Genomic DNA, 55,903 nt, shown 5'->3' with positions numbered 1-55,903 from the left:
GATACGTACAGATCAGGACACCCAACGTTTGTCCGTGCCGGCGCGTATCGGTGTCCGGCATCCGAAGCTCAGCCAGGTCATCCAAATCATGGAACAGAATATCGAGGAGCCGATCAGCCCCTCCATTCTGGCCAAGGATGTCGGCATGTCGACACGGCAGCTTGAGCGTCTGTTTCGCCGCTACCTGAACCGGAGCCCCAAGCGGTACTACATGGAACTGCGCTTGCAAAAGGCCCGCAACCTGTTGATGCAAACCGACATGAGCGTCATTAACGTGGCCTTGGCGTGTGGATTTGCCTCACCGTCACATTTTTCGAAATGCTATCGGTCGCACTACGACACGACGCCGTATCGTGAACGAGGCACGCACGCTGCACGGCTGTCAATCTAAGCCAAATGCATTGTTGAAGGCGTGGCTGCTTGACTGTGCTGGACACCTGTTACGCGCTGTCACTGCGGAAACCCGTCGCAACAACGAATTTCTCGGAACTATCCGCGCGCGAGGCAGGTGGTTTAACGTTAGCCACCTTGTCAAAACGTTGCTTGAGCAGCTTTTGAAGGCTGCCCTCTGCCCCGCCTGCCAGAACCTTGGCGACAAATGTCCCACCATCATCCAGGACATCAAATGCGAAATAAGCGGCCGCCTCGCATAGGGAGATAATGCGCAGGTGATCGGTTTGTTTGTGGCCCGAGGACGCGGCGGCCATGTCGGACATGACCACATCTGCCCTGCCACCCAACCAGTCTTTGACTTTCAGATCGGCATCATCTTCCATGAAGTCCAATTGGTGCAACTCGCACCCCGCAATCGGCTCCATTTCTTGCAGATCGACCCCGAGGATTGTCCCAACAGCCTTGCCCGACTTCTCACCCAGCGCGTTCACCCGCTTTACTGCAACCTGGCACCAGCCGCCCGGGGCCGCTCCCAAATCTACAACTCGGGCACCAGGCATCAAGAAGCGGTACTTGTCGTCCAGTTCCATGATCTTGAACGCGGCACGCCCGCGATACCCCTCCGCTTGGGCCCGCTTTACATAAGGGTCGTTGAGTTGGCGCTGCAACCAGCGGGTCGACGACAGCTTGCGCCCGCGAGCACTCTTGACCTTGACCTTCAGGTCACGCTGCCCGCGCCCTGATGTATTCTTGCCTGTCGGGGTCTTGGCCACGTTGCCACCTTTCAATTTCACGCCAGCGGTTTGTGCAAAATGATCCGCTACAAGAGATCGCGAATATAGGGTGGATCATGCGGAAATGCATGTGTCCCCTGCCAATTTCCGCAATGTGCTTTGCCGATAGCACTGATCGCTCGGTCCTGCATCTTCTTATTCGAACTGAGTTTGGTCATGCAGACCGCCCCCGTCCGATGCAGAGCGCATGGCAAGTGTCGTCAGCAAGGCTCATTGATGTTGTGGATCGCCTTGTGTTGACCCCGCTGCCGTCAAATCCGCTGATCCTCCAATACACCATCCGCGCTCATCTGCGCGTACAACAATCCCTCCCGCAATCCACGATCGGCGACGGACAGTCGATTTGTAGGCCAGCAGCGCATTAAGGCCTGAAGGATCGCCGCACCAGACATGATCAGGGCGTGCCGGTCCGATCCGATACGGGGATCGGCACGCCGCCCTCCGGGACCCAGAGCCAGATAGGATCGGATGACCTTGTCGATCTGATCCGACGTCATGCGCAGACCATCCACCTTTGTCCGGTCGTATCGCTTCAGACCAAGATGCGAGGCCGCGACGGTGGTCACTGTACCGGAGGTGCCGATAATCTGAAAACGCTCGGTTGGCTCTGTCGCGTGGTAGGGCGAGAAGTCGGCAAGGTTCTCTTCGAAAAACCAACTCATCAGCGCAAATCGCGCAGCATCGTCATCCACGTCATTAAACTGTTCGCGCAATGTTGCGACACCCAAGGGAACACTTATCCAATCTACGACACGTGCCTCGGGCATATCTGACGCAACTTGTTCAAAGCCTGAATGCAGCCGAATGATGGACTGCGGACGGTCAGCGCGCGGGACCTGAGACAGATCAAGCCAGACCAACTCGGTCGACCCGCCTCCAATATCGACGACCAAAAGGTTTTCTGTCTTGGGGCTGACCAATGGCGCGCAGGATACAACGGCCAGCCGCGCCTCTTCCTCGGGTTCGATAATGTCCAGCCGCAACCCGGTCTCGCGCTGAACGCGCTGAACAAAATCCTTTGCATTCAGGGCTCTACGGCACGCTTCTGTGGCGACAAGGCGCATCCGTCTGACCTGGTGTCGCTTTAACTTCTGCTGGCAAATCCGCATGGCTTGCACGGTCCGCGACATGGATCCACGCGACAGCTTGCCGGATTTCTCTAGGCCAAGACCAAGTTGAACAGATTTTGAGAAGCTGTCCACGACCTGAAACCCCGCGCCCTTTGGCTCGGCTATCAACATGCGACAACTGTTCGTGCCCAGATCAAGCGCGGCATAAAGCTCGGGCGATCCAGGAGCACGCGGCACGGGCATGGCCCCCGGTCGGGTGCCTTTGGTCTTTGTCGCGCCCGCACCTCGGGGACGCTGTGGCGCCATATTCTGCGCCTTTCATATCGAGTTGAGACGACGATATGTCGTGCAAGGTGTTCGCGCAAGTGACTTGATCAGGCGACTGCGTGCATCCGTGGCTGATGAAAGGGATTGTCGAAAAATGGTGCAAGATGCGCATACTCTTCTTCCAGCAGCACACCCAGAACACGTTGTGTTTGCGGGGACAGATCGCTCAGCTGCAGGCGCCGATCACTTGAGTTGAAATGTGGAATAACGACGTCTCGCCTCGTGTGCGCGCTCAGCTCAACTCCAAGCTCGTCCATTTCACTTGTGCGAAAAACGCGGTCATACACCGACCAATCCGTGCCGGTAAACAACTCGGTCGGCAGGGTATGGTGTTTGATGTCGGAAGACGTTGCGATGTACGCGCTGAGGTTCTGAAAGAAGTAATCGGGGTCCGGCTCTGTTGGCAAATGCACCCTGCCCCTACGAATTTTCGGACTATGACTTAGAATACCCAACCCTTCGACGCGGTTGGTGTACACCGCCAGCAGCCGCTTCAACGGGTCACGAACGACTGTGAAGCGGTAGTGATTTTCCAGAACACTCCAGCGGTGCGGCCGAAACCGTGCCGTGGGGTAAATTGCATGCACCTGCTGCTGCGTGAATGCGCCTGCAGAATCGTCTTCTTGAAGCGGATCAATTGCAGCAAGTGCTGCCTTGACCGATGAACATGCCGCCTTTGGCACAGCCATATAGGCCAGCCGATGGGAATCCACCCGAATAACCATGATTTCCTGCCCGACTTTTTTGTCTTGTTAGGGCCATCTTAACCAAGCTTCGGCACGCCCAAACAGCTACAGGATCGAAAGTGCGGCATTGTTGCAAATCAGACTCACCATTCATGACGTCGCAACGGTGGCGTCCTTTGTCGAAATTGAGCCTTGGATACTCTAAGTCGTCGCGTATTAGGGCAAAAGATACGCGGAGGAATCACATGCCTGACGTCACAATCGTCTATTGGCGCGACATCCCTGCCCAAGTGATCGTGGGCAAAGGGCGTCGTGGCTCCAAACGCCAGCTTGCGGAACGGTTCGAACAGGCCATCGACCGCGCGGCAATGAAAGTGAATGCCAAGGACGCCGATGCGTATTTGGCTGAATGGCGCAAGGCGGACCCTTACACCGTCGATGGCGATCCCGCCGAAGTTGCGGAACGTGAAGCGGTACGGCTTGAGACCGAATACGATCAAGCGCGGATCAAGGCGCTGATTGACAATGAGGGATGGGCATAGCGCCCCAGCACAGGGAGGTGCCGCAATGGCATTGCTGAACTTCAAACGTGACGACGGTCCAGTGGCCGGCACCCTCTCGCCCGAGGTCGAGGCGTTCCTTCAAGGGTATTCCATCGAGGTGATGCCGCGCACATCCCAGAAGGTCGATGATTTTCGCGCCATCCTGCCTGCAGGTACCCGCGTTTACATCGCACACATCGAAGGCACACCAATCGAAGATATGGTGGCCACCGCCAAGCGCCTGAATGCCGAAGGCTTTCCGGTCATGCCGCACTTCCCCGCGCGCATCATCAAGGACGAGGCGACATTGAAGGACTGGATCGCTCGGTACCAAGGTGAGGCAAATGTCGATCAGGCGCTGCTTTTGGCAGGCGGTGTGGACAAGCCTCATGGTGACTATCACAGCTCAATGCAGCTGATGGAAAGTGGTGCGTTCGACGCGGCCGGATTCAAGAACTTGCACGTGGCCGGACATCCTGAAGGCAACAGGGATATTGATCCCGATGGTGGGATGAAGGTCGTCGATGAAGCTCTTGTATGGAAACAGAAATTCTCCGAGCGCACCGATGCAAGAATGGCCATCGCTACGCAGTTTGCCTTTGAGGCCGGACCAATCATCACGTGGGCGGACAACCTCACGGCAGCGGGTGTTGACCTGCCCATCCATATCGGGATTGCGGGACCAGCCAAGCTGCAGACCATGATCAAATTCGCAATTGCGTGCGGCGTTGGACCATCGTTGCGTGTACTGCAGCGCCGCGCCAAAGACGTGACCAAGTTGCTGCTGCCGTTCGAACCCACCGAGGTCGTGTCAGAGCTGGCCGCACACAAGGCTGCGAACCCAGATTTCAATGTGACGCACGTGCATTTCTTTCCTCTTGGCGGGATCAAAACGAATGCCAATTGGGCGATAGAAAACGGCGGCGCGTCGGCTGTGCCTGCGGCCTTGGGCTAATATCACTCATAACTGTCCTGAAAAGGTTTCATGCCCTGCCCCCTCGCGTACCAGCCCCGTGCGCGATAGGTGTCTTTTCCAACCGGTGGGATGTCGTTTTGACCTGTGCAGTATTGCGGGAATCGGAACAACACTTCGCAAAACCAACGCACAAAGGCCGCGCCCATGACCCGCACCGTCATCGAATCCAAAACCAAAACCGCGCTGATTGGCTTTGACCAACCGTTCTGCGTGATCGGTGAACGGATCAATCCAACAGGCCGGAAAATCCTGAACGAAGAACTGGAGCGAGGTGATTTCTCGCGTGTCGAAGCGGACGCTGCAGCGCAGGTTGCGGCTGGCGCCACGGTACTCGACATCAATTCTGGTGCCGTCTTCTCAAACAAGATGGCCGAAGATCCGCGGTATGCAGACAACAACTTTGTTGAGCCTGAGCTGATGAGGCAGTTGGTGGAGCGTGTCCAGGCCGTGACAGACTGCCCGCTTTGCATCGATAGTTCCGTTCCCGGTGCGTTGGAGAACGGGCTGGCCGCCGCAGAAGGTCGCCCGCTTCTGAACTCCGTGACCGGTGAAGAAGAACGACTGGAACTCGTTCTGCCGCTGGTCAAGAAGTACAATGTGCCAGTCGTCGCCATTTCCAATGATGACACCGGTATTTCCGAGGATCCCGATGTTCGTTTTGCTGTGGCCAAGAAGATTGTCGAACGCGCAGCTGACTTCGGTATTCCGGCGTATGACATTGTCGTCGACCCGCTGGTGATGCCCATCGGTGCAATGGGCACTGCTGGACTGCAAGTCTTTACCCTTGTGCGGCGTCTGCGCGAAGAACTGGGTGTGAACACGACATGCGGCGCATCCAATATCTCATTCGGTCTGCCAAACCGGCATGGCATTAACAATGCCTTCTTGCCCATGGCGATGGGCGCTGGCATGACATCCGCTATCATGAATCCCGTCGCACTGCCTGTCGGACCCAATAAAATCGCTGAAAAGCGGGCCGAAGTTGAGGCTGCAGGAATTGCTCTGCCCGACGGGATGGACGACGAAGCGTTCGTACAGATGTTTGGGATGGGATCGACAAAGCCGCGCGCAGGCAAGGAAATGGAAGCCATCCGTGCGGCCAATTTCCTGACCAACAATGACGAAGGTGGCGGTGCATGGATCAAGTTCAACCGCGTTGCACCAAAAGCTGGCGAAGAAGCTCGCGGACGCGGTGGGCGGGCCGGCGGACGCCGCCGCCGCGGCTAAATTCTGATTGGACAACGTTAACAAAGACCGCCCGGTGCCATTGCCCCCGGCGGTCTTTCTTTTGACGCCTACGTACCCGCAAAGCACAGCTTCAGTAACGCGCTTTTAACAGACCGTCCGGTAGACACTCCTTACGTTTTGCGATCAGGAGGGACCGGATGAGCCATCAAAATGGTGCAACTTGCCGTGCACGTCATGGCTGACCCAATCCCCCTGCCCCAACGTTTGGACGCTGCCTCGGCACCCGATCTGCTGTCGCAACTGTTGGCGTGCCCGCCGGGCAGTGATGTCCGTCTTGACGCTCAAGACACCTCGCACATTGGGGCTTTGGGGGCACAAGTGTTGCTCAGTGCGCGGCGCAGGGCCGTCGAAAACAATACATCTTTTTGCGTTCTGCACGTGCAGAACGCTGTCCACGATCAACTGTCAGCCATGGGACTTATGGAGCTGACACAGCAGGAGGAAGACAAATGAATCTTGAAATTCTTGCTGTTGATGACAGCCGCACAATGCGTGACATGATACGTTTCGCGTTGGAACCTGCGGGGTTCATCGTCCATACCGCCGAAGATGGCGTTCATGGTACAGAAGTCCTGGAGGCCATCGATCCGGATGTCATCATAACCGACATCAACATGCCTCGTATGGACGGCTTCGGCTTCATCGATGCTGTTCGTGACTGTGGTCAACACAAGACGACACCGATCCTTGTCCTCACGACGGAAGCAGCCCCTGAGATGAAGATGCGTGCGCGCAATGCGGGCGCCACAGGGTGGATCGTCAAACCCTTCGACCCGGCGAAACTGGTGAAAGCGCTGCAAATGGTGGCTGGATAGCAGGACGATGACGTCTGCGGACCCCATGGCTGAAATTCGCGCTTCCTTTTTTGTCGAGTGCGAGGAGTTGCTTGAGGCATTGCAGGATGGACTGCAGGCCCTTGACGACGGCAGGCATGATGAAGAGACAATTCATGTCGTGTTCCGTGCCGTCCACTCGATCAAAGGAGGTGCGGGCGCTTTTGGGTTCGAGGCGCTGGTGCAGTTTGCACACCAGTTTGAGACTGCGCTGGACAGCATCCGCGCAGGTAAAGCGCGTACCACTCCCGGCTTGCTGGACGTGTTCTTTCGCGCATCAGATCACCTATCGGACTTGGTGCGCGCATGTCGAAATGATCTCGACCATCCGAAATCAGAAGCCGAGGCAATACTGCGCGAATTGAATGTGCAGGTCAGCCAAGCGTCGCAGGAAAAAGACGCGAACGACAATGAATGCGAACCAGTTGAAATAGAATCCAGTGATGCTGTGATTGGCGAGGACCCGTCCAAGCATTACGTGGAGTACAATATTTTCTTCGAACCCGAGCCTGGCTTCTTCGAAACAGGGCACGAGGTTTCGGATGTTATCAACCGCTTGGCGACCCTTGGTGAAGTCGAAGTCCAATGCGACTCAAGTCGCCTGCCCGCACTTGATCAGCTGATACCAGACAAGACTTACCTAAGCTGGTCACTGGTTCTGACGACTGATGTTGATGAAGCAGGTGTCGCGTCCCAGCTCGAATTCGCCCATGGCCTGTGCAGGATGAAAATCTCCGTCCGCTCAAAATGCCAGGAAACGGGTTCTGGAACCACCGTCCGGCCCAGAACAGATGATCAGCGTACCGCGTCCCCCACACCAAGTAAGTCTGTTGTACGCGTCGATATAGACAGGGTCGAACGTCTCGCAAATCTGGTCGGTGAGTTGGTGATCAATCAGTCGATGCTGGCCCAAAGCCTGCAAACCGCAGGGGTGTCACCCCACTCTGACGCCATGTACGGGCTCGAAGAATTCCAACGCCTGACCCGAGATATTCAGGACAGTGTCATGATGATCAGAGCACAGCCTGTAAAATCACTGTTTCAACGCATGGCACGCATTGTGCGCGAGGCGTCGGCATCTGTCAGCAAAGACGTGCGGCTGGTCACCGTTGGAGAGGCAACCGAAGTCGACAAAACGGTCATCGAACAATTGGTCGAGCCGCTAACCCACATGATCCGTAATTCAGTTGATCACGGGCTCGAACCCTCGGACGTACGTCTTGCGCACAACAAGCCTGCACGTGGTGAGATCCGGTTAAGCGCAGCGCACAGGTCTGGCCGCGTCCTGATCCAGATTTCGGATGATGGACAAGGTATTGACCGGGATAAGGTTCTTAGAACTGCGGTCGAAAAGGGTCTTGTCGCGGAAGATGTGGCCATGACGGACGCAGAAATTGACACGCTTCTATTTTTGCCAGGTTTTTCCACCGCACCAGATGTATCTGACCTTTCAGGGCGTGGGGTTGGTATGGATGTGGTGCGCACTGCCATCCATCGCCTGGGTGGCCGTGTCACAATCGGATCCACACCCAACGCTGGAACGACATTCAGCATATCCCTTCCACTGACCTTGGCTGTACTGGACGGTATGGTCATAGATGTAGCAGGCGAAACCCTCGTTTTACCGTTGAATACTGTGTCCGAGACGCTCACGCTATCAGACAGTTTACTGGAACAAATCCAACCGGGCCATTTTGTCGTTCGTGTGCGCGATGGCTTTGTGCCACTGTTTGATTTGGGTGCAGCACTTGGCTATCGGCCACCCTGTGACACGGTCAATGACCGCATAGCGATGCTTCTGATGTTAGAGGATGAATCGCAGGTTGCGTTGCTCGTGGATGAGGTTCACGACCAGCGACAGGTCGTCATCAAAGGACTTGATGACAGCTGTTGCCGCCCACCGGGAATCGCCGCCGCGACGATTTTGGGGGATGGCCAAGTGGCGTTGATCCTCGATCCCGCCGACATCGTTACCAACACGATCAAAAGCCCTGCCCCCAAGCGTGCGAGATTGGAACCCCAAACATGAGCACAACTGAAACAACGAAGCAAAGGGAGCTGTTGACCTTTAAACTAAGCGATCAGGAGTATGCGCTTGACATAATGACCGTTCGCGAAATTCGTGGTTGGACGCGCGCAACCCCAATGCCACTCGCGCCCAGCTTCATGCGCGGCGTCATCAACTTGCGGGGCACTGTGCTTCCGATCATGGACCTGGCCGAACGTTTGGGGTTGCCCAAATGTGATCATGACGACCGAAGCGTCATCGTTGTGGTCCAGAACGAGGGATCAACAATCGGTCTATTTGTAGATGCTGTCTCGGATATCGTGGCACTTGACCCCAAGGACATGCAGAACCCACCAGATTCCGCCGTACAGAACGGCCGAAACGTAATCGAGGCGATAACGTTGTTGGACAATCGCATGATACGCGTTCTGGACTTGCCATACGTCATCGCACTGCCGGAAAGTGACGCCGCTTGATGCGTCAACCACCAGACTTGCCCCAGTTGAACGACGAGCAGTTCGATGCGATTGCCGGATTGGCCTATCGCGAGTCTGGGATCAAGTTGGTGCGCGAGAAAAAGCTGATGGTTCAGTCCCGGCTCAGGCATCGACTACGCGCGCTCAACCTTGATGCCTTTTCGGCGTACGCAGATCATGTCGCATCAGAAGACGGAGCAAGTGAACGCCGTTTCATGATCTCTGCCCTGACCACCAATGTGTCCCAGTTCTTCCGGGAGGCTCATCACTTTAAGATGCTTAGCGACCGGCTCATGCCAATGTTCAGACAACGCATTGAACGACATGAACGTATTCGCATCTGGTCTGCGGGGTGCTCAAAGGGACAAGAACCTTATTCGATCGCGATGCATCTGCTGCGTTTGGAACCGGCTCTGGCCAAAGCGAACTTCAAGATTCTAGGCACAGATCTCGATCCTCAAGTCATCACCCAAGCGCGCAGTGCGGAATTCAATACTTCGGAATTGAATGGCGTTTCTGAAGATGACCTTAATACGTTCACAATCGCTTGTGGCGACAGCCAGTCACGCCGAAGAATGTCTGATGTATTGACCCAAGTTGTCTCGGTCAAAGAACTCAACCTCTTTGACGACTGGCCCATGCAATTTGCGTTTGATGCCATCTTTTGCAGAAATGTCATGATCTATTTCGATCAGTCAAAACAGGCGCAGCTATGGCCACGCTTCAAGTCCGCTCTGTCCACTGCCGGTTTACTTTTTCTCGGGCATTCAGAACGCATCCTGTCCCCGAACGCCTATGGTTTCCGCTCCGCCGGGCCAACGACTTACATCAAGTGCGACGACGCATTCGATTGGAGCAAGTAGGACATCCGGATGGCACTCACGGATCAAATACAGATCATGGTTTTTGACGATGCATCCGCAAGGCTTGACGCGTGTGCAGAAACTGTTGGCGCCCTGGCGAAACGCTGCATCTCCAGCCGAGTACATGGGTTGACGACATCGATCTTGCTTGCGATGGCACCAGTTCAGCTTGCCGCTTCAGCCTACAACATATCAAGGGTGACAAAGGTGAAGCGGCCCCAAACGTTGCAAAGCCAATCCTGCACACAAGATATTGGTTTCACATTGGTTGCCGGACGCGTCGTACAAAATGCTCATGATCAGGAACAGCAGCTTGAAATAAACAATTACACAAATAAAATATTTATTTCCAGTATTTTACAGAGTCATCTTCAGTCCGAGGTCAACCGTTTCTAATGACACAGACCAATTCAAATGCAGTGCGAAGCAATCGTGCATTATCGCGGATGGCAAGCGTTCTTGCAGAGATAAGCGATGACATGTTGACTGTTTCCGAAATTGTATCGGAGGTGGCAGATCAATCTCGCACCACCCTGACGACACATCAGATATTGCAATTGCAAAGCATCGACCGAATTTCACAGTCTCTACAGGACCTTGTTGTCGTTTGCAGTGTACTTGCGACAACGCCGCATGTCGCCGCGTCTTCTGCAAGACATCTGCAATTGGCCAAGACGCGGTCAATTCTGGATCCAGACAACCCTCATGATCAGGACGCCCCACCCGGCTCTGTCGAGCTGTTCTAGCCAGTGTTTTTAACGATCTGCTTCAGAACAGTTCGACCCCATTCCCCCCGGTGCAGCAAACGCCATATCCCGTACCGGGGCATTTGTCATCTTTTGCATGGCGCGGCCAATACCTGGCCAAAAGCGCAAATTCCTGGCGCTGTTCCCTCCCAATGACTGCGTGATCAGTGGGATGCCCTCTTGCCCAAGATAGGACAGCGTGAAAGCTGCATTCTTTGCTCCGATGTCTGAAAAACCCGAAATCATTCGTGCACCACCAAACACCTTTGCTTGCAACCGACCGCGCACCGCACCCAGTTTGACAAGGTCGTTGATCAACACTTCCATCGCATTGATACCGGACAACGCACAGCTTGTGTCGCCCCCTCCGGATACAGTAAGCAGCATATGGTTCATACCGCCGATGCGCGTCACAGGATCCCACAAACAGCAGGCAACACAGGATCCCAAAAGCGTCGAGATAACAATGTCAGGCCCGGAGCCAGTTGCATACTCGCCCTGTGTTATAAAAAGCGTTTGCCGCATCACATGGTTTGCCTGCCGGGCATCGGCAACGCGCGTATGCCATGGCTGATCCGATGCAAGTTGCGTTCGTTTTCGAAGGCATGTGCGATCCGCGCAGTCACCAGCCCTGCAGTCAGGTCGCGGCAAGGACACATAAAAAGTCCGCAGCCGACCCTGCAGAACAAAATCGAGAAGACGTGCACCAAAGCGGTGCCGCGCAAACCGTGCCGCGAGAGAACGTTCAGACAGTGCGAGATGTAAGGACGTGCAGACAGGACATCCATGTGCGTATTCATCGCCTGTGTTCGCCGCATACCGGTTTGACCGCCACTACCTTTTAGTTTGGTAACGACGGTAAAAGCGCGCCAATGAATTTGACGTTAAAGAGCGTCCCCGGTCACATGTTGCAACCGGGAACAATTCGACAGGTCAGGCCGTGACCGCTTTCATAAACCGGTCCTTGATCACGACGGGATCCATGGTGATCACCGGCATTTTGGCGTTGCCGCTGTCGCATTTGACAACCATCACGGTCATCTTGCGCTCCGCAATCGCCTTCTCAAGCGCAGGGCCGGTGTCGACATCCATCACCTCGACCACATTCTCGCAACCCGCAGCGCGGGCCATTCCCGCAAGTGACGTTTTCTTGCCGGTGTAGGTTGGCTGGTCACCAGTGGAGCCATAGGACCCGTTGTCGATGATCATCAGGATGTAGTTGTCGGCCACATTGTTGGCGATCGTCGGCAGCGTGCACAGGTTGGTCAGAACTGACCCGTCCCCGTCGATCGAGATCACCGTCTTGTCCTGCGCCAGCGCAAGACCCAGCCCGATGGACGACGAAAGGCCCATCGTGCCCAGCATGTAGAAGTTGGTGGGCTGGTCGTCGATGGCGTGCAGCTCCTGGCTGGGGATGCCGATGTTACACACCACCAGTTGGTCGCGCAGAATGGGTGCAATTTCCTTCAGAATTTCAGAACGGATCATTGGTCGCCATAGCCTCCCCAGAAGTTGGCGTCCGTCAGGATCGCCACGGGTTTGTTGCACATGAAAGTGTATTTCAGGATCATATCCAGCTCTTCCACGTCTTTCTGGTGATGGAAGTGGTAGGTCGGGATGTTCATCTGCGCGAGCAGCGCCTTGGTGTGCACGGCCATCTCGACCTGGCAGGCCACAGGCTCGCGCAACTCACCCCGGTAGCTGATCAGCATCGGCAGCGGCATCCGGTAGTATTGGATCAACGTTGCCAGCGTGTTGATGGTGACCCCGATGGCCGTGTTCTGCATAATGATGGCCGGGCGCTTTCCACCCATCCATGCGCCGGCACACAGGCCCATCCCCTCGTCTTCCTTGTTTGACGGGATGTGGAAGATGTCGGGGTGCTGGTCGATCTCGTCGATGACACCTGCAAGCTGTTTGCAAGGCACCGTTGTCACGAACGAGATGTCGTTCGCAACCAAATCATCAGTGATTTTCTTGTCTATGTTCATTTATGTGCTGTCTCCGGCATCAGGGGTGGAGGATAATTTTGGGCGCTGCAACGGCTCCGCTGCGCAAGTCGGCGAAAGCGCGGGCGCCCTCCGACAAGGGACGTTCTTCGATCCAGTCGAGCGGACCTAGCCGGCCATCGAAAATAGCAGCGCACGTGTCGCGGAAATCCTGCGGCGTGTACGTGTAGGTGCCGATGAATGTGATTTCCTGCAAGGTCATGCGCCGAATATCGAGGCCGCCCGTGTCTTCGCCAAGCCCGATATGAACGATCACGCCGCCAGGTTCCGTGAGTGATGAGGCTGAAGCCCGAGTGGCGGCGTATCCCACGGCATCTACAGTCACTCCGTAGCTGCCTGTCCCCGCGGGGACACATGGAATGTCACACCGTTTTTTAAGAAAGCTGCGCCTTGCCTCATTCGGCTCGGCGATGGTGACATTGGACAGGCCCTGCGCTTTCAGTGCCAATGCTGCGGCAAGGCCAATTGCACCGCCGCCCAAAACAAGCGCGGAGCAGCTGGCCGCTGAATTCAATGCCGCCAGCCCAAGACGAACGGCATGCCAACTGACCGCCAGCGGTTCCGCCAAAGCAGCCTTGTCCAGAGACACGTCGTCTGGCACGTCAACCAGATTTGCGGGGCGCATCGCCACAAATTCAGCAAAGGCACCTTCGCGCGGCGGCATGGAAATGATCTTGCGGTCTGCGCACAAGTTATCGCGGCCAGAGGTGCAAGCGGCACAGATCCCGCAGCCCACCAGCGGGTTGATCGTGACCCTTGTGCCGTCGCGGTCCCCACCTACGATCACACCAGCCGCCTCGTGCCCAAGGATCAGTGGCGCGGGTCGTCGGTCATCATGTCCCAAGTAGGCGTGCATGTCTGATCCGCAGATGCCAGAAGCGACCACGCGCACAAGTTCCTGCTCTGGGTCTGGCACTGCATCCGGCACATCGCGAAACGTCAGAGTTTCAACGCCATCATAAACAAGTGCTTTCATTTGCCGGCTCCTCTCCCCCGCCACCGCATCAGCAACAGCCTTGCCGATGCCAACCGGCTCAGCCCTCGGCACTCAGATCAAAGTTCTCACCCGGGAAGTACTTTGCCAGTCGCACGTCCGCCGCGCGGGCGTGCCCCTCCATCCCCTCAAGGCGCGAGATACGAGCTGTCGCCTCTGCCACTGGTTTCGACCCTTCGCGGGTCGCACGCTGCCATGTCACGATCTTCATGTACTTATGTACGGACAGGCCGCCTGTGTAGTTCGCCGCGCCAGATGTCGGCAACACGTGGTTCGTGCCAGACGCCTTGTCGCCATACGAAACGGTTGTCTCTTCCCCAAGGAACAGCGAACCGTAGCATGTCAGCCGCTCCAACCACCAATCCAGGTCTTCCGCCTGAACCGTAAGGTGCTCCGGTGCGTAATCATCCGAACAGGCGGCCATTTCTTCACGGTCCGCACACAGGATGACCTCGGCATAGTCGCGCCAGGCCGCGGTCGCGTTCTCACGGTTTACATCAGGCAGATCATCGATCAACTGGGGCACCATTTCCATCACGCGCTCGGCCAGATCGCGGTTGTCCGTGACCAGCCAAACGGGTGAGTTATAGCCATGTTCGGCTTGGCTCACGAGGTCGGTCGCAACGATATGCGCGTCGGCCTTTCCATCGGCTAGGATCAGGCTGTCAGTCGGGCCCGCAATCATATCAATGCCCACGCGACCAAAGAGAATACGCTTGGCTTCTGCGACAAACTGATTGCCGGGACCAACAAGAATGTTCGCCTTGGGCAAGCCAAACAAGCCGAATGTCATGGCCGCGACGCCCTGTACGCCGCCCATGGCCATGATCTTGTCCGCACCACAGATATGAGCGGCATAGACAATGGCCGGCGCGACACCTACGCCCGGACGCGGCGGCGAACACGCGGTGATGTGTTTACAACCAGCAACCTTGGCCGTTGTGACCGTCATGATGGCGCTGGCAATATGACTGTATCGACCGCCCGGCACATAACAACCGGCCGCATCGACGGGGATCGCCTTCTGCCCGGCGATCAGGCCCGGCACAACCTCAAGCTCAACATTCGCTACCGTTGCTTTCTGTGTCTCTGCAAACCGGCGCACATTGTCATGGGCAAACCGAATATCCGCTTTCAGCTTGTCAGGTACTTGGGCGACAGCCGCTTCGATCTCGTCAGCAGTCAAAAGCACGTTGCCTTCATACTTGTCGAACTTGGCCGCATACTCCAATGCCTTGGCATCACCGCCAGTTTCGATATCGGCCAAAATATCGCTCACAATCTGGTTGACGTCAGACGCCCCTGATGTTGCGGTCAGCGTTGCTTTCTTGAGGTATTCTCGTGCCATCGGATGCCTTGGTTCACTTTGCAGTCCGGCGCACGCTAGGGGGTTGTTGTCAGGCGACGCAAGGTCAGCCGAGACGGGAGACGTGACATTCACGAACAAGCCGCCCCACTTTTGACTATCCGAAAGATATGATAGCCAATTGTCTCAATTTTGGCGCTTCACGTTGGCACAGCATTCACAACCTGAATACTGCGAAGTGAGCGCGCCGCCGGGAAAAGCGCCCGGCGACGCGAGACTCCTAGCTGTCGATCAGGGCATTCAGGGTCCCGGATGGGCGCATGATGCCCGCCACCTTGGCTGCGTCGGTGTTGTAGTAGCCACCCAAGTCGACCGCCGCACCGCGACCGGCCATGAGTTCTGCTGAAATCGTGTCTGCATTGCCGCCAAGCGATGCGGCAAGATCGGCAAAGGATGCGGCCAGATCCGCGTCATCGCTTTGTGCCGCCAACGCTTCGGCCCAATAGAGGGCAAAAAAGAAGTGGCTGTCACGGTTGTCCGGCCGACCGACCTTGCGGCTCGGGGATTTGCCCTCGCCCAGCAGCTTGATGATCGCAGCATCCGCGGCATCACCCATGACGGACGCCTTCGTATTGCCATGTGCATCACCAAAGAAGCGAAGGCTTTCTGCAATGGCACAGAACTCGCCCAAGCTGTCCCAGCGCAAGTGGTTTTCCTCGACCAGCTGTTGCACGTGCTTCGGGGCGGACCCACCTGCCCCGGTTTCGAACATGCCGCCACCGTTCATCAGCTTTACGACCGACAGCATTTTGGCCGATGTTCCCACCTCAAGGATCGGAAACAGGTCGGTCAGATAGTCACGCAACACATTGCCGGTAATGGCGATGCAATTGTCACCCGCAGTGATGACCTTGAGCGCGTGGCGCGTGGCGGCCGCTGGGTCCATGATCTGGAACGCATCGAACTTGCCCTTTTCGGCCAGGATCGGTGTGATCATCTTGATCAGTTCAGCGTCATGGCCGCGCGTGGAATCCAACCAGAAGACCGAGGCATAACCCGTTGTGGCTTCGCGTGAAATCGCCAGATCAACCCAGTTCACAACCGCTTCTTTTCGGGTCGACGCCATCCGCCATATGTCGCCAGCTTCCACGTCATGGCTGGTCAGCACGTCGCCATTGGCCGCGATCACTTTGACCGTACCGTCTGCCGGGATTTCAAAGGTCGTTGGGTGCGAGCCATATTCCTCGGCTTTTTTCGCCATCAAACCGATGTTCTGCACGGTCCCGGCCGTTGTCGGATCAAGCGCGCCATTGGCTTTGAAGAAATCAACCGTCTCGGCATAGACCGGCGCGTAAGAGCTGTCGGGGATAACGCAGTTCGTGTCGCCCTCTTTCCCATCCGGACCCCAGCCCTTGCCGCCAGCGCGCAGCACGGCCGGCATTGAAGCGTCGATGATCACGTCGGATGGGACATGCAGGTTGGTGATGCCCTTGTCAGAGTTCACCATGTACATCGGTGGGCGATCCGCCATGACCGCGTCAATCTCGGCCTTGATTTCAGCGCCGTTGGACATGCCCGCAATCACGTCGAGCATAGCCCCTAGACCCGAGTTCGGGTTCACGCCAGCCGCCGCGAAATCGTCAGCGTACTTGTCAAAGACAGGCTTGAGGTAGGCGCGAACCGCGTGACCAAAGATGATCGGGTCCGACACCTTCATCATTGTTGCCTTCATGTGCAACGAGAACAGGGTACCGTCAGCTTTGGTGTCATCAATCGCTTTGCCAAGGAATGCCATCAACGCGTCGCGCGACATGTAAGTCGCATCGACGATTGTACCGGCATCCATGCTCAAGCCGTCCTTGAGCACTGTCACCGTGCCGTCCGCTGCTGTATGTTCGATTTTCAGAGCACCAGCCTGCGCATCGGTCAAGGTCACGGATTTCTCATTCGAGCGGAAATCGCCAGCGCCCATGGTCGATACTTTGGTCTTGCTGTCGGCGCTCCACGCACCCATCGAATGCGGATTGTCTTTAGCATAAGCTTTGACAGCGGCAGGCGCACGGCGGTCCGAGTTGCCTTCGCGCAGAACCGGGTTCACGGCGGAGCCCTTGATCGCGTCGTAGCGAGCACGGATGTCATTCTCTTCATCCGTGGAAGGCGCTTCCGGATAGTCGGGAATGTCGAAGCCCTGACCTTGCAGTTCCTTGATCGCCGCTTGCAGCTGCGGCACCGAGGCCGAAATATTTGGCAGTTTGATCACGTTTGCGTCCGGCGTGGTCACCAACTGACCGAGGGCCGCCAGATCATCACTTTGCGCCTGCGCGTCCGTCAGACGTTCGGGAAATGTTGCCAGGATACGGCCCGCGACCGAGATATCACGCGTTGACACGTCGATGCCTGCGGCAGACACGAATTTACGCACGATGGGCAGCAGCGATGCGGCCGCCAATTGTGGAGCTTCATCCGTGACGGTGTAAATGATGTCGGGAGCGGCGTCTTGGGACATAATGCAGTCTTTCGCTTGTTTCTCACACGAGGGGCGCATGGCATGACGTTCTGCACACCATTGTATGCCGTGCAGATAACGGGTCAGCGGCAAAGGCTCAATGCCAGTCACGCAAGCGCGACAATTGTATCCGTTTTCCCACCTTTTCCGCGCAGAAGATGCCATGGAAACCATTTCGAGCGCATCAGAAAAGCGCGAGACATCCGGTCTGTTGGATAGAAACTGAAATCATCTGCCGCGGAGTCGTTCCGGCCGCGAAAGACCCGACCGCTCGAGATTGAAAGAATCCGCCACAATTCTTTATATTATGCACAGTTGACGCGCAGCTTTTTGACCGCAATGCTCAATACATGAGCAGAATAAAAACGATGTGCGCAGCGTTCGTCGTTATGGCAACCGGGATCACACAGGCCGCAGCCGACAACGACATCGCCTTTTCCTTCGCCGAATGCGCTGGCCGTTTCTCGGCTGAAATGGAGCATGCATGGCTTCTGAATGATCCTGTGGCGCAAGTGTACGAGCAAGACCGGGCTTCTTTTGTCAGTTTAACAGACGCATCATTTGCACCCGGACAGGGCCGAGCAATCCTCAGTCACAGGGTAGAAGTCAAACTTGCCCACGCAGCGCTCTTGCAGCAAGCCAGCTTTGGAACACGCGCCGACCGCGCCAAGACCGCCCGCCATATCGCCAACACTCATCTGACAACATGCCGAACCCTGTTGCTTGGCAGCTAATCCCGGCACATAAACGCTGCATCGAAAGCTGCCTATTCGCATGGTCTTGAGCCTTCCCGCATCACGATGCACAGTGCGAAATTGGCTTACAATCTTCCGAAAGGCTCCGGATGACCGCTGCGTCCCAAATCCTGCTTGGTAGCACGCTTTTGACGATATGCGCCCTGATCCATGTCAGCGCCGTTGCGATGCTTGTCCCATTTCTCTCCTACGTTGCCGACCGTTTGGAAAAATACCAGTCAGGCTTTCAGACATTGATCATCACGGGCCTTAACGTACTCATTCTACTGGTCGCGCATACAGTTCAGGTCTGGGCATGGGCATTGGCGTTCTTCGCCATGCGGGCATTTGATGATTTTCCGACCAGTTTCTACTTCGCGACCGCGACATATACGACATTGGGATACGGTGATCTGCTATTGGGTTCGGGTTTGCGCATCTTTGGGACATTCGCTGCCATCACCGGCCTTTTGACTTTTGGCATCAGCACTGCGTTGCTGATGGGGGTTATCGTCAGGCTATTGCCGTCCCTGGACGACGACGAGTAGACAACTCACCGGTCTCGTGACTTTTGGTCGGGACGCTTCGCGCAGGCAGGCGACGGTTCGCCTTATGGTGCCAACCAAGAGCCCCTCCAACCATCTTCCCGGACATATGCGGCGCGGCGGTGTTTCTCGCCCAGATGCACGAGATCAATATGGTCAATCGTGCATCGCAATACGGCAAAACGCTCACGGACCGGGGGCTTATCATAGGCAAACACATCCTCGATCGGTGTGCCGGGATCGGGTGCCGTCCCATAGGACACCCGCGATGCAACGGGAACCCTGTCCCATTCCCGCTCGGCACAGGCTCCCGTCAGGATTTCAACGGTCGTGGTCAAACGAATTTGCAGGCGCGATCGGGGCAGCCACATGTGAAGAGCTGCCTTTGGACATTGGCGCAACGCCTCTATCTTGGCCGTCACGATATCGGTGTGTATCTCGACCACCGCGTCAGGTTCATTGGCACGGCGTAACGCGACCGTGCGTGCCTCGGGCACGCCGGACGGCGACACGGTGGCAAAGGTCGGATACCGTGCCGGTGATCTGCCATCAGCAACGCCCCGACGCATGTGCCGCCATGCCGTGCCAAGGAAAGCGGTCAAATCGCCCGGGTCACTCATATCCCGTCATCTCCAGATATCCGACGCCATCGTGGCTGCCAGTGATATGCACGGGCCCTTCCCAATATGGAATGGCCAAGGGCATCCATGCCTCAGTATTCAATGCCTCTACAGAAACATCGACACCCCTGTCGGGCAGACGGACACGCCACGTCGTCGGCACGTTACGTCCGGCAACAGCACTTTGCGTGACAGGCTCAGCGGTAAATGCACCATCGGGGTACGCGGTCGTACCACCATCCGGTTCGATCCATGTGGATGCGCTATAAAACGTCCCATCGCGTTGGCGCAGCTGGAAGCCCATCAACTTCTCACCACTCTCAAAAGACAGGGAAAACCAGTCCCACCCCGATTGCGTTTCTGACAAAGGTTGTGACGACCATTCGCGATCCAACCATGCACTACCTGTGACTTCAACCGGGCCTTCCGGCAGAAACAGGGTGCCAGTAATGCTATAGAACGGCTGCGAATAGTAGTAACTGGCCCGTCCATTGGCCGATTTTACCGAATACCCGTCCTGTCCTTGAAAAACCAACGGCCCGTCGGCCTGCAACGCCATGTCGTACCCAAAGTCAGGACCTTGAGCGCTGAGCGACAGCGTATCCATATCCGGGCCTTCCATGGTCCATTCATCAATCCAAGCGCGGAATGGATCAGCCTGCACACCAGCCTGCCCGATCCCGCCACGTGCAAAGCGTTCCGTAGCAAAATGCGCGTCGGGTGTTGTGACGGCAGCGTGGGCGAACCACACCTGTGGCGATCTCCACCCCTCGCTCTCCCCCGGTGCAAGGGCCGACCGGAACAATGTCCATTGCAGCCCGTAGGGTGTGCCATCCGCAGCCTTCAGGTTGGCCGTCAGATACCACCATTCAATCCTGTAATCCGGATGCGGGCCGTGATCGGCGGGAAAGTCAAACTGCCGACCTGGCTGTGTCACCGCAAAACCATCGGCGTCGGAGCCCAACCCGGCAAATCCCTGCGCGAGCGCTGCAACTGGCCAGAGCAAACAGAAAATCACTGCTCTAACGTTCATTGGCAAACACCTTGAGCAACGTATTTGGCGGTGTTCGCGCCAGCCGCAATGCGGGCCACGCAGCCGCCGCTAGAGCTGCGAGTATGGCATAGAGACCAAGACGCGCATAGTCACCAGGGAACAGGAACATAGGCAGGCGCCATCCAAACGCTTCGACATTGATGACCGCCAGCAACACCCAGGCCAGTCCAAGGCCAACAGGCAACGCGAACAGACATACCAGCGCAGCACAGACAACGGCGCGCATCATTTCAAGTTGTCCAATCTTGCGCCGTGTCAGTCCAAGCGCCCAGACCGGGGCCAATTGCGGGACCCGCAGATCGGCCAATGTCAGCAAACTCATCAGCATGGCAAAGCCAGCGACCGCAAGCGTCAGTACATTCAACGCGGCCGTCACTGTAAAGGTGCGGTCGAACACCTGAAGCGAAAACGCCTTGATCGCCGACTGATCCGTAATTGCGTTGTCGGCAATGCCCAAGTCGTCCGTTAGAACACCCCGGAGCTGCTGCGGGTCCTGCGTGCGCAAGCCAAATTGGCGGGGTGTAATGTCCGGATGTAGATGGCGGAACAGGGTTTCAGCTACGACAACCTGCCCTTTCGGATTGCCATAATCGGCCACCACCGCGGCAATGGGCAATGACTGTCCCGGCGCAATGTCGATCTGATCCCCGACCCACAAATCCGCACGCCGCGCAAGCTGCTCATTGGCGACCGCCGCCTCCCCGGCCTCAACCTGATCCCAGGCGTCTGGTAGGGCATCCAGAAACACCCAATTGTCCCGGTATGTTGGGCCAACACGCACACCAAAAAGGCGGGCTGGAAGCCGCTCGACCTGTACATCCACCGCAAGTAGTGGAAGGACCGTGAACCCCTGCCCGGCCATCGCCGTCTCAATCGTTGCGGCTTGCGCTGCATCCGTGGCTTCAACATACAATTCCGATGCGAGCCTCTGATCCAGAAAGTCCACAAATGTCTGCCTGAAGCTGGACACCATGGTTGCCACGCCAATATTGGCCGACAGCGCAAGCAAGAGCGCCATCAAGGCAAGACTAAGACCCGGCAACTGCTGCCGCGTGTCCGCCCAAAACCAGCGATTTGCCGGGGTTCTCGCAAGGTTTTCCGCGTACCTGAGCAACGGATGGACAACCACCGGCAAAGCCAGCGCTGCGCCAATCAGGAAAAACCCCAAGAGCGCAAATCCGGCCAACAAGCCCGACCCGCCCCAGAGAAGCCCAGCCGCACAAAACAGCAAGGCAGCTGCAACAGCTGCTTGTACACGCTGCATACGTCCAGAAGTCATGGCCCATGCGCGGGGTCGCGCGCTCGCCAGCAGGGGCATGCGCGCGATTTGCCACAGCCGCCCACCGGCGGCAGCAAAGGCCCCAAGCACCGCAATGGCAAGACCCGAAGCCCACCAAGACGCACGGAATTGAAGCGTTCCAGCAACCTCGGTGCCATACAGCCCCCGCAAGGTCACAGCCACGTCTGGCAGCAAGATGGCCGCGATCACATAACCCAGAACAATACCCAAACCTGCGCCAACAAGTGCCAGCAACAGAAGCTCGATCAGCATCAAACTGACGAGGCGTCGCAAAGGCACACCCAGCGCACGCAAGGTGCGCACCAGCCCCCGGCGCTGCTCAAAGGCAAGGCCGATCGTACTGTACACGATGAAGAGGCCCACGGCGAAGCTGAGCAAACCAAAAGCGGTCAGGTTCAGGTGAAAGCTGTCGGTCAGCTCTCCCATATCAGCGGTTTGGTTCGCGCGTTGCAGGCGCAGCCCCGGTGCGACGTCATCAAGGTCGGGCTTTGCCATCGGTTGCACAGGTTGCAGCAGAAGGCGCGACAGATCATCACGACCAAGCAATCGTTGAACGACACCGATGTCACCCACCGCGATGCCAGGCGCGATGGCGGGATCAATGACTAACTCGATTTCAGTCTGCAGTCGTGCCGCAGTGGTTGCATTTGCATAGAGTTGCCCGGGATCCAGAAAGGTCGTCAGATCACTGGTCTGGGCCACCTGCCCGACGCCAAAACCCGCAGGCGAAGAGAGGGGGTCAAAACCAAGCAGGCGGACGCCCTCAAACCGTCCGTCAAGCACGGGCGAAACCAGCCATCCTGCGCGGCGCAGTTCCACGAAATCCTGCTGCGCAATAGTGTCACCCGTTTTCGGAACGATCTGATCAAACTGACCCTCACCCAGCGTTGCAGCGGCAGCATCATAGCTGGCGCGTGCCTCTGCATTGATGGCCTGCACGCCAGACCAAAGTGCCGTTGCCAACGCGAGGCCCGCCAAAAAGGCAAACAGCTGCAACGGGTTTCGCCGCCAATGGGACAGTAGCGCTGCCATGCAGGCACGTGTCATGCGAGGTGTCCCTGGCTTAAATGCAAACGTCGATCCATCCGTGCCGCAATGGCCGGTGAATGGGTGACCAAAAGCAGCGCCGCCCCTGTATCCTCCACAAGATGCAACAATTGGTCCAAGACTTCGGCTGCCGTGCCCTCGTCCAGGTTTCCTGTGGGTTCGTCAGCCAGCAGCACTTTGGGCCGAGCCGCGATTGCGCGCGCGATCGCCACGCGTTGCTGTTGACCTCCGGACAAGGCTTCGGGGTATTTGCGCATTTGATCTTTCAGACCCAATCGCTGTGAAAGACGCTGGATCAGATCATTGTCTACCCGCCCGGACAGCCGCGCCTGGAACGTGATGTTGTCACCTACCGTCAATGACGGGATCAGATTGAACTGCTGAAATACGACGGCCACGTCTTTGCATCGAACCTCTGCGCGCGCACTGTCCGACATTGCCCCCAGATCGTGGCCCGCGACACGCACAACGCCCTCATCTGCTGTTTCAAGACCTCCAGCTATATGCAAGAGCGTGCTCTTACCGCTGCCAGATTCTCCGGTCAGGGCCAAAGTCTCCCCCGCTTCCAGCGTCAGGTCGACACCGCGCAGAACCGGTACAGGTGCTCCACCATTGGCGAATGACTTCTTAACACCGCTAAACTGTAAAACCGGGGCCAAAGCCGTCATGTGTGATCCATGTGCTTAGCCATCAGGTCAGCGACCGGCACGCGCGCACGCAACCGATTGGCCAACAGGAACATGCCCGCAACCTTGCGCTGAATATACAGCAAGTCCATTGGAACCGGCGGCGGTACAAAGCCGTCAATCGCCAGTGCCTCCCCTGCCTGTTGCAAACGCTGGGACAGTCCAGACGCGGCAATGTCCAAGAGAGGAGATGCACGTATCTCGTCGAAAACAAGCATGATCATATCAAGGATGCGTGCGCGAAACGGCTCATCCACCGTTTCAGGCACCAGTTCCATCGCCGCAACAATCTGTGCCACCTCGGCACGCGCCCCCTCATTCCCGGCCCGCATGAGCGCACGCATCTGTTCTGACAGCCTTGGTGGCACATTGCGGGTTGCACCGAAATCCAAAAGTACAATGCGCCCAGTGTCAGGGTCATGGCGATAATTGGCAAAGTTAGGATCGGACTGCATGGCGCCAAACACAAACAGCTCGCGCAACATCAAATCACACAGCACATACATGACATGATCGCGCTGTTCCTGCGGCAGGTCTGCGACACTCTCGATCCCGTCTGACGGCACAAAGGTCATGGCGAGGACCTTGCCCGTGGAAAGCGGCGCGTGCAGTTCTGGCAAAGTTAGGCTCGGGTCGTCCTTCAGCAATGCAGCGAAATGTTCAAGATGTGCGGCCTCAGCGTGGTAGTCCGCCTCTTCCTTCAACTGCGAACGCGCCTCATCCAAGTAGGGGTCGATAGCAAAGCCGTCGGGTAACAGACCGGACAATCGGATCAATCGGCCGATATTTGCAACATCACTGTCTATGCTGCGCGCGATGCTGGGATACTGAACTTTGATGGCAAGATCGGTTCCATCCGGCAATTGTGCCCTATGAACCTGGCCAATCGATGCAGCAGCAATGGGCCGAACATCAAAACGTGCAAACCGTTTGCGCCAGCCTGCGCCCCATTCCGCGTCCAGCACATCGCGCAACTGCTGCGGCGGCATGAAATCCGCATCTGCACGCAGCCTGGCCATGATATCGGCCAGCTCAGGCGGCAGCACATCGCCGGTGTCCATCGACATCAACTGCCCGACCTTCATGGCAGCGCCGCGCATACGCGCAAGCTCGTTCGCGATGCGGCGCATGTTTGTGGGTGTCAGCAGTAAATCGCGCGCAACAGGGCGACGGCCCTGCCCCAGTTGCAGCGCGCCGCCGACGGCCATGCGCCCGGCCACACCTGCAGCAAGCGATCCCATCCGCCCAAATCGCGAGATGCGCCCCGCAGGCACCGCCAGCGGGCGCGACAGGTGTGAGTGATCGGTCATGTGCTTTATAGTCCTTGCCTTCAAACCAACCTAAGTGACCCAGGAATGAAATCAATCGAACCACACATGATCCCTACTCAAGCAGGACGTTGCGTTCGGCGACGACAGCGACACCTCGACCACAACAACGCAGATAGAAAGTTTGAGAGGAGTAGCAAACAGGAGGTCCGTCGGACTATTCTTTTATCACATTAACAATGTGTATTAATTTTAGAGAAGTGAAAATTTAAACCCTAAAACCTACCAAATGTTGTTGAATTCTCTTTCTCCTTCGAAACCGGATGCCAACGGTTCGCTGTCCTCCAGCGACAGCGCTTCAGCAGTTTGGAAGCAACAAATCCAGTCTAGTGAATAGCGCCCAAAGTGGGATTTGTTCCGGCCCAAAGCCGACCTTGCCTGTGTTCAATCGCGCTGCGCCGCAGCGCCTCGACAGCGGGCTTTGAATCAATACGCACTTTAGTCGAACAATGTGACGCGTACTGGGGCGTCAAAGTCCGATACCGCAGGAGGCTCAGATGCAAGGAACTCTAAGGTCACCATTCAAGAAGTGTAACCAGTGGCGGCGGAATGGCCAGCGTCTAGAGTTTTAATCAACAGCCACCCACACCAACAGTAAAAAAAGTTGCACTAAGGGAAATAATCTGGAACGGTCGAACGTGTTAGCATAGCAAGTGACACCGGAGCCCCAGTGAAAGACAGCGCCCAGACCCATCATCACATCGACGGCCGCTCTGTCGCTGCCCGGATCCTGAACGCCTGCCGTACTTTCATCGAAGAGAACGGCCCCATTGGGCGGCTTGTCTCGGTCTCGATCGGTGACGTGCCGGAAATCGCGGTCTACGTGCGCAATCAGGAACGCGGCGCCGCCCGCGCCAACCTGCCCTTCGAAACCCAGTTCTGGCCAGGCGACATCACCCAGGACGAGGCCAAGGCGAAAATCCAGCGCATGAATGATGACGCCGAGGTGCTGGGGATCATCCTTCAGCGGCCTGTGCCTGATCACATCAACCTGCGCTCGCTGCAATCGGCGATCCACCCGCTTAAGGATGTCGAGGGGATGAACCCCGCGTCCATCGGCAACATCGTCTATTCGGACGTGGCCCTGGCACCCTGCACGGCAGCGGCCAGCGTCGAGTTGATCAAGGAAACGGGCCTTGACCTCAAAGGGCTGGAAGTGGTGATGATCGGCCACTCCGAAATTGTTGGCAAACCTGCCGCCATGATGCTGATGGCCGAAGGGGCCACCGTCACCGTCTGCCACCACCTGACCCGGTCGGTTGCCATGCACTCGCGCCGGGCCGACGTGGTGGTCGTGGCGGTCGGCATTCCGCACTTTCTGGGCCCCGATATGATCAAGCCGGGCGCTGCGGTGATCGACATCGGGATCAACCAGATCGACGGGCCAGACGGCACACCCAAAATCGTGGGCGACGTCGATACAGACGCGGTCGGAGACATCGCAGGCTGGATCACCCCCGTGCCGGGCGGCGTGGGGCCGGTCACGGTGGCAATTCTGATGCGCAACGCAACCGTGGCGCACCAGCGTCAGGTCGCAGCAGGATGGATGGATTGAGATGGGCAAACCCGACAACCGCTTCGACGTCGCCGCCGCGATAGACACCCAAGCGCAATCGCGGGTGATCGAAATCCATGTCGCCAAGGGGTTCAGTGGGCTTGAATTGACATCAATCACCCACGTGCTGGCCACCGCCAACACGCTTTTGGGGCGCGATCTGTTCTCCTGGCGCTACAGCACAGACACACCCGGCATCATCGCGGGTGATCAAGGCGCCCTTGTGCGGGCCGAACCGGCCATTGGCGACCACCGGCTGGCCGACATGATGGTTGTGGTCGGCGGCAAGGGGGCCGCAGCAGGCAAATGGCTGGCACGGGCGCGCGCGATGCAACGCAAGGCGCGCACCGTGGTGGTGCTGTCCGACGCCGCCACGGCCTATATTCAGGCGACCAAGGCCCCCAGTGGGCGCGTCACCACCCACTGGCGCGACATTACCAACCTTGTCGAAACGGGCTACCATCCCAAGCTCACCACGCATCTCAGTGAAAACTCCGATGGCATCATCACCGCCGCAGGTGCAGGGGCGACGCTTGAGTTGATGGTGGGCCTGGTGGCGCCCTACCTGACCAGCCCGCAGGTGGCCGAGCTTGGCAACCACCTGCTGCTGCAGACCCTCCGCAAAAGCGACGCGGAGCAACCCAAGGGCATGGCGGACAACGAAGGCATGTTTGACGCCCGCCTGACCAAGGTCATCCGCCTGATGGAAGACACGGTGAACGACCCCCTGTCCATGGACGAAATCACGGCACGGGTTGGTGTCTCGACCCGGCATCTGGAGCGGGTGTTCCGCACCACGTTCAATGACACGCCCGCGCGGTTCTATAAACGCCTGCGGGTGAAACGTGCGCGCACCATGATCGAAGAGTCCCTGCTGCCCATGATCGACATCGCCATTGCCTGCGGTTTTGCGTCCTGCACAACCATGGCCAAGGCGGTCAAGGGGGAATACGGTGTGACGCCGTCCAAAATGCGGTCACGCAAAAGCATCCAGCTTTTAACCTATGAGGGTCGTCAGACGGCCAGATAGCCAATCGCCGCAAAGACAACCATGATCCCGAGCCATTGGATGCGGGCCACCGCCTCGCGTAGGAATACGGCAGCCAGAATGATGGTCAGCACGCCAAAGGTTGACGCCGCCACAGACGCAAAGGCGGGATAGGCAAAACTGCCCGCCAGCATTACCGCACCAATCGCCGTCGCGTCCAGCACGCCCATGACCGCCAGCACCGACAAGGCTGATTTGGCCGGTATGACCGGTTGCCGCAGGATCAGCGCAGCCACTCCAACAACGCTGACCGCAGCCACGCGCGCGACCGCGATGGCTGTCATCTCCGACCCGCCGTCGACGGACAGTTGCCCAACGGCAAAGGACACCGCGAACCCGACGGCCGCCAGCGCAGACCACAGGATGGCTGCAGGTTGCGCCCCGGCGCCCGTATCATCCTTCGACGTGGCTGCAACGAACCCGCAGCCCACGACCACAATCAGCACCGCAATCCATTGAAGGGCCGTCACGGTCTGTCCATTTGTCACGGCCCAGCCCACCGACAGGATGGGAAAGCTCGCGACAATCGGAGCCACGACCCGCACCGGTCCAATCGCCAGCGCCTTGTAAAAAGCAGCACCTGTGAGGCCAAAGATCGCGCCCGACAGAACTGCATACACGGCAGCATCCGTTGCCAGCCCGCCGGTGCCAAGCGCGCCTGCCAATATGGTTGTGGCGATACATCCGCTCACCAGCACCGGAAACAGGGACTGGAAAACACCTACCCGCTGCGAGATGTAGCGCACAAGCGTATCGTGTACGCCCCAGCAAAACGCCGCAATCAGGCCGAGCGTTAACGCACCCATTGGCGGCTCATCAAACCCGAATATATTTTTCTCACCTAGCACTGCCCCATTGCTTGCGGCATGGCAGCCGCTTCGTTATTCTCACAGTTAAACATTTATTCCGCTAGTGCAAAAATCAGGCGGTATGGGAGGCCACGATGCTTGACGATCCTTATCCTAAGGTGAAGCCCGGTCCACCGCGTCCCAGCCGGATCATTCAGCCTGTCCAGTTCTCTCTCCCGCCCGGCACCGAACGCTACGTGGTGCAGGGTGGTGGGGCCGTCCTGATCCCAGTCGAAGCCGGCGATCAGGTAACAATCATCAATGACGAAGGTGGTCAGGTCTGCGAAGTGGTCTGCGCTGATGATCAAGGGCGTGTCGCCGACAGCCTGCTAGATCGCCCTGCGGACGCGCCTGCCAATGGTCTGCGGGCTTTGCTGACGGGCAGTGACCAATCCCTGCGCGGCTTGCGGATGGGCGTTGATGCGCGCCGCATCGACCTTGCCGCAGCGCGCGCAGTTCGGTTGTTTGACACAGGCACCCGCGCCAAGGCCGAAGAAGACATGCGCGTCACCCGCGACGGCACACTGATCATCGCGGCCCCTGGCAGTGCCATGGATCCCGAAGTACAGGATACCGTCACGCCCCTGACCGTGATGATCCGGCGCGCCACGATCAAAAGCCATGTGAAGTTCGAATTGCCCGATCCGCTGGCCGACCCTGTGGCCGACATCCGGGTGCACACCCAAACGGCCGAGGCGTTCTTTGTCAAAGCAGGCGACTACATCCAGATCATCGATGTGGATGGTCGCCAGTGCACCGACTTCGAATGTTTTTCGGCCCGCAAGCTCGACAAGGGGATCGAACACGCGCTCGACGTGACGACGACCCGCACGCTGATGGGCCACGCCTATCCCATGCCCGGCCTGCACGCGAAATACTACGATCAGGAGATGCTGCCGCTGGTCGAAGTGGTGCAAGACACATGCGGCCGCCACGATGCCTTCGCGCTGGCATGCTCGGCCAAGTACTATGACGACATCGGATACCCCGGTCACGTCAATTGCTCGGAAAACTTCAACACGGCCCTGTCCGCGTTCAACGTCACGGGCCGCCCCGGCTGGATGGCGATCAACTTCTTCTTCAACACATATCTCGACGAACACGGTGTCATGTACTCTGACGAGCCGTGGTCGCGCCCCGGCGACTATGTCCTGCTGCGCGCCCTCACAGATATCGTCTGCGTGTCCTCGGCCTGCCCCGATGACACCACCGCCGCCAACGGCTGGAACCCCACCGACATCCACGTGCGCACCTATAGCGGGCGCGAAACCTTCCAACGCAGCGTCGCCTATCGACCGACCCCCGATGCGGACCCTAAAATGACCAAACAAACCGGCTTTCACGATCAATTCGCCAAGCACACCCGCAACTTTGTCGAATACAACGGCTACTGGCTCGCCAACTGCTTTGCCGAAGCGGGCCCGATCGAGGAATATTGGGCCTGCCGCCAAAAGGCGGTGATCATGGACTTGTCGCCGCTGCGCAAGTTCGAGATCACGGGCCCCGATGCCGAAGCGCTTTGCCAATACGTCTTCACCCGCAACATGAAAACGCTGGCCGTCGGCGGCGTCGTCTACACTGCAATGTGCTACGAACACGGCGGCATGATCGACGACGGCACCGTGTTCCGGCTGGGCAAGGACAACTTCCGCTGGATCGGCGGCAATGACTACGGCGGCGAATGGCTGCGGGAACAGGCGGAGAAATTGGGCCTCAAGGTCCTCGTCCGCTCCTCCACCGATCAACTCCACAACGTTGCTGTCCAGGGCCCCGAAAGCCGCGATCTCTTGCGCAAGATCGTCTGGACCGCTCCCCACAACCCCGAGTTCGACCAACTCGGCTGGTTCCGCTTCACCCCCGCGCGCCTCAACAACGAATCCGGCACGCCTTTCGTCATTTCTCGCACCGGCTATACAGGCGAGCTGGGCTACGAAGTCATGTGCCACCCCAAGCACGCCTCCGAAATCTTCGATGCGATCTGGAACGCGGGCCAGGACCACGGCCTGCGCCCCATGGGGCTGGAAGCGCTCGACATGGTGCGGATTGAGGCGGGGCTAATATTTGCCGGATACGACTTTTCGGACCAGACCGACCCGTTCGAGGCCGGGATCGGTTTCACCGTCCCGCTCAAATCCAAACCCGATGACTTCATCGGGCGCGACGCCCTGATCCGGCGCAAGGAACATCCCAGCCGCAAGCTCGTCGGCCTCGACATCGACAGCAACGTGCAAGTGGATCACGGCGACTTCATCCACATCGGCCGTGCGCAAGTGGGCGAGGTCACATCGTCCATGCGCTCCCCGCTCCTCGACAAGAACATCGCACTCGCCCGCATCGACGTGGCCCACGCCGACATCGGCACCCAAGTCGAGGTCGGCAAACTCGACGGCCACCAAAAACGGCTGCCTGCGGCAGTCGTCCCCTTCGCTCATTACGACCCGAAAAAAGAGCGACCCCGCTCATGATCCGCCGCGTCTTCCTCATCGCGCTTCTCACCCTCGCGCTGCCCGCTCACGCACAGTCGGTGAAACTCAAGGCACACGAGATCGACGCGCTCCTGTCGGGCAACACCGCCATCGGCAAATGGGAGGGTACCCCCTACCGCCAGTATTTCGACCCCGACGGGACCACGATCTACGCCCAAGAAGGCGCCCGGTCAGCCCTTGGGCAATGGCGCATCGACGTTGAGAAAGACGAATACCAAAGCATCTGGCCCCGGGACGCCGACTGGGAAGGATGGTTCGTCATGGAGTGGGACGGCGCGTTCTATTGGGTCAGCAAGGCAACCCCACCCACCCCCTTCGAACTGGTCGAAGGCGAACGGCTGGTGGCCCCATGATCCGCGCCACTGGTCTTTTGTTGCTGTGCGCCAGCGCCACCCATGCGAACACGTATTGCGCGGATCTGACCGCACGCACAACCACCGAAATCGCGCTTCCCGATGGCACGCCGGGCACCTGCAGCACGTCACTGGATCTGTCCGGCGCGCAGGCAATCAACTGCCGCTGGCCCTTCGACTACCGCGCCGATGCCGCGACAGCGGCCTTTACCGCGCTACTGAGCGCAACCACGCAATGCGTGAACACCGATGGCGTCACTGATCAGGGCGTCAACCACCCCGACAGCTATGACCTGCGCATATTCCAAACAGAAGCGGCGCAGATCAGCGTGTCGATCAAGGACAAGGGCGCGCTCCAGCAGACCTACGTCTTTCTGCGCATCGCACCCAAGGATTGAACACGCGGCCTCAGGTCGTTTTTACGCAAGACGATCAAACGGATTGCGGAGCAGACTGACGGCATGGATGCGGAAAATGTCTTTGAACCATTGTTGCACACAACCCAAGCGGTGTGCCGTCAGCACCCGGACGTGCGCGCCTTTGTTCCGTTTCCGACAGACGTAACGCCGCAGCCGGTGACGCCCAAACCCTGCCCCTGCAGCGCCTACCTGGAACAAGAAAACGGCTGGGACCACGATCCGGCCTACGCGGAACTGTCCACCGCCATCATCCGCGCCGGACCACACGCGCATTGGCGCGAAACCTACAAGAACACCGGTATCGGCGATCATTTCATGGATCGGTTCGGATGCTACTGCATCATCGGACCTGAGGGTCCATTCACATCGCAAACCGCGCGCGTTTTCATGGTCTACATGCCCCCGCATCTTTACTACCCATGGCACCATCACCCGGCAGAAGAGCTTTACCTCGTCCTCTCCGGCGCGGCGATCTTCTGCAAGGCAGACGCGCCCGACACCACGCTGCGGGCCGGAGACGTCAGTTTTCACGAAAGCAACCAGTCGCACGCAATGGAAACGCGCGATGCCCCGGTTCTGTGTCTGGTGCTTTGGCGGAATGAGTTCGACACACCGCCGGTGTTAAGTGCGCAGGCCAAGACGACCCGCGCCAAGGCCTAGTTTTGCAAGTATACCTCTAGGCTGTCATCCAACGCATCCACCCACGGCGTGTGGTGGATGGGTGCCATCGACCCTGTCATCACCGACGCATAACAATTGTCACGGAAGGTCATGATGCCCTGCTTCTTATGACCCTTCCACGCCTTGAACGCCTGACACGCGCCTTCGACATCGAATGACGGATAATCCGTCTCGGCAATCAATTCCTTGATGTAGTCGCCCTGATACCAGATCGCGTCATAGTCATCTTCACCTGCATCCTCGCGCGCCACACGGTCGACCACATCAGCCTCCATCACAGCCTTTGACGGCATAGCGATCTTGCCCATGATCGCGTCGCGCACCCACCAGGCCTGCGCGTCGAACATGTTGAAGGTGAACCACTGGTCCTGCATGCCCAGATAAAACAGGGCCGAGTTATCCACCCATGCCACGCCTTTATACAGGTCTGCCGTTGCCAACCGGTTCGCCGTCTTCAGGCGCAACTCTTCTGCCATGAAGGGGAAATGGTGCTGGTATCCTGTGCACAAGATCACCGCGTCCACATCGCGGCTGGTGCCATCCTTGAAATGCGCCGTCTTGCCGCTCACATGTGTCAGCAACGGCACCTCGGCCCAGTTGTCGGGCCAATCATACCCCATGGCCGCTGTCCGGTGCGACACGGTGATCGACTTGGCCCCGTACTTCCAACACTGAGAGCCGATGTCTTCAGCCGAGTAGCTGGTGCCGACGATCAGAATATCCTGATCCTTGAACTCCAACGCATCGCGAAAATCATGGGCGTGCAGCACGCGGCCCTTGAAGCTCTCGAAGCCAGGAAACTCCGGCACATTTGGGGTCGAGAAGTGGCCCGACGCACAGATCACGTGATCGAACTCTTCTGTGTATTCCCGGTCATTGGGCAAGTCCTTGACCGTCACGCTGAATGAACCGTCTTCGAATTTGACCCGGCGCACTGCCGTCTCGAACCGGATCCAATCCCGCACGGCCGCCTTGTCCACACGGCCCTGAATGTAGTCGAACAGAACGGCGCGGGGCGGATACGATGCGATCTGCTTGCCAAAATGTTCTTCAAAGGAATAGTCCGCAAATTCGAGGCCTTCTTTGGGCCCATTGGACCACAGATAGCGGTACATCGACCCGTGCACCGGCTCGCCATATTGGTCCACGCCCGTACGCCACGTATAGTTCCACAATCCCCCCCAGTTGGACTGCTTTTCGAAGCAGACGATCTCGGGAATATCCTCGCCATTCTTCTTGGCCGATTGAAAGGCACGCAATTGTGCGAGGCCCGAAGGACCCGCCCCGATGATGGCGATACGTTTGGGCATTGAGCGACTCTCCTGACGATATTTGCGTTGGGTCAATTCGACCGTTATCGCCCCTGCAAGTCAACTATTTTGAACCACAGTAAAATCATACAGTGCGCCTTTTAGGTGTACATGAGTGTGTTTTGCGCTGATGATCCGAGCAAAAGGAACGGAACAAGATATGGCGAAACCACATTTCAGCTTCTGGATCATTGCGGGGTTGGGCCTCGCGTGGAACCTGATGGGCTGCCTGAACTTCGTCACCCAGATGAACCCCGACGCGGTCGCCCAGATGCCCGAGCTGTATCAGCTCATCATTGCCGCGCGTCCGCTTTGGGCCACGCTCGCCTTTGGCTTTGCCGTGTTTGGTGGGGCGCTTGGGTGCATCTTGCTGCTGTTGCGGCGCCGGATGGCCACCGTGGCCCTTGCGGTGTCGCTGCTGGCCATCGGACTGACAGTGGTCCAGACGATTGCAGTTGTCGGCATGGCCCCCAGCACGTTCCTTGCGCTGCTCGTTGGCGCAGCTCTGTTTTGGTACGCTACGATTGCGCAACGCAGCGGCTGGTTACGCTAGATTTCGCGACCGCTCGTCATCGGCGTCAGCTTGCCAGAAGTCTGGTAAATTTTTGGGAAACGGAGCGCGCGCAGAACCAACCATTTGATCCCGCGCGCAAATTCCAAACACGCTAAGATATCGTCGGCACAGCGAACAGCGTGTCCCCGCGGGGACAACCTTCAGATATCCAGTGTGTTGTCCTTCTCCCACTGCGAGAAATGCGCCGTAAAGTCATTCCATTCCTGCGTCTTCATCTTGATGTAAGAGGCCGAGAATTCCTCGCCCATCGCCGCCTTCAGCCCCTTGTCCTTGTCGTATTCACGCAGGGCATCCAGCATGTTCAGAGGCAGCTTTGGCGCGCCCCGCACCTTGTGGCCTTCGGCATACATGTCGATGTCGTGGCGCTTGCCCGGATCGGCTTGGGTGCGGATACCATCAAGACCAGCGGCAATGATAACCGCTTGCAAAAGATAGGGGTTCGTCGCCCCATCCGGCAGGCGAAGTTCGAACCGACCCGGACCCGGTACGCGCACCATGTGGGTGCGGTTGTTCCCTGTCCACGTCACCGTGTTCGGCGCCCATGTGGCGCCAGACATCGTGCGGGGCGCGTTGATGCGTTTGTAGCTGTTGACCGTCGGGTTGGTGATCGCCGCGAGGGCGCTTGCATGCTTCATGATCCCGCCCAGGAAATGACGGCCCTTTTCGGACAAGCCCAGCTCTGCCGTTTGGCTGCTGTCATTGGGCTCCATCGCGAACACATTGGTTTTCGCATCCGCCCCGGCCGCGTCCCAGACCGAGATGTGGGCGTGGCAACCATTGCCCGTCAGCCCCTCGACCGGCTTTGGCATGAAGGTCGCGCGGAAGCCGTGTTTTTCAGCCACGGATTTCGTCATGAACTTGAAGAAGGAATGCTTATCGGCGGTGCGCAGCGCGTCGTCGAACTCCCAGTTCATCTCGAACTGGCCATTCGCGTCTTCGTGGTCGTTCTGATACGGACCCCACCCCAGATCGAGCATGTAATCGCAGATCTCGCGCACCACATCATAGCGGCGCATGACCGCCTGCTGGTCGTAGCAAGGCTTGGCCGCCGTGTCGTATTCGTCGCTGATCTGGTTGCCGTCCGGTGTCATCAGGAAATACTCGGCCTCGATCCCGGTCTTGACGTGCAACCCTTCCTCAGCGGCCTCGTCAATCAGGCGGCGTAGCACGTTGCGGGGCGCTTGGGCGACGTCCTCGTCCTCCATCACGCAGTTGCCTGCGACCCAGGCCACTTCGGGTTTCCACGGCAGTTGGATGACCGAGGACGGGTCCGGCACGGCCAGCATGTCGGGATGCGCCGGCGTCATGTCGAGCCAGGTGGCGAAACCCGCAAAGCCTGCGCCGTCTTCCTGCATGTCGGCAATGGCTTGCGCCGGCACCAACTTGGCCCGTTGACCGCCGAAGAGGTCAGTAAAGGAAATCATGAAATACTTGACGCCATTCTCGGCGGCGAACTTGGCAAGATCAGTGGTCATCTATCTGTTCCTGTTGGTCTTTTTATGTGGTGAGGGCGCGTGCTGTGATGGCCGCGCCCTTCGTTGAGTGATTAGTAAGAGGTGCCGGGCTTGCCGGGGTACCAGTCGGTGCCCGCCAGTGGAATTTTCGCCATGGCCGCCGCTTCCAGCGTCACGGCGCAAAGATCCTCCGGCTCAAGATTGTGGAGATGGTTCTTGCCACAGGCGCGCGCGATGGTCTGCGCCTCAAGCGTCATGACCTTGAGGTAATTGTTGAGCCGCCGCCCGCCTTCGATGGGGTCAAAGCGTTTCATCAACTCAGGGTCCTGCGTGGTGATGCCTGCTGGGTCTTGCCCCTCGTGCCAGTCGTCATAGGCACCCGCGGTGGTGCCGAGCGCGTTGTACTCAGCCTCCCATTTGGGATCGTTGTCCCCCAGCGCGATCAGAGCGGCGGTGCCGATGGCGACCGCGTCTGCGCCAAGGGCCATGGCCTTGGCAACATCCGCACCCGTACGGATACCACCCGAGACGACAAGTTGCACTTCGCGGTGCATATCGAGATCTTGAAGCGCGCGCACGGCCTCGCGGATACAAGCCAGGATAGGCTGGCCCACATGTTCGATGAACACGTCCTGCGTCGCGGCCGTGCCGCCCTGCATCCCGTCCAGCACGACAACATCAGCGCCTGCTTTGACCGCCAAGGTAGTGTCGAAGTAGGGGCGTGCGCCGCCGACCTTGATATAGATCGGCTTTTCCCAGTTGGTGATCTCGCGCAGTTCGAGGATCTTGATTTCAAGGTCATCTGGCCCCGTCCAGTCCGGGTGACGACAGGCAGAGCGTTGGTCGATCCCTTTGGGCAGGTTGCGCATTTCAGCGACGCGGTCACTGATCTTCTGACCCAACAACATGCCGCCACCGCCGGGCTTGGCCCCCTGACCCACGACAATCTCAATCGCGTCGCAGCGGCGCAGATCGTCCGGGTTCATGCCATAGCGCGACGGCAGGTATTGATAGACGAGCTTGTTGGAATGGCCGCGTTCTTCCTCAGTCATACCACCGTCGCCGGTTGTCGTCGACGTCCCAGCCATCGTGGCGCCACGACCCAGTGCTTCTTTCGCACCGCCGGACAACGCGCCGAAGGACATGCCCGCAATCGTCACCGGGATGTCAAGTTGGATCGGGTTCTTGGCAAACCGTGTGCCGAGCGTGACGTTGGTGTCGCAGCGCTCGCGATAGCCTTCGAGCGGGTAGCGCGAAATAGACGCGCCCAGAAACAGCAGGTCATCGAAATGGGGCAACTTGCGTTTGGCCCCGCCGCCCCGAATGTCGTAGATACCGGTTGCTGCGGCCCGCCGAATTTCAGCGTTCACCGGGTTGGAGAAGGTGGTCGACTGGATCGGCATCGTGCGTGGTGCGCCCTTTTGGTCGTCTTTCATATTCCGGCCCTCAGTACGCGTTGTCGATGTTGAAGTTATACAGTTTGCGTGCCGATCCGTAGCGCTTGAATTCGGACGCCTTGGCGTCGCAGCCGCCACGTTCCAGCAACTCTTCGAGCAGTGCGATATGTTCGGGGCGCATCTCTTTCTCGATGCAGTCGGCACCAAGCGATTTCACCGAACCGCGCACAAATAGACGCGCCTCGTAAAGTGAATCGCCCAGTGCCTCGCCTGCATCCCCGCAGACCACCAGATTGCCCGATTGCGCCATGAAAGCGGACATGTGCCCGATATTGCCGTGCACGATGATGTCGATCCCCTTCATCGAAATACCACAGCGCGACGACGCGTTGCCCTTGATCACCAGCGTGCCGCCATGGCCCGTGGCGCCCGCATATTGCGGCGCGTCCCCTTCGACCACGACCATGCCGGACATCATGTTTTCAGCCGTACCGGGGCCGACAGAGCCGTGCACATGCACGGTGGCCTGCTTGTTCATGCCCGCGCAGTAGTAGCCTGTGGAACCTTTGATATTTACTTCAATCGGCGCATCGAGGCCCACGGCAATTGCATGGCTGCCCTTTGGGTTCACGATTTCCCAATGTGTCTGGTTGGTATTGTCCGCCTGCGCGTGCAGGGTAGAGTTGAGCGCACGAAGCCCCTGCGCTTCCAAGTCAAATGTTTGCATTTATGCCGCTTTCTCTTGCGCGGTTGGGGCCGCATTGTGCGACCAAAAATAGACGGTTGCGGGCTCCGGCTCCCACACTTTGGCGGTGTCGATACCCGGCAGGTTCACAAGTGCCCGGTATTCCGACCCAAAGGCCACGTATTGATCGGTTTCGGCCATGACCGCTGGTTTGCAGGCAATCGGGTCACGGACGACGCCGAACCCGTCTTTTGTCCCCACAACGAATGTGAAGAACCCGTCGAGATCATCAAGGCTTGAGGTCAGTGCTTCGCCCAGGGTCGAACCGGTCTGCATTTTCCACGTGAGGTAGGCCGCACCCACCTCGGTGTCGTTTTCGGTTTCGATATGCACGCCAAGACGGCGCAGCTTGCGACGCAGCGAGTTGTGGTTGGACAGCGATCCGTTGTGCACAAGGCACTGGTCGATGCCGGTGTTGAACGGGTGCGCGCCCATTGTCGTCACCGCCGACTCGGTCGCCATGCGCGTGTGCCCGATCCCGTGCGTTCCGGACATTTGCCGGATATCGAAGCGGTCTGCCACATCTTTGGGCAGTCCGACCTCCTTGTAGATTTCGAGGGTCGAGCCGTGGCTCATCACCCGCAGATTGGGCCGGACTTCAGTGAGAATTTCACGGGCCACGGCCACCTGATCAGCCTGCAATGAGAGGACTGCATGGGTGTCCTTGATGTCCATCGACACCTTGCCTTTGACCCGCTTGCGCAACTCATTATCGAGCTTGTCAAAGTCGACATCTGGTGTGTTCGATTGAACCGTCAGCTTTACGTTACCGGTTGTTTCATCACCATAAATTGCGATCCCGGCGCTGTCGGGACCGCGATCAGTCATGGTGATCAGCATGTCCGTCAGCATGTCGCCAAGTCTCGGTTCCAACGCGGCGTCTTTCAGAAAAAGTCCGACAATCCCGCACATGGCGAAGGCCCTCCCAAAAAGTGATCTGTCGTTCGACTCGAACGCTAGCATCGTTACATCACATGCTCAACCAATGGGAAACTATTTTTCACTGCAGTTAAAAAAGAGTCGCCAGACGAAACGTGTCGTGTTTCACTTTGGCCAGCGTCGCGCACTGCATACGACGGCGCACAAAGCCAACAGTCCAACACGGGGGTTCATCGTGGAAGAGCAAATCGCAGAATTGACGGCACAGATTGCCGCGCTGCAAAGCAAGGGTGGTGTGACCAACACCATGTTTGCCGAGACATTCTATTATCTGACCATCCCGCTGATGATCATCATTCATGCGGGGTTCCTTGCCTATGAAATGGGGGCGTCGCGCCTGAAGAACGTACTGAGTTCAGGGGTGAAGAACATCCTGGCCTTCGCGTTCATGATCCCGACTTTCTATTTCTTCGGTTGGTGGGTGTATTGGGGCTTCCCAACTGGGCTGCCCGGTGCGGCAGGCCCTGCAGGCATCTCGGGCGTCGAATACGCCAATGCAATTGCATGGGGTTGGGGCGAGAGCGCGCAGTACATGGGTCCGAACATCGCGGATCAGGCATCTGGCGTGTTCTTTGGCGCCTTTGCGCTGTTCGCCGCGACGACCGCGTCGATCATGTCGGGTGCTGTGATCGAGCGGATCCAGACCGTTGGGTTTGTTATCTTGGCTGTAGTTCTGGGCTCGTTTGCCTGGGTTGTCGCAGCCGCTTGGGGCTGGCACGCGGATGGCTGGCTGGTCACGCAGTGGGGCGTGCATGACTTTGGCGCGGCGGGCCTTGTGCACGCGGTGGCCGGGTTCTTTGCGCTTGGTGTGCTCATCAACCTCGGGCCGCGCATTGGCAAGTTCAATGCGGATGGCAGCGCCAATCACATCGCTGGGCACAACATGCCGCTGACGGTGACGGGTTTGATGCTGATCATCGTGGGCTTCTGGGGCTTCCTCATGGCCTGTGTGATCGTGCCCGGAGAGGCGTGGAGCTGGTTTGCGGACAAGCCATCCACCATCTACGGCACGCCCATCACGTTGTCGGCGCTGGCCTTCAACATCCTGATGGCGGTTGCGGGCGGTATCATAGGTGCATGGGTGCTGACGCGTGATCCGTTCTGGATGATGTCGGGTGCGCTTGCGGGCATCATTTCGACCGCGTCCGGTCTGGATATCTACTATCCTGCCCTGACCTTCATCGTCGCCTTCTCGGCCGGCGTGATCCTGAAGCCTTGCGCCACATGGCTTGAAAACCGCGGCATCGACGATGCGGTGGGTGCGGTCACCGTGCACGGGACCATCGGCCTTTATGGTGTGGTCCTGCTGGGCGTGTTCGCCTCTGGCTATCCGTCGCTGCAAGGCGCGGCAGGCGAAGTACCGACCATCAGCCTGATCGGTCAGATCGTCGGTGCGGTCGTGTTCTTCCTGCTGGGCTTTGTTCCGGGATATGCCGTGTCATATGTCTTGAAGATGTTGGGCATGCTGCGCATCCCTGAAGGCGCGGAAATCGCAGGTATGGACATGGTCAAGGTCCCGGCCGAGGGCTACCCCGAAGGCATCCCTGCACCTGGCGTCAACCTGGCGCCCGGCGAATAATCGAACAGAAAGGACGAAATCATGGGTTTTCCATATGACGAAGCAAGCTGGTCGGTGGTCGACGGGGCCATGTTCATGGGTTGGGGTTCAGGCATGCCTGGGCTCTATACCCTGATCGCAGCAGGGATCTGCGTCGCAGTGTTGTTGTTCGGGCAAAAGACCGAAAGCGCCAAGACCAAGCAATTCGAGAAGTAAGCACGCCAGACGTGCGCAAGGGGCGGCCAGCGGTCGCCCCTTATCTATTCAGCATTTGCCCAGCAGGAAAAAAAGTTGCATCGCATTCTTGCTTTTCAAAATAGGCTGAGGCTCAATACGTCACAACAAGACTCATAACGAACAGGGAAAAACACCATGGCCATTCTATGGAGAACATCCGCCCTTGCGGGACGCCACGCCGAGATCGGCGGCGAACTAGAAGACTGGAATGGTATGGGAACGGCGTGGTTCTACGACAACACGCCTGAGCGCGCCAAAGCCGATTACGAGGCGATCCGCACCAAGGCTGGCCTGATGGACGTGTCGGGCCTGAAGAAGGTGCATGTGGTGGGCGAGGACGCGGCATATGTCATCGACCGGGTCACGACCCGTAATGTCGAAAAGATCGCGCCGGGTCGGGCCGTTTACGCCTGCATGCTGGATGATCGCGGGCTGTTCGTGGATGACTGCGTGATCTACCATATCGCCGTCAACTCGTGGCTTGTTGTGCATGGCACAGGTATTGGAATGGAGCAGTTGACGACCGTCGCTGCCGCCAAGAACTGTTCCGTGATCATGGATGATGACCTACACGACATGTCGTTGCAGGGTCCGAAGGCGGTCGACATTCTGACCAAGGACATTCCCGGCATCCGCGATCTGGCCTATTTCGGGATCATGCAGACCCGCCTCTATGGCCGCGACGTGATGATCTCGCGCACCGGCTATACTGGCGAGCGCGGCTATGAAATCTTCTGTCGCGCCAAGGATGCGGTGCATATCTGGGACAACGTGCTGGAAGCGGGTGGCGACGACGTGCGCCCGACGCAATTCTCGACCCTCGATATGCTACGGATTGAGTCGTATCTGCTGTTCTATCCCGGCGACAATTCCGAGACCTTCCCATTTGCAGACGGCACACCTGCAGGCGACAGCCTATGGGAACTGGGACTGGATTTCACAGTCTCCCCCGGCAAGGAAGGGTTCATCGGGTCCGAGAACCACTATGCCATGAAGGGCAAGGAGCGGTTCAAGATTTATGGCGTGCAGCTGGAAGGCGACGCGATGGACCAGATGGAGATGTTTGCGCGGGTCCATCACGACGGCAAGGATGTGGGCGTGATCACCTATGGACTGTCATCCGAGTTGAACGGCTATTCGGTTGCGATCGCGCGACTTGATCCGTCCGTAGCTGTGTCCGGCACCAAGTTGACCGTGGTCCAGCCGGACGGAACGGAACTGGCCGCGACGGCGGAGGAAATGCCGTTCTATGACAAGGACAAGTCGATCCGCACCGCCAAGGGCTGATTTTCAAAGGGCGCGAGGAAAGCCCCCGCGCCCTTTTCATGTGACGAGGACAGGTATGTCGAAATTCGAATTTCCCCCGTCGATCAAAAGCAGGCCGGTCTATGGCACGCTTAAGGCGCGACCAGGCAAAGGGCATCTGATGATTGCGGACGCCGAAGGGGCCGAGGCGATCCTTGGCATCGCAACACCCGATCTGATGGCCAAGACCCACATTATCTATATCCCGCGCGGTGCCGGATTTACCGACCAGTTGCGCGCACTGAACCCCGCGCAGTTTTATGAGGGGCCCACCTATGCCGCGTCGGTGCAGCGCATCCGCCGTGTCTTGCAGGACGCGCATATGGGGTTGCAGGTCTACCTGACCGGCACCGAAGGGTTGATGGGCCAGGCCCAGAACGAGGCGATGCAGGCGGGTATCCCGCACACCGCCATTCAGACCGAACATCGCGGGTCCGTCGCCCGTCGGATGCAGTGCGTGCACTGCAAAGGCATCACCGAAGATGTGGAAACCGACCCGTTTCAATGCAGCCATTGCGGGCTGAACCTGTTTGTCCGTGACCACTATTCCCGTCGGTTGGCCGCCTATCAGGGTGTGTGCATCGACGCCGAGGACCCGGGCAATGTGCCCGCGCCGAAGGGGATCTACGAATGAGTGCCGCCCCGCAGAAAGCCAAGCCCGGCGCCGAAAAGATCGACGTTGTCGTATCGGCCGTGGTGCCGCTGAACGATCTGGTGACCCGGTTTGAATTCCAGCGCCGCGATGGCGCGCAGTTTCCACCCTTTTCCGGTGGCGCGCATACGGTTGTGACAATGCAGGACGGGGATCGCACCCGCCTGAACCCCTATTCGCTGATGTCGGACCCGGCGGACCTGAGCACCTATGCCATTTCAGTACGCCGCGATGACGAGGGACGCGGCGGGTCGCTGTTCATGCATCGCAGCGTGTCCGTCGGCGACGAGATGACGATCACCTATCCGGTGAACCTGTTCTCGCTCGATCTGCGCGCGCGCAAGCATGTGTTTTTTGCCGGAGGCATCGGGATCACCCCGTTCATGTCGATGATTGCACAGTTGGAGCGCATGGGCGACGCGTGGGAGCTGCATTACGCCTGCCGGACGGAAGCGTTGGGCGCTTATGTGGATCAGCTGACCTACAAGCATCCCAACAAGGTGCATGTGTATTACGACGATCAAAGCCAATCGATTGATCTGGAACATCTACTGGACGGGCAATCGCTGGGCACGCACGCTTATGTCTGCGGTCCGAAGGGCATGATCGATTGGGTGCACGCGACGGCGTCCGCCGCCGGTTGGCCGGATGTCCATGTGCATTCCGAAGAGTTTCTGGCACCCGCACCCGGCGTGCCCTTTGAGGTGCGCCTGTGTAAGTCCGACAAGACCATCACTGTGGGCGAACACGAAAGCCTGCTGGAAGCCATCGAACGCGCCGGGGTCGAAGCCCCGTTCCTGTGCCGCGGCGGGTCGTGCGGGCAATGCGAGACGGATGTGGCGCGCGCGGATGGCGAGTTTGTGCACCGCGATCACTGGCTGGACGACGATCAACATGCCAGCGGGGGCAAGATCATGCCCTGCGTCAGCCGCTTTATCGGGACATTGGAGCTTGAACGATGACCATTCAATTCAACGACGAAACGTTCCGCGACGACTATTCGTTCCACAACTCGGACTGGGCGATCAAGCGGTTCCCGTTTCCGTTCCACGAAGACAGCTACATGTATGCCGTCAATATGGAGCAGCACCGGGGCGGGCCCGAGGGGTCCGTTTATGAAAAGCGGTTTGATGTGGACGAGCATTACGTGGCCGAGATGCGCGACCGGGCGATGGTGCTGGCGGACGATCCGCTGCGCTGCCAGTCGCTACCACACATGACGCTTGCGGGGTGGGACCTGCTGGAACTGATCATGGTGTCGAAGTCCGAGGATTACCCGGATCTGTTCGAACTGCATCGTGACGGCGACACGTGGCGGTGGGTCAACAAGCCGATGGGCATTGATGACACGTTCACTTTCCTCGATGACACCACCCTGCCCTATGGGCCCATGGAGTACATCACCCGCCAGACCCAAGGCGACTTCTGCGTTCTGGATCAACGGGATAACAACCTGTGGATGGACGCAGGCATGGTCACGACGCAGGCGGACTGGAGCCTGGATTTCGACATCGGTATGAACTTCTTCGAATGGCACGCACCGGTGCCGCTGGCGCATGAAAAGGGCATCTTTGTCCGGGCCCTGAAATTCCTGCTGAACATCCAGCAAGGCGCGCCCGCCCGTCGGTTGAACTGGACGATGACGGTCAATCCGCTGCTCGATACCAGCCCCGAAAACTATCACAAATGGGGCATCCAGAAGACCACGCTGACGCCTGAAAACATCGGCGCAAAACAGCATTTGCGGGTCGAATTGCAGACGTTCTTCCGCCTGCCGCGCTCAAACGCGCTGGTGTTCCCGATCCGATGCTACCTGTGCAGCTTCCAGGACCTGATGACGATGCCGAAATGGGGCCGCCGCCTGCACCGCGTGGTGCGCGACCTGCCCGTTGAATTGGCGACTTACAAGGGGTTCATCGACAACCGGCCGATGATGCTGGACTACCTGTCACAGTTCGATGATGGCTTGCCCACCTCACCAGGTGTCTGGCCGGATTTCGAGACGGAGCCGCCGCTGGCAAAATAGTCCTCAGGCGTTTTGCGGATAGCTGATGACCGACAAGTACCGGGCGGGCAATGTGACCAGCTTTTCCGGTCCGTGCGGTGCGTCGGCGTCAAAGAACAATGTGTCACCCGGCTTGAGCGGATAGACCTCGTCACCGTGGCGATAATCCACTTCGCCTTCAAGCATATAGATCGTTTCGATCCCACCGTGCTGGAAGGTCGGGAACACATCCGATTCAGCCGTCAGTGTGATCAGATAGGGTTCAACGATGACGCCAGAGGCATTTGAGCCGATATGGCCGAGCAAGTTGTACTGATGGTTCGCGCGCGTGCCTTCGCGGTCGATGGACACCCCTTCGCCCGACTTCGTATGGACCGCTTGTCGGCTTTCCTCGAACCGGCGGAAAAAGCTGGTCAGCGGCACCGACAGCGCGTTGGCCAAAAGTTGCAGCGTCGTAAGAGACGGAGAGGTATTGCCATTCTCAATCTTCGACAGCATCCCGATCGACAGACCGGTGATCTGTGCCAGTTCGGCCACGGTAATTTCCTGCTGACGTCGAAACGCCCGGACTTCGCGCCCGATGGCAACCTCCAGCACTTTTTCGCGTTCGCCGTCGCGTGTGCTGTGTGGGTCTTGAGTAAGCTTGCTGACCATTTCCGCGTCATTTTTCTCTATGTTCACGCCGTCCGCTTTCTAGGCAGCCCAGTGCCACTAAACAATTCCATTTTGCGCCTATAGTTGAGTATCATAAGCCGATTTTTTCCCGAGAGAACACAAAAGTTGAATGACAGTGAAATAATGCAGATCGGTTTTCTGATCTTTCCGGGTTTTCCGATGGCATGTCTGACATCCATCATCGAGCCTCTGCGCGCTGCGAACGAGATTGTGGGCGCCGCTGTTTTTGACTGGCATGTCATTTCCGAAACCGGGGCGCCAACCACATCCAGCGCGCGCGTCGTCTTTGAGCCGGAGGCAAAGCTGGCCGATGTATCGGATTTAGACATCCTGTTTGTTCTGGGCGCGCCGAACAGCATTTTTGAGGCGCCGAAATCGGGCAATGCGACGTTGCGCAGGTTGGATCGGCATGGCGTGGTTTTAGGAGCGATCAGCGGCGGCGTGTTCCCGTTGGTCCGCGCGGGCGTCATGACCGGTTATCGGTGTTCGGTCCATTGGTGCTATGAGGCGGCGTTTCGCAGCGCGTTTCCCGACATCGAGATGACGGATGATGTCATCAGCATGAATGGACGCCGGTACACGGTGTCGGGTGCGGCATCTGCCTTTGATCTGGCTTTGCGGTTGATCGAGGATCGGTTGGGGGCAGACGTCGCGTATGAGGTGGCCTGCTGGTTTCAGCACGCCACCATGCGGGGCGAAGGGGTGCAGCAACGCATTCCGATGCGCTCAAGCGCGGCGCCTGATTTGCCAAACCTTGTCGCAGACGCGGTCGCGTTGTTTGCCGAACATATCGAGCATCCGATTTCTGTCGCTGAGGTCGCGCGGGCCGTGGATGTGACCCCGCGCCAGGTGGAACGCGCTTTCAAACGGGCGACGGGGCAGAGCCCGACGCATTATTATCGTGGCATGCGGATGAAGGCCGCGCGTCAGCTTGTGCTGTATTCCAAACAGAATATGCAAAGCATCGCGCAGGCTGTTGGCTACACCTCTGCCACGCCGCTGATAGCCCACTACCGCGTTGCGTTTGGTGTCAGTCCGCAAGAGGATCGCAAGCAGATCAACTCGTTCCGTGTGCAGGGCAATGTGCCGCTGCCACCGGCCTAAAGTGCAGCGACCATTGCCGTTGTGATCGCGCGATGCAACGACCCGGCAGAGGCGCGAGGGCCGATGATGCGGACCGATTGGCGCGCGTCGGTACGGATCACAAAACAGCCCAAATGGTGGATACCAGTGCGCGTGGCGTGGCCAGTGTCAAAGCCGGTCAGGTCAATGTTGCACATGAGTTCAAGCACAGCATTGACGCGCGGACCCGTCAGGTCAAAGCAGGTCCATGCGTCTGTCTGTTCGGTGACGGATGCCGTGTCAGAAAAATGGGATTTGACCTGGGCTGCGATGTCTTCATGCGTGTCGAAGTCGGCGCTGAGCATCCACTGATCCGGCCCCGCCCATAGAGCCACATAGTCCCTGCCAATGGCTGCGCGACCGGGTTCCGGCACCGTAGCACCCAACAGGCTCTTGAGTTTTTTTGCACACGCGCTTTCCTGTCCGAACCGCGCGGCGACAGAGGCAAGCGCGACGTTTGGGACTTCGGTGAGGGTCACGTCGCCGACAGTGTCCACGCGTGGCGTCGTGCCGCCGAGTGCGGTGATTGGGGTCAGATCATGCACGAACGCGTTCTCCTTCCGGGTCGACAAAATGGGCGGAGACCACTTCGACCTCGACAGTTAGATCTGTCACGGGCGAGACGAGGCGCACTGTTTCGCCGGTGCGGTTACCGCCATCCTTGAGAAAGCCCAGGCCGATCATGCAACCTAGCGTTGGCGAGAATGCCGCAGAGGTCACATAGCCCTGGTCATGGGCCGCATCGACGGGTCCTGTTGCGTTCATCAAGTGGCCGCCCGCTGTCACCTTGTCGTCGGCTTTGACCGGACGCAGACCGACCTGCATCAATGCGTTGGCTTCGTTCAGACCGGGCCGTTCCGACAGTTTCGACCCAATGCTGTCCTTGGCCTTGGACACCAGGCGGCCCATGCCGAGGTTCAGCGCAGTGGTTGTGCCGTTAAGCTCATTGCCCGCCGCGTGCCCCTTTTCGATGCGCATGACCCCCAGCGCTTCGGTGCCGTAAGGCGTGACGTCGAACTCCTCGCCCTCGGCCATCAGTTTGCGCATGAGCGCATCGCCGTAGCGGGCTGGGACTGCGATCTCAAAAGCCAGTTCGCCTGAGAACGAAATCCGGAAAAGCCGAGCCCGCAGGCCGCCGCAGACTGTGATGTTGCCACAGGCCATGAAAGGGAATCCTTCGTTAGAAATGTCGTGGTCTGGGTCCACGATCCGTTGCAGCAGGCGGCGCGAATTGGGGCCTGCGACCGCGTATTGCGCCCACGCCTCGGTGGTTGAGATCAGTTGCACGTCCGCATCAGGCATCAGGCATTGGCGCACGAATTCCATATGTTGATACACCTTGGCCGCGTTGGCGGTCGTGGTCGTGACCACGAATTGATCCTCGGCCAGCCGCGCCGCCGTGCCGTCGTCCATGGCGATACCGTCCTCGCGCAACATGAGGCCGTAGCGTGTTTTGCCCACCGCCAGTTTGGCAAAGCCGTTGCAATAGACCTTATTCAGGAAGGTGGCGGCGTCGGTGCCCTGCACATCAATCTTGCCCAACGTGGTGCAGTCGCACACCCCGACCGAGGCGCGAGTGGCCGTGACCTCGCGGTCCACCGATTGCCGCCAGTGCGTCTCGCCCGGCCGCGGGAACCACTGCGCGCGCAGCCAGTTGCCGACCTCGACAAAGACCGCCCCGCGTTCCTCGGCCCAGTAATGCGAAGGCGTCAGACGGGTCGGGTGAAACTCCTTGCCGCGCATCCGGCCCGCCAGCGTGCCGATAGCTGTGGGTGTATAGGGTGGGCGGAAGATCGTTGTGCCAACCTCGGGGATGGCCTTGCCGGCCAGCTCGGCCATGATGGCGAGCCCGCCCATGTTGGACGTCTTGCCCTGATCGGTGGCCATGCCCAGCGTTGTGTAGCGCTTGAGGTGCTCGACCGAACGGAAGCCCTCCTGGTGGCTCAGCTTGACGTCCTTGACGGTCACGTCGTTCTGCTGGTCCAGCCATGCGCGAGAGCAGCCTTCGACATACCAGAACGGGGTCTGGATGACGGGGCTATCTTCGGCGTCCGGCACAGCGGGGGCGCGGCCCTTGAGGCCAACCGCTTTGCGGGCGGCGTCCGCCCCGGATTTCAGAGCGCCGTGTGTTGAAAAGATGCCCTGCGCGGCCCCTGCAACCACCATGCCGGGCGGCAATGTGCCGCCGGGAACGAAAGCGGCAAGGTCGTCGTCCCAAGTGGGGCGTCCACGTTGGTGGCAGGTCAGGTGCACGTTGGGGTTCCAGCCGCCGGACACGCCCAAGGCGCCGCATTCGATTGTACGGGTGCTGCCGTCGGCGCACGCGACCTCGACAAAGGTGAGGCCCAGACGACCCATGGTGTCGGTCACATGCGCCCCTTGCATCACTTCATAATCCAGGGCGCGCGGCGCGTCGGGGCGGGTATCGATCACACCCGCAATCTTGACGCCCTTGGCGTGCAGGTCTTGCGCGGTGCGGTGCCCATCATCGTTGTTCGTGAAAATAGCGACACGCTGGGCCGGAGTCGCTGCCCAGCGGTTGGCATAGGCACGCAGGGATGCGGCCAGCATGATACCCGGGCGGTCGTTGTTGTCAAAGGCGATGGGCCGTTCCGTTGCCCCGGCACAGAGTATGGTTTGCTTGGCATAGATGCGCCAGAGGATCTGGCGGGGTTTGCCCTTAGGTGCTGTGGCAAGGTGGTCGCTGATCCGCTCAACCGCGCCGTAGATACCGTGATCGAATGCGCCGATCACCGTGGTGCGTGCCATCAAACGGACATTGGGAAGAGATGCCAACTCAGCGACTGTTTGCGCTGCCCAATCGGCGCCTGCCATGTCCGAGATGGCGAGCGTCTCGGCATTCAGACGGCCTCCCATACGAAAATCCTCATCCGCAAGGATCACATGCGCGCCCGTGCGCCCCGCGGTCAGGGCCGCGTTCAGCCCGGCGGGGCCCGCGCCGATGATCAGCAGATCGCAGTGACGAAAGCTTTTGTCATATTCATCGGGGTCCGCCTGCATCGACAATGACCCCAAACCTGCTGCCTTGCGGATGATCGGCTCGTACAGCTTTTCCCAAAACGCGGCGGGCCACATGAAGGTCTTGTAGTAAAAGCCTGCTGTCAGGAAGTTCGAGAACCGGTCGTTGATCGCCATGGCGTCGAAGGCAAGGCTGGGCCAGCGGTTCTGAGATTTGGCCGACAGCCCATCGAACAGTTCTGCCGTGGTGGCGCGGGTGTTGGGTTCCTGCCGTGCGCCACTGCGCAATTCCACAATCGCGTTGGGTTCTTCCGACCCGGCGGTCAGGGGGCCGCGCGGGCGGTGGTATTTGAAGGACCGTCCCATGAGGCGGACGTTGTTTGCCAACAGCGCCGAGGCGAGCGTGTCGCCGGGATGGCCGGAGTAGCTTTTGCCGTCGAAGGTGAAGCTGAGCGTCGTGTCGCGGTCCAACTGCCCACCGGCGAGCCTGTTTTTCTGGGTCATGCCTGTGCCCCCGTCTTGCGGGCCAACTCAACCGACGAAATCTCGTGCGTGGTGGTGTCGCGCGTGACGATCAGGATCGACCGGTCGCCGCCTTCGTGAAACCACAACTCGCGGTGCACGCCGGCCGGGTTGTCGCGGAGGTACGCATAGTCGTGCCAATCTTCGGCGTTGCCCGTCTCGGGATCGGGGCGGTTCATCAGTTCCGCCGCGCCGAGATAGACAAATTCGGCGCTGTCACGCGGGCCGAGAAGGGGGTGGTTGATGATCATGTGCGGCCCCTCAGTGCAGGTTGGGCTGATTGCCCATCCCTTTTTCATCAATCATGTGACCGGTGCGGAACCGATCGAAGCGATATGCGGTGGCTGTCTCGTGGGGCTCGTCTCGCGCCAGCAGATGCGCAAAGGCATAGCCGGAAGCAGGTGTCGCTTTGAACCCGCCGTAACACCAGCCGCCGTTGAAATAGAGCCCGTCGATGTGGGTTCGGTCGATGATGGGCGAGCCGTCCATGCTCATGTCCATGATACCGCCCCACATCCTCAAGAGGCGCGCACGCCCGATCATCGGCATTATGGCCATGCCGCCTTCGCACACGTCCTCGACCACAGGCAGATTGCCGCGTTGGGCGTAGGAGTTGTAGCCATCAATATCGCCGCCAAAGACCAGCCCGCCCTTGTCAGATTGGGAGACATAGAAGTGACCCGCGCCGAAGGTGATCACGCCAGGCAGAACAGGTTTCAGCCCTTCGGAGACAAAGGCTTGCAGCACGTGGGATTCAATTGGCAACCGCATGCCCGCCTTGGCCATCAACCGGCTTGAGTTGCCCGCGACGGCACAGCCGACCCGGCCCGCACCGATGAATCCCTTGGACGTCTCGACACCCAAGCATTTGCCATTTTCGATGCGGAAACCCGTGACCTCACAATTCTGGATGATGTCTACACCGCGGCTGTCAGCGGCACGGGCATAGCCCCAAGCGACCGCATCATGGCGTACGGTGCCACCACGCCTTTGCGCCAAACCACCCTTGATCGGGAAACGGGCGTCGTCGAAGTTAAGGAACGGATATTCCTTCTTGATCTGGTCGAGGTCGAGGTATTCGGCGTCCGCCCCGTTCAGGATCATGGCGTTGCCGCGCCGGATGAACGCATCGCGCTGCGCGTCCGAGTGGATCAGGTTCATGATGCCGCGCTGCGATACCATGGCGTTATAGTTCAGATCCTGCTCCAGCCCCTCCCACAATTTGAGGGAAAACTCGTAGAACGGTTCATTTCCGTCGAGCAGGTAGTTCGAGCGGATAATGGTGGTGTTGCGGCCGACATTGCCGCCGCCAATCCAGCCCTTTTCGATCACGGCGACACGCTGCTGACCGTAGACCGATGCAAGGTAGTGGGCTGTGGCCAGCCCATGGCCGCCGCCGCCGATGATGACGATGTCGTAGTGAGCCTGCGGCTCGGGGTCACGCCATGCCGGTTTCCAGCCTTTGTGGCCGGTCAGCGCCTCTTTTATCACCTTGAACCCAGAATAACGCATGGAATCGGACCCCCTGCCCTACTCCTACGTCAGTTTTCGAGGAAAAATGAGTTTGAGATGCGACATGCAACATCTGAAATCGGACATTCTGCACAGATTTACCGCCTTTACGCACATCACAAAATCATCTCAACAAGAAAAAAACTTGCTTGATAGGAAAATAATGCAAGAGTGTTGGCACCAAGAAATGGCGCATGTCCGGATTCGAATTCGGACCCTGCACAATGAAGCCATTCGTGATGATCAAGCCGCGACACAGCGGTACACCACTAGGGAGACTATCAATGAACAAGTTTACAACTGCTTTAACGGCGGGCGTTCTGGCGTTTGCGCCAATGGCGCTTCTGGCCGAAGACAGCAGCGATCCGATCGTGATCCCCATCCACAACTGGTCATCACAGATCGTGATGAGCCACGTGGTCGGCCAGATCTTTGAGTCGATGGGCAATAACGTCGAATTTGTCACCACTGACAGCCAGGCCGTGTATGAATCGGTCCGCTTGGGCGATGTGACGCTGGAGCTGGAAGTTTGGGAAGGTGCATTTGGCGCGTCTTTCCGTGCGGCTTTGGAAAAGGGCGGTCTGCATGACGCCGGAGATCACGATGCTGTCACGCGCGAAGACTGGTGGTATCCGATGTGGACCAAGGATGCCTGCCCGGGCCTGCCAAGCTGGGAAGCGCTGAACGACTGCGCGGCACTGTTTGCAACGGCCGAGACTGGCGACAAGGGCCGGTATCTGGATGGGCCGGTTGACTGGCTCAAGCACGGGCAGGAACGCGTTGAAGCGCTTGGCATGGACTTTGTCGTTGTGAACGCAGGCTCCGCTGCCGCCCTCTGGGCCGAGATCGGCGCCGCTGAAGCGGACAAGCGCCCCGTCGTGGTGTTCAACTGGACGCCCAACTTTGCCGAAGCCGTCTGGCCCGGTGAGTTTGTCGAGTTCCCCACATGGGTCGATGGCTGCGACAAGGACCCCGCCGTGGGACCGAACAAGGACGCACTTTATGATTGCGGAAACCCTGCTGACGGTTACCTGAAAAAGGCCGCGTGGGATGGCATGAAAGACAAGTGGCCAGGTGCCTATGACGTGCTGACCAAGATCTCTTTCACCAACCCGCAGATCGCTGAAATGGCGCGTCTCGTAGACGTTGAAGAGATGGAGCCGGAAGAGGCAGCCGCCGAATGGCTGGAAGCCAACCCAGACGTCTGGCAGGGCTGGGCCTCGTAAGGTCGTCAGACTTTGTTGAGACCTTGCGCCCGTCCGGGGTTAAACTCCGGGCGGGCGTTTTGAACACCGGCGCCCAGTCCGGTGAGGAGAGAGCATAAAAATGACCGCCGACACCGTGATTTCCTGCAAAAGCGCGTGGAAGATCTTTGGGCCTGATCCCAAGAGATATCTGAAGTCCATGCCCGCCGGGCACAGCTTCGACGACATCCAGGCCGATGGCTATATTGCCGGGGTCAAGGATGTGTCGATCGACGTCAACCGGGGCGAGATGCTGGTCATCATGGGCTTGTCGGGGTCTGGCAAATCGACACTGGTGCGCTGTTTCTCGCGTCTGCACGACATCACCGGCGGGACGATCACCGTCGAAGGGCAGGACTTGATGTCCCTGTCCGAAAAAGAACTGATTGAACTGCGTCGCAGCAAGATGGGCATGGTGTTCCAATCCTTTGGCCTGCTGCCGCACCGTACCGTGCTGGAAAACGTGGCCTTTCCGCTCGAGATGCGCGGACAGGATAAACACACACGCCGCGAACGTGCCCTCGAAGTGATCAAGCTGGTGGGCCTTGAAGGGCGTGAAGAGTATTTCCCGCGCGAGCTTTCGGGCGGACAACAGCAGCGTGTGGGCATTGCCCGCAGTCTCGCCATCGAACCGGATATCTGGTTTCTGGACGAGCCATTCTCTGCGCTTGATCCGCTGATCAGACGCGAGATGCAGGACGAATTCCTGCGCTTGCAGGGATTGCTGGGCAAAACCATCGTGTTCATCACCCACGATTTTGACGAGGCGCTGCGCCTTGCCGACCGGATCGCCATCATGAAGGACGGAGCGATCGAGCAATGCGACACGCCCGACCAGATCGTGCTGAGCCCCGCCACAGAATATGTGCGCAAGTTCACCGAGGAAATCGACAAGGCGCGGGTCGTCCACGCTGGTGTCCTGGCCCAAGAGGGGATGACAGGCGAAGGTGACCCGGTGGACGCAACGGCATCTGTTCAGGACCTTGCCCGATTGTTGGTGCAAGATACCCGCGCCATCATTCCTGTCGCCAAAAGCGGTCAAGTGATTGGTGGGATGGACCGCGCGGCGGCACTGGAAATCCTGTTGGAGGCCAGCTAATGGCCGATATCGCAAGCGATTTGAAATCAGACACCTCCGGCGTTGCGCAATGGACGCGGGGCAAATGGGTCTCTGTATTTCTGATCGTGGCCGTTCTTTTGACCATCCTGCGCTATGGCGGGCTTTTGCCGGAAGCGCTTCATCGCATCCCTGACGCGGTGATCCCGCCCTTTGCCAGTTGGCTGGACGTGTTTTTCAATTTTGTGAAGGACGATTTAGGCCTTTTGGCCCTCACCCGCACATTGACCGAAGGGTTGGAGTGGTTGTTGGACGTGACTGCCAACCTGATGTTCGGAAAGCGACGATGGCCCAATCTTGGCCCGATCCCGTGGACCGCCGTTGCGGGCGTGGCTGCCGTGATTGGCTACTATCTGGGCGGCTGGCGCATGGCTACGCTGGGTGCGGGCACGTTTATCTGGACCGCTCTGATCGGGCAGTGGAAAATCGCAATGGAAACCATGTCGGTGCTGATGGTCGCGGCGCCGTTGGCGTTCTTTATCGGCCTCGGCCTCGGTATCCTTGCGTGGAAATACGCAACCGTGAACCGGGCCATCAAGCCGATCCTGTCGGTGCTGCAAACGCTGCCCTTCTTCACTTACCTGCTGCCCGCTGTCATATTCTTCAAGGTCGGCCCAACCGCCGGGGCCGTGGCGACGACAATCTACGCCATCCCACCCATGATCCTGATGACAACGCTGGGCCTGCAAAAGGTGCCGTCCGAAGTGGTCGAAGCGGGTAACATGAGTGGCTGCACCAAGTGGCAGCTTCTGCGCCATGTCTATCTTCCATCCGCCCGGACCGAGATCCTGGTGGGCGTGAACCAAGTCATCATGCTGTGCCTGGCGATGGTGGTGCTGACCGCCTTTATCGGGATGCCCGGCCTTGGTGCCAAGCTGCTGGCGATGATGGGCAGTTTCAAGCTGGGACGCTCGTTCGAGATTGGCGTGACGATCGTATTGCTGGCGGTGATGCTGGACCGGATGTCAAAGGCATGGGTCGTCAAGCAACCCGAGCACTTTGAACGCGACACGCCATGGTGGCGTCGGCATATCTACCTGCTGACGGGCATTGCTGTTTTTGTGTTCTTCTGCATCGCGGCACAATTCGTGCAAGTGTTTGCCGAAATCGGGCGCAAGCAGAACTTTAGCCAAGGCAAGGAGATCGATACGGCGATAAAGGCGTTTCTTGCATTCGATCCAGTGCAGAACACAACACAGTCAATCCGCTACGTTCTGAATGTCTGGATACTTAATCCGTTCCGCGACTTCCTGCTCTCAATCCCGACGCCCGCACTCATCTTGCTGGTTGTAGCCTTTGCGCTCTCGCTTGGGGGCAAACGCCCCGCCATCTATGCCGCGATCTTCTTTGGCCTTGTCGCGCTTTCGGGGTGGTGGGACCGGTCGGTGATCACGCTCTATTCCGTCATTTCGGCCGTCATGCTGGCATTGTTGATCGGCGTGCCGTTGGGCATCGCCGCTGCCCGCTCGGAAAAATGGTCACGCCGGGTGCTTCTGGCCTGTGATACGGCGCAGACATTCCCAAGCTTCATCTACCTGATCCCGGCCATCATGCTGTTCGGCATCACGGCGACATCGGTTGTAATGTCCATCCTGATCTTTGCGATGGTGCCGCTGACCCGCTACACAATCGAAGGGCTGCGAACGGTGCCACCGGAGATGACGGAAGCTGCCGACATGGCAGGTGCCACACGCATGCAAAAGCTGCTGAAAGTGCAGTTGCCTTTGGCATTGCCGACGATGGCAGTGGGGTTCAACCAGGCCATTATGTTTGCGTTTTTCATGGTCATTATCGCGGCCTTTATCGGCACCCAGGATTTGGGGCAGGAATTGCAACGCACTCTGGCAGGTACGGATCTGGGTAAGAACTTTGTTCTGGGGATTTGCGTGTCGCTCATGGCACTGACATTCGATCTGACGATCATGAAATGGGCGACAGATCGAAAGAAAGCGCTGGGCTTGCCTGACTGAGACAGATCCGTCAGATCAAAGCGAGGGGAACAACGGTTCTTCTGCGCCTAAGTAAAGGCCGTCCTAGAGACGAGCGAGAGACGCGGCTAACGCGTCTACAAACTT

At 58.5% G+C, this 55,903-nt stretch carries 55 protein-coding genes (1 of these 55 only partly in view); 30 read left to right on the top strand and 25 right to left on the bottom strand.

The window, feature by feature from the left end; all coding sequences use genetic code 11:
- Positions 1-391: the 3' portion of a GlxA family transcriptional regulator gene (locus tag ACZ1HN_RS14105; RefSeq protein WP_472727954.1), read on the top strand. It extends 602 nt beyond the left edge of the window; 391 of the gene's 993 nt are visible here — the last part of the coding sequence; the start codon falls outside the window, past its left edge; the stop codon is at positions 389-391.
- Positions 392-440: 49 nt separating this feature from the next.
- Here ACZ1HN_RS14105 and ACZ1HN_RS14100 read toward each other — a convergent pair whose 3' ends face one another.
- The 3 genes from ACZ1HN_RS14100 to ACZ1HN_RS14090 form a co-directional block, all read right to left on the bottom strand.
- On the bottom strand, positions 441-1,166 hold the full coding sequence (locus tag ACZ1HN_RS14100) for an RlmE family RNA methyltransferase (protein WP_472729328.1): 726 nt from the start codon (positions 1,164-1,166) through the stop codon (positions 441-443).
- A 272-nt stretch (positions 1,167-1,438) separates the two neighbouring features.
- Positions 1,439-2,563, bottom strand: coding sequence for a Ppx/GppA phosphatase family protein (locus tag ACZ1HN_RS14095; protein ID WP_472727953.1), 1,125 nt, complete (start codon positions 2,561-2,563; stop codon positions 1,439-1,441).
- Between the two features lie 68 nt (positions 2,564-2,631).
- The gene (locus ACZ1HN_RS14090) at positions 2,632-3,309 is read right to left on the bottom strand and encodes a sulfotransferase family 2 domain-containing protein (RefSeq protein WP_472727952.1); all 678 of its coding nucleotides are present in this window, start codon (positions 3,307-3,309) and stop codon (positions 2,632-2,634) included.
- 206 nt (positions 3,310-3,515) lie between these two features.
- Between ACZ1HN_RS14090 and ACZ1HN_RS14085 the strand changes: the two genes are divergently transcribed.
- The 10 genes from ACZ1HN_RS14085 to ACZ1HN_RS14040 all read left to right on the top strand — a co-directional run bounded on the left by ACZ1HN_RS14085 (position 3,516) and on the right by ACZ1HN_RS14040 (position 10,962).
- Positions 3,516-3,812 (top strand): virulence factor, encoded by a 297-nt coding sequence (locus ACZ1HN_RS14085; RefSeq protein ID WP_299196430.1) that lies wholly within the window; start codon positions 3,516-3,518, stop codon positions 3,810-3,812.
- A gap of 25 nt (positions 3,813-3,837) precedes the next feature.
- Positions 3,838-4,767 carry a methylenetetrahydrofolate reductase gene (locus ACZ1HN_RS14080; protein WP_472727951.1) on the top strand — a complete coding sequence of 310 codons (930 nt, stop codon included), beginning with the start codon at positions 3,838-3,840 and terminating at the stop codon, positions 4,765-4,767.
- A 165-nt stretch (positions 4,768-4,932) separates the two neighbouring features.
- Entirely contained in the window at positions 4,933-6,015 is a 1,083-nt protein-coding gene (locus ACZ1HN_RS14075) for a dihydropteroate synthase (RefSeq protein ID WP_472727950.1), read from the top strand.
- Between the two features lie 195 nt (positions 6,016-6,210).
- On the top strand, positions 6,211-6,489 hold the full coding sequence (locus ACZ1HN_RS14070; RefSeq protein ID WP_472727949.1) for an STAS domain-containing protein: 279 nt from the start codon (positions 6,211-6,213) through the stop codon (positions 6,487-6,489).
- On the top strand, positions 6,486-6,851 hold the full coding sequence (locus ACZ1HN_RS14065) for a response regulator (protein WP_299196418.1): 366 nt from the start codon (positions 6,486-6,488) through the stop codon (positions 6,849-6,851). Before ACZ1HN_RS14070 ends, ACZ1HN_RS14065 begins: the two co-directional genes overlap by 4 nt.
- 25 nt (positions 6,852-6,876) lie before the next feature.
- Positions 6,877-8,898, top strand: coding sequence for a chemotaxis protein CheA (locus tag ACZ1HN_RS14060; protein ID WP_472727948.1), 2,022 nt, complete (start codon positions 6,877-6,879; stop codon positions 8,896-8,898).
- Positions 8,895-9,353 carry a chemotaxis protein CheW gene (locus ACZ1HN_RS14055; RefSeq protein WP_472727947.1) on the top strand — a complete coding sequence of 153 codons (459 nt, stop codon included), beginning with the start codon at positions 8,895-8,897 and terminating at the stop codon, positions 9,351-9,353. Before ACZ1HN_RS14060 ends, ACZ1HN_RS14055 begins: the two co-directional genes overlap by 4 nt.
- Positions 9,354-9,379: 26 nt before the next feature.
- Positions 9,380-10,216, top strand: coding sequence for a CheR family methyltransferase (locus ACZ1HN_RS14050; protein WP_472727946.1), 837 nt, complete (start codon positions 9,380-9,382; stop codon positions 10,214-10,216).
- A 9-nt stretch (positions 10,217-10,225) separates the two neighbouring features.
- Positions 10,226-10,612 (top strand): hypothetical protein, encoded by a 387-nt coding sequence (locus ACZ1HN_RS14045; RefSeq protein WP_472727945.1) that lies wholly within the window; start codon positions 10,226-10,228, stop codon positions 10,610-10,612.
- An 83-nt stretch (positions 10,613-10,695) separates the two neighbouring features.
- On the top strand, positions 10,696-10,962 hold the full coding sequence (locus ACZ1HN_RS14040; protein WP_472727944.1) for a hypothetical protein: 267 nt from the start codon (positions 10,696-10,698) through the stop codon (positions 10,960-10,962).
- Positions 10,963-10,971: 9 nt separating this feature from the next.
- Here the strand turns inward: ACZ1HN_RS14040 and ACZ1HN_RS14035 are convergent, their stop codons facing one another.
- From ACZ1HN_RS14035 to ACZ1HN_RS14010, 6 genes are all read right to left on the bottom strand, one after another.
- Positions 10,972-11,358: a chemotaxis protein CheD gene (locus tag ACZ1HN_RS14035; RefSeq protein WP_472727943.1), complete on the bottom strand. Its 387-nt coding sequence runs from the start codon at positions 11,356-11,358 to the stop codon at positions 10,972-10,974.
- Between the two features lie 537 nt (positions 11,359-11,895).
- Positions 11,896-12,450, bottom strand: coding sequence for a sulfopyruvate decarboxylase subunit beta (comE, locus tag ACZ1HN_RS14030; RefSeq protein WP_299196403.1), 555 nt, complete (start codon positions 12,448-12,450; stop codon positions 11,896-11,898).
- Positions 12,447-12,953 carry a sulfopyruvate decarboxylase subunit alpha gene (gene comD, locus ACZ1HN_RS14025; RefSeq protein ID WP_472727112.1) on the bottom strand — a complete coding sequence of 169 codons (507 nt, stop codon included), beginning with the start codon at positions 12,951-12,953 and terminating at the stop codon, positions 12,447-12,449. Before comD ends, comE begins: the two co-directional genes overlap by 4 nt.
- 19 nt (positions 12,954-12,972) lie before the next feature.
- Complete coding sequence (locus tag ACZ1HN_RS14020) at positions 12,973-13,947, bottom strand: zinc-dependent alcohol dehydrogenase (protein ID WP_472727111.1); 975 nt, start codon at positions 13,945-13,947, stop codon at positions 12,973-12,975.
- A 58-nt stretch (positions 13,948-14,005) separates the two neighbouring features.
- Entirely contained in the window at positions 14,006-15,313 is a 1,308-nt protein-coding gene (gene hisD, locus ACZ1HN_RS14015; protein WP_299605487.1) for a histidinol dehydrogenase, read from the bottom strand.
- Positions 15,314-15,551: 238 nt separating this feature from the next.
- Entirely contained in the window at positions 15,552-17,777 is a 2,226-nt protein-coding gene (locus ACZ1HN_RS14010) for an NADP-dependent isocitrate dehydrogenase (RefSeq protein ID WP_472727942.1), read from the bottom strand.
- Positions 17,778-18,127: 350 nt separating this feature from the next.
- On the opposite strand from ACZ1HN_RS14010, the gene ACZ1HN_RS14005 reads away from it, so the two are divergent.
- Together ACZ1HN_RS14005 and ACZ1HN_RS14000 are read left to right on the top strand one after the other, a co-directional pair.
- Positions 18,128-18,511 carry a hypothetical protein gene (locus ACZ1HN_RS14005; protein WP_472727941.1) on the top strand — a complete coding sequence of 128 codons (384 nt, stop codon included), beginning with the start codon at positions 18,128-18,130 and terminating at the stop codon, positions 18,509-18,511.
- Positions 18,512-18,621: 110 nt separating this feature from the next.
- Positions 18,622-19,059, top strand: coding sequence for an ion channel (locus ACZ1HN_RS14000; protein ID WP_472727940.1), 438 nt, complete (start codon positions 18,622-18,624; stop codon positions 19,057-19,059).
- Between the two features lie 62 nt (positions 19,060-19,121).
- Here the strand turns inward: ACZ1HN_RS14000 and ACZ1HN_RS13995 are convergent, their stop codons facing one another.
- The 5 genes from ACZ1HN_RS13995 to ACZ1HN_RS13975 are packed head-to-tail and all read right to left on the bottom strand — an operon-like array spanning position 19,122 to position 25,073.
- A complete protein-coding gene (locus ACZ1HN_RS13995) occupies positions 19,122-19,676 on the bottom strand; it encodes a pyridoxamine 5'-phosphate oxidase (RefSeq protein WP_472727939.1) in 555 nt (184 codons plus the stop codon).
- Positions 19,669-20,709: a lipocalin-like domain-containing protein gene (locus ACZ1HN_RS13990; RefSeq protein ID WP_472727938.1), complete on the bottom strand. Its 1,041-nt coding sequence runs from the start codon at positions 20,707-20,709 to the stop codon at positions 19,669-19,671. Before ACZ1HN_RS13990 ends, ACZ1HN_RS13995 begins: the two co-directional genes overlap by 8 nt.
- A complete protein-coding gene (locus ACZ1HN_RS13985; RefSeq protein ID WP_472727936.1) occupies positions 20,699-23,077 on the bottom strand; it encodes an FtsX-like permease family protein in 2,379 nt (792 codons plus the stop codon). The genes ACZ1HN_RS13990 and ACZ1HN_RS13985 overlap by 11 nt, the downstream gene beginning before the upstream one ends.
- A complete protein-coding gene (locus ACZ1HN_RS13980) occupies positions 23,074-23,745 on the bottom strand; it encodes an ABC transporter ATP-binding protein (RefSeq protein ID WP_299702357.1) in 672 nt (223 codons plus the stop codon). Before ACZ1HN_RS13980 ends, ACZ1HN_RS13985 begins: the two co-directional genes overlap by 4 nt.
- Entirely contained in the window at positions 23,742-25,073 is a 1,332-nt protein-coding gene (locus ACZ1HN_RS13975) for an ABC1 kinase family protein (RefSeq protein ID WP_472727935.1), read from the bottom strand. Before ACZ1HN_RS13975 ends, ACZ1HN_RS13980 begins: the two co-directional genes overlap by 4 nt.
- Positions 25,074-25,761: 688 nt before the next feature.
- Here ACZ1HN_RS13975 and ACZ1HN_RS13970 point away from each other — a divergent pair.
- Both ACZ1HN_RS13970 and ACZ1HN_RS13965 read left to right on the top strand, forming a co-directional pair.
- Entirely contained in the window at positions 25,762-26,646 is an 885-nt protein-coding gene (locus ACZ1HN_RS13970; protein ID WP_299196375.1) for a bifunctional 5,10-methylenetetrahydrofolate dehydrogenase/5,10-methenyltetrahydrofolate cyclohydrolase, read from the top strand.
- 1 nt (position 26,647) lies between these two features.
- The gene (locus ACZ1HN_RS13965; RefSeq protein ID WP_472727934.1) at positions 26,648-27,676 is read left to right on the top strand and encodes a GlxA family transcriptional regulator; all 1,029 of its coding nucleotides are present in this window, start codon (positions 26,648-26,650) and stop codon (positions 27,674-27,676) included.
- Here the strand turns inward: ACZ1HN_RS13965 and ACZ1HN_RS13960 are convergent.
- The gene (locus ACZ1HN_RS13960) at positions 27,661-28,500 is read right to left on the bottom strand and encodes an EamA family transporter (protein WP_472727933.1); all 840 of its coding nucleotides are present in this window, start codon (positions 28,498-28,500) and stop codon (positions 27,661-27,663) included. The genes ACZ1HN_RS13965 and ACZ1HN_RS13960 overlap by 16 nt on opposite strands.
- Positions 28,501-28,637: 137 nt before the next feature.
- Between ACZ1HN_RS13960 and ACZ1HN_RS13955 the strand changes: the two genes are divergently transcribed.
- From ACZ1HN_RS13955 to ACZ1HN_RS13940, 4 genes are all read left to right on the top strand, one after another.
- On the top strand, positions 28,638-31,007 hold the full coding sequence (locus ACZ1HN_RS13955; protein WP_472727932.1) for a DUF1989 domain-containing protein: 2,370 nt from the start codon (positions 28,638-28,640) through the stop codon (positions 31,005-31,007).
- On the top strand, positions 31,004-31,381 hold the full coding sequence (locus ACZ1HN_RS13950) for a hypothetical protein (RefSeq protein ID WP_472727931.1): 378 nt from the start codon (positions 31,004-31,006) through the stop codon (positions 31,379-31,381). The genes ACZ1HN_RS13955 and ACZ1HN_RS13950 overlap by 4 nt, the downstream gene beginning before the upstream one ends.
- The gene (locus ACZ1HN_RS13945) at positions 31,378-31,779 is read left to right on the top strand and encodes a hypothetical protein (protein WP_472727930.1); all 402 of its coding nucleotides are present in this window, start codon (positions 31,378-31,380) and stop codon (positions 31,777-31,779) included. The genes ACZ1HN_RS13950 and ACZ1HN_RS13945 overlap by 4 nt, the downstream gene beginning before the upstream one ends.
- Positions 31,780-31,842: 63 nt before the next feature.
- The gene (locus ACZ1HN_RS13940; protein WP_472727929.1) at positions 31,843-32,460 is read left to right on the top strand and encodes a dimethylsulfonioproprionate lyase family protein; all 618 of its coding nucleotides are present in this window, start codon (positions 31,843-31,845) and stop codon (positions 32,458-32,460) included.
- On the opposite strand, the gene ACZ1HN_RS13935 is transcribed toward ACZ1HN_RS13940, so the two are convergent.
- Entirely contained in the window at positions 32,457-33,791 is a 1,335-nt protein-coding gene (locus tag ACZ1HN_RS13935) for an NAD(P)-binding domain-containing protein (protein WP_472727928.1), read from the bottom strand. The genes ACZ1HN_RS13940 and ACZ1HN_RS13935 overlap by 4 nt on opposite strands.
- 160 nt (positions 33,792-33,951) lie before the next feature.
- Between ACZ1HN_RS13935 and ACZ1HN_RS13930 the strand changes: the two genes are divergently transcribed.
- Positions 33,952-34,344, top strand: a complete 393-nt coding sequence (locus tag ACZ1HN_RS13930; RefSeq protein WP_299196358.1) for a hypothetical protein — start codon at positions 33,952-33,954, stop codon at positions 34,342-34,344.
- A 161-nt stretch (positions 34,345-34,505) separates the two neighbouring features.
- Here the strand turns inward: ACZ1HN_RS13930 and glnT are convergent, their stop codons facing one another.
- The 4 genes from glnT to ACZ1HN_RS13910 form a co-directional block, all read right to left on the bottom strand.
- A complete protein-coding gene (gene glnT / locus ACZ1HN_RS13925) occupies positions 34,506-35,840 on the bottom strand; it encodes a type III glutamate--ammonia ligase (protein ID WP_299196356.1) in 1,335 nt (444 codons plus the stop codon).
- 71 nt (positions 35,841-35,911) lie between these two features.
- Positions 35,912-37,255 (bottom strand): FMN-binding glutamate synthase family protein, encoded by a 1,344-nt coding sequence (locus ACZ1HN_RS13920; protein ID WP_472727927.1) that lies wholly within the window; start codon positions 37,253-37,255, stop codon positions 35,912-35,914.
- A gap of 10 nt (positions 37,256-37,265) precedes the next feature.
- Complete coding sequence (locus ACZ1HN_RS13915) at positions 37,266-37,943, bottom strand: protein GlxC (protein WP_472727925.1); 678 nt, start codon at positions 37,941-37,943, stop codon at positions 37,266-37,268.
- Positions 37,944-38,873: a class II glutamine amidotransferase gene (locus ACZ1HN_RS13910; protein WP_472727924.1), complete on the bottom strand. Its 930-nt coding sequence runs from the start codon at positions 38,871-38,873 to the stop codon at positions 37,944-37,946.
- Between the two features lie 202 nt (positions 38,874-39,075).
- Here ACZ1HN_RS13910 and ACZ1HN_RS13905 point away from each other — a divergent pair, with 202 nt between their 5' ends.
- The 6 genes from ACZ1HN_RS13905 (at position 39,076) to ACZ1HN_RS13880 (ending at position 44,678) form a co-directional block, all read left to right on the top strand.
- The gene (locus tag ACZ1HN_RS13905; RefSeq protein ID WP_299605527.1) at positions 39,076-40,479 is read left to right on the top strand and encodes an ammonium transporter; all 1,404 of its coding nucleotides are present in this window, start codon (positions 39,076-39,078) and stop codon (positions 40,477-40,479) included.
- A gap of 21 nt (positions 40,480-40,500) precedes the next feature.
- The gene (locus tag ACZ1HN_RS13900) at positions 40,501-40,674 is read left to right on the top strand and encodes a hypothetical protein (RefSeq protein WP_299702387.1); all 174 of its coding nucleotides are present in this window, start codon (positions 40,501-40,503) and stop codon (positions 40,672-40,674) included.
- Between the two features lie 156 nt (positions 40,675-40,830).
- Positions 40,831-41,982, top strand: coding sequence for an aminomethyl transferase family protein (locus ACZ1HN_RS13895; RefSeq protein WP_472727923.1), 1,152 nt, complete (start codon positions 40,831-40,833; stop codon positions 41,980-41,982).
- A gap of 55 nt (positions 41,983-42,037) precedes the next feature.
- Positions 42,038-42,634, top strand: a complete 597-nt coding sequence (gene dmmA / locus ACZ1HN_RS13890; protein WP_472727922.1) for a dimethylamine monooxygenase subunit DmmA — start codon at positions 42,038-42,040, stop codon at positions 42,632-42,634.
- Complete coding sequence (locus ACZ1HN_RS13885; protein WP_472727921.1) at positions 42,631-43,614, top strand: PDR/VanB family oxidoreductase; 984 nt, start codon at positions 42,631-42,633, stop codon at positions 43,612-43,614. The genes dmmA and ACZ1HN_RS13885 overlap by 4 nt, the downstream gene beginning before the upstream one ends.
- Entirely contained in the window at positions 43,611-44,678 is a 1,068-nt protein-coding gene (locus ACZ1HN_RS13880) for a heme-dependent oxidative N-demethylase family protein (RefSeq protein ID WP_299605538.1), read from the top strand. Before ACZ1HN_RS13885 ends, ACZ1HN_RS13880 begins: the two co-directional genes overlap by 4 nt.
- Positions 44,679-44,681: 3 nt before the next feature.
- Here ACZ1HN_RS13880 and ACZ1HN_RS13875 read toward each other — a convergent pair whose 3' ends face one another.
- Complete coding sequence (locus tag ACZ1HN_RS13875; RefSeq protein WP_299196333.1) at positions 44,682-45,311, bottom strand: helix-turn-helix domain-containing protein; 630 nt, start codon at positions 45,309-45,311, stop codon at positions 44,682-44,684.
- 144 nt (positions 45,312-45,455) lie between these two features.
- On the opposite strand from ACZ1HN_RS13875, the gene ACZ1HN_RS13870 reads away from it, so the two are divergent.
- Entirely contained in the window at positions 45,456-46,436 is a 981-nt protein-coding gene (locus ACZ1HN_RS13870; protein WP_472727920.1) for a GlxA family transcriptional regulator, read from the top strand.
- On the opposite strand, the gene ACZ1HN_RS13865 is transcribed toward ACZ1HN_RS13870, so the two are convergent.
- Genes ACZ1HN_RS13865 through ACZ1HN_RS13850 form a run of 4 tightly spaced genes read right to left on the bottom strand, consistent with a single transcriptional unit; the run spans position 46,433 to position 51,467 of the window.
- Positions 46,433-46,999 (bottom strand): sarcosine oxidase subunit gamma, encoded by a 567-nt coding sequence (locus ACZ1HN_RS13865; protein ID WP_472727919.1) that lies wholly within the window; start codon positions 46,997-46,999, stop codon positions 46,433-46,435. The genes ACZ1HN_RS13870 and ACZ1HN_RS13865 overlap by 4 nt on opposite strands.
- Positions 46,992-49,937: a sarcosine oxidase subunit alpha family protein gene (locus ACZ1HN_RS13860; protein ID WP_472727918.1), complete on the bottom strand. Its 2,946-nt coding sequence runs from the start codon at positions 49,935-49,937 to the stop codon at positions 46,992-46,994. Before ACZ1HN_RS13860 ends, ACZ1HN_RS13865 begins: the two co-directional genes overlap by 8 nt.
- The gene (locus ACZ1HN_RS13855; protein WP_472727917.1) at positions 49,934-50,206 is read right to left on the bottom strand and encodes a sarcosine oxidase subunit delta; all 273 of its coding nucleotides are present in this window, start codon (positions 50,204-50,206) and stop codon (positions 49,934-49,936) included. The genes ACZ1HN_RS13860 and ACZ1HN_RS13855 overlap by 4 nt, the downstream gene beginning before the upstream one ends.
- Before the next feature lie 10 nt (positions 50,207-50,216).
- Positions 50,217-51,467 carry a sarcosine oxidase subunit beta family protein gene (locus ACZ1HN_RS13850; RefSeq protein ID WP_472727916.1) on the bottom strand — a complete coding sequence of 417 codons (1,251 nt, stop codon included), beginning with the start codon at positions 51,465-51,467 and terminating at the stop codon, positions 50,217-50,219.
- Between the two features lie 284 nt (positions 51,468-51,751).
- On the opposite strand from ACZ1HN_RS13850, the gene ACZ1HN_RS13845 reads away from it, so the two are divergent.
- The 3 genes from ACZ1HN_RS13845 to ACZ1HN_RS13835 all read left to right on the top strand — a co-directional run bounded on the left by ACZ1HN_RS13845 (position 51,752) and on the right by ACZ1HN_RS13835 (position 55,798).
- Positions 51,752-52,693 carry an ABC transporter substrate-binding protein gene (locus ACZ1HN_RS13845; protein WP_299774731.1) on the top strand — a complete coding sequence of 314 codons (942 nt, stop codon included), beginning with the start codon at positions 51,752-51,754 and terminating at the stop codon, positions 52,691-52,693.
- A gap of 100 nt (positions 52,694-52,793) precedes the next feature.
- The gene (locus ACZ1HN_RS13840) at positions 52,794-53,810 is read left to right on the top strand and encodes a quaternary amine ABC transporter ATP-binding protein (RefSeq protein ID WP_299196318.1); all 1,017 of its coding nucleotides are present in this window, start codon (positions 52,794-52,796) and stop codon (positions 53,808-53,810) included.
- A complete protein-coding gene (locus ACZ1HN_RS13835; RefSeq protein ID WP_472727915.1) occupies positions 53,810-55,798 on the top strand; it encodes an ABC transporter permease in 1,989 nt (662 codons plus the stop codon). Before ACZ1HN_RS13840 ends, ACZ1HN_RS13835 begins: the two co-directional genes overlap by 1 nt.
- The last annotated feature ends 105 nt before the right edge of the window (positions 55,799-55,903 follow it).

It is taken from the genome of Tateyamaria sp. GN1-10 (assembly GCF_055693845.1).
The sequence above is the reverse complement of the archived record's forward strand: the minus strand, read 5'-3'. Positions and strand labels throughout refer to the sequence as shown.

Excerpts from the sequence above, each read along its gene's own strand:
- ACZ1HN_RS14095 (WP_472727953.1), bottom strand. The coding sequence starts at position 2,563 with ATGGCGCCACAGCGTCCCCGAGGTGCGGGCGCGACAAAGACCAAAGGC.
- ACZ1HN_RS14090 (WP_472727952.1), bottom strand. The coding sequence starts at position 3,309 with ATGGTTATTCGGGTGGATTCCCATCGGCTGGCCTATATGGCTGTGCCA.
- ACZ1HN_RS14085 (WP_299196430.1), top strand. The coding sequence starts at position 3,516 with ATGCCTGACGTCACAATCGTCTATTGGCGCGACATCCCTGCCCAAGTG.
- ACZ1HN_RS14080 (WP_472727951.1), top strand. The coding sequence starts at position 3,838 with ATGGCATTGCTGAACTTCAAACGTGACGACGGTCCAGTGGCCGGCACC.
- ACZ1HN_RS14075 (WP_472727950.1), top strand. The coding sequence starts at position 4,933 with ATGACCCGCACCGTCATCGAATCCAAAACCAAAACCGCGCTGATTGGC.
- ACZ1HN_RS14070 (WP_472727949.1), top strand. The coding sequence starts at position 6,211 with ATGGCTGACCCAATCCCCCTGCCCCAACGTTTGGACGCTGCCTCGGCA.
- ACZ1HN_RS14065 (WP_299196418.1), top strand. The coding sequence starts at position 6,486 with ATGAATCTTGAAATTCTTGCTGTTGATGACAGCCGCACAATGCGTGAC.
- ACZ1HN_RS14060 (WP_472727948.1), top strand. The coding sequence starts at position 6,877 with ATGGCTGAAATTCGCGCTTCCTTTTTTGTCGAGTGCGAGGAGTTGCTT.
- ACZ1HN_RS14055 (WP_472727947.1), top strand. The coding sequence starts at position 8,895 with ATGAGCACAACTGAAACAACGAAGCAAAGGGAGCTGTTGACCTTTAAA.
- ACZ1HN_RS14045 (WP_472727945.1), top strand. The coding sequence starts at position 10,226 with ATGGCACTCACGGATCAAATACAGATCATGGTTTTTGACGATGCATCC.
- ACZ1HN_RS14040 (WP_472727944.1), top strand. The coding sequence starts at position 10,696 with ATGTTGACTGTTTCCGAAATTGTATCGGAGGTGGCAGATCAATCTCGC.
- ACZ1HN_RS14035 (WP_472727943.1), bottom strand. The coding sequence starts at position 11,358 with ATGAACCATATGCTGCTTACTGTATCCGGAGGGGGCGACACAAGCTGT.
- comE (WP_299196403.1), bottom strand. The coding sequence starts at position 12,450 with ATGATCCGTTCTGAAATTCTGAAGGAAATTGCACCCATTCTGCGCGAC.
- comD (WP_472727112.1), bottom strand. The coding sequence starts at position 12,953 with ATGAACATAGACAAGAAAATCACTGATGATTTGGTTGCGAACGACATC.
- ACZ1HN_RS14020 (WP_472727111.1), bottom strand. The coding sequence starts at position 13,947 with ATGAAAGCACTTGTTTATGATGGCGTTGAAACTCTGACGTTTCGCGAT.
- hisD (WP_299605487.1), bottom strand. The coding sequence starts at position 15,313 with ATGGCACGAGAATACCTCAAGAAAGCAACGCTGACCGCAACATCAGGG.
- ACZ1HN_RS14010 (WP_472727942.1), bottom strand. The coding sequence starts at position 17,777 with ATGTCCCAAGACGCCGCTCCCGACATCATTTACACCGTCACGGATGAA.
- ACZ1HN_RS14005 (WP_472727941.1), top strand. The coding sequence starts at position 18,128 with ATGAGCAGAATAAAAACGATGTGCGCAGCGTTCGTCGTTATGGCAACC.
- ACZ1HN_RS14000 (WP_472727940.1), top strand. The coding sequence starts at position 18,622 with ATGACCGCTGCGTCCCAAATCCTGCTTGGTAGCACGCTTTTGACGATA.
- ACZ1HN_RS13995 (WP_472727939.1), bottom strand. The coding sequence starts at position 19,676 with ATGAGTGACCCGGGCGATTTGACCGCTTTCCTTGGCACGGCATGGCGG.
- ACZ1HN_RS13990 (WP_472727938.1), bottom strand. The coding sequence starts at position 20,709 with ATGAACGTTAGAGCAGTGATTTTCTGTTTGCTCTGGCCAGTTGCAGCG.
- ACZ1HN_RS13985 (WP_472727936.1), bottom strand. The coding sequence starts at position 23,077 with ATGACACGTGCCTGCATGGCAGCGCTACTGTCCCATTGGCGGCGAAAC.
- ACZ1HN_RS13980 (WP_299702357.1), bottom strand. The coding sequence starts at position 23,745 with ATGACGGCTTTGGCCCCGGTTTTACAGTTTAGCGGTGTTAAGAAGTCA.
- ACZ1HN_RS13975 (WP_472727935.1), bottom strand. The coding sequence starts at position 25,073 with ATGACCGATCACTCACACCTGTCGCGCCCGCTGGCGGTGCCTGCGGGG.
- ACZ1HN_RS13965 (WP_472727934.1), top strand. The coding sequence starts at position 26,648 with ATGGGCAAACCCGACAACCGCTTCGACGTCGCCGCCGCGATAGACACC.
- ACZ1HN_RS13960 (WP_472727933.1), bottom strand. The coding sequence starts at position 28,500 with ATGGGTGCGTTAACGCTCGGCCTGATTGCGGCGTTTTGCTGGGGCGTA.
- ACZ1HN_RS13955 (WP_472727932.1), top strand. The coding sequence starts at position 28,638 with ATGCTTGACGATCCTTATCCTAAGGTGAAGCCCGGTCCACCGCGTCCC.
- ACZ1HN_RS13950 (WP_472727931.1), top strand. The coding sequence starts at position 31,004 with ATGATCCGCCGCGTCTTCCTCATCGCGCTTCTCACCCTCGCGCTGCCC.
- ACZ1HN_RS13945 (WP_472727930.1), top strand. The coding sequence starts at position 31,378 with ATGATCCGCGCCACTGGTCTTTTGTTGCTGTGCGCCAGCGCCACCCAT.
- ACZ1HN_RS13940 (WP_472727929.1), top strand. The coding sequence starts at position 31,843 with ATGGATGCGGAAAATGTCTTTGAACCATTGTTGCACACAACCCAAGCG.
- ACZ1HN_RS13935 (WP_472727928.1), bottom strand. The coding sequence starts at position 33,791 with ATGCCCAAACGTATCGCCATCATCGGGGCGGGTCCTTCGGGCCTCGCA.
- ACZ1HN_RS13930 (WP_299196358.1), top strand. The coding sequence starts at position 33,952 with ATGGCGAAACCACATTTCAGCTTCTGGATCATTGCGGGGTTGGGCCTC.
- glnT (WP_299196356.1), bottom strand. The coding sequence starts at position 35,840 with ATGACCACTGATCTTGCCAAGTTCGCCGCCGAGAATGGCGTCAAGTAT.
- ACZ1HN_RS13920 (WP_472727927.1), bottom strand. The coding sequence starts at position 37,255 with ATGAAAGACGACCAAAAGGGCGCACCACGCACGATGCCGATCCAGTCG.
- ACZ1HN_RS13915 (WP_472727925.1), bottom strand. The coding sequence starts at position 37,943 with ATGCAAACATTTGACTTGGAAGCGCAGGGGCTTCGTGCGCTCAACTCT.
- ACZ1HN_RS13910 (WP_472727924.1), bottom strand. The coding sequence starts at position 38,873 with ATGTGCGGGATTGTCGGACTTTTTCTGAAAGACGCCGCGTTGGAACCG.
- ACZ1HN_RS13900 (WP_299702387.1), top strand. The coding sequence starts at position 40,501 with ATGGGTTTTCCATATGACGAAGCAAGCTGGTCGGTGGTCGACGGGGCC.
- ACZ1HN_RS13895 (WP_472727923.1), top strand. The coding sequence starts at position 40,831 with ATGGCCATTCTATGGAGAACATCCGCCCTTGCGGGACGCCACGCCGAG.
- dmmA (WP_472727922.1), top strand. The coding sequence starts at position 42,038 with ATGTCGAAATTCGAATTTCCCCCGTCGATCAAAAGCAGGCCGGTCTAT.
- ACZ1HN_RS13885 (WP_472727921.1), top strand. The coding sequence starts at position 42,631 with ATGAGTGCCGCCCCGCAGAAAGCCAAGCCCGGCGCCGAAAAGATCGAC.
- ACZ1HN_RS13880 (WP_299605538.1), top strand. The coding sequence starts at position 43,611 with ATGACCATTCAATTCAACGACGAAACGTTCCGCGACGACTATTCGTTC.
- ACZ1HN_RS13875 (WP_299196333.1), bottom strand. The coding sequence starts at position 45,311 with ATGGTCAGCAAGCTTACTCAAGACCCACACAGCACACGCGACGGCGAA.
- ACZ1HN_RS13870 (WP_472727920.1), top strand. The coding sequence starts at position 45,456 with ATGCAGATCGGTTTTCTGATCTTTCCGGGTTTTCCGATGGCATGTCTG.
- ACZ1HN_RS13860 (WP_472727918.1), bottom strand. The coding sequence starts at position 49,937 with ATGACCCAGAAAAACAGGCTCGCCGGTGGGCAGTTGGACCGCGACACG.
- ACZ1HN_RS13855 (WP_472727917.1), bottom strand. The coding sequence starts at position 50,206 with ATGATCATCAACCACCCCCTTCTCGGCCCGCGTGACAGCGCCGAATTT.
- ACZ1HN_RS13850 (WP_472727916.1), bottom strand. The coding sequence starts at position 51,467 with ATGCGTTATTCTGGGTTCAAGGTGATAAAAGAGGCGCTGACCGGCCAC.
- ACZ1HN_RS13845 (WP_299774731.1), top strand. The coding sequence starts at position 51,752 with ATGAACAAGTTTACAACTGCTTTAACGGCGGGCGTTCTGGCGTTTGCG.
- ACZ1HN_RS13840 (WP_299196318.1), top strand. The coding sequence starts at position 52,794 with ATGACCGCCGACACCGTGATTTCCTGCAAAAGCGCGTGGAAGATCTTT.
- ACZ1HN_RS13835 (WP_472727915.1), top strand. The coding sequence starts at position 53,810 with ATGGCCGATATCGCAAGCGATTTGAAATCAGACACCTCCGGCGTTGCG.